This is a genomic window from Bacillus sp. J33 (genome assembly GCF_000518885.1).
In the GTDB taxonomy this organism is placed as follows: domain Bacteria; phylum Bacillota; class Bacilli; order Bacillales; family Cytobacillaceae; genus Cytobacillus.
In genome coordinates this window covers 1-51,503 of the sequence record NZ_JAEL01000034.1, presented here as the reverse complement: position 1 = coordinate 51,503, position 51,503 = coordinate 1, and the positions used below count along the sequence as shown (strand labels likewise).

General features: G+C 38.4%; 47 protein-coding genes, 3 pseudogenes and 1 other annotated feature. Of the genes and pseudogenes, 38 read left to right on the top strand and 12 right to left on the bottom strand.

The annotated features are described in order from the left end of the window. Nucleotides 1-138: 138 nt before the first annotated feature. Nucleotides 139-1,374, bottom strand: a complete 1,236-nt coding sequence (locus L634_RS0112285; protein WP_026582707.1) for an IS110 family transposase — start codon at nt 1,372-1,374, stop codon at nt 139-141. 875 nt (nt 1,375-2,249) lie between these two features. Continuing rightward, complete coding sequence (locus tag L634_RS0112280) at nt 2,250-3,485, bottom strand: IS110 family transposase (RefSeq protein ID WP_026582706.1); 1,236 nt, start codon at nt 3,483-3,485, stop codon at nt 2,250-2,252. A 332-nt stretch (nt 3,486-3,817) separates the two neighbouring features. Between L634_RS0112280 and L634_RS0112275 the strand changes: the two genes are divergently transcribed. Next, a complete protein-coding gene (locus tag L634_RS0112275) occupies nt 3,818-4,483 on the top strand; it encodes an HAD family hydrolase (protein ID WP_026582705.1) in 666 nt (221 codons plus the stop codon). A 378-nt stretch (nt 4,484-4,861) separates the two neighbouring features. Here L634_RS0112275 and L634_RS0112270 read toward each other — a convergent pair whose 3' ends face one another. After that, complete coding sequence (locus L634_RS0112270; RefSeq protein WP_026582704.1) at nt 4,862-5,824, bottom strand: helix-turn-helix transcriptional regulator; 963 nt, start codon at nt 5,822-5,824, stop codon at nt 4,862-4,864. A 357-nt stretch (nt 5,825-6,181) separates the two neighbouring features. On the opposite strand from L634_RS0112270, the pseudogene L634_RS31065 reads away from it, so the two are divergent. Together L634_RS31065 and L634_RS0112255 are read left to right on the top strand one after the other, a co-directional pair. After that, nucleotides 6,182-6,662 (top strand): annotated as a pseudogene (locus tag L634_RS31065) (GyrI-like domain-containing protein). Nucleotides 6,663-6,683: 21 nt separating this feature from the next. Continuing rightward, on the top strand, nt 6,684-7,148 hold the full coding sequence (locus L634_RS0112255) for a hypothetical protein (protein ID WP_026582703.1): 465 nt from the start codon (nt 6,684-6,686) through the stop codon (nt 7,146-7,148). A 482-nt stretch (nt 7,149-7,630) separates the two neighbouring features. Here the strand turns inward: L634_RS0112255 and L634_RS0112250 are convergent, their stop codons facing one another. Together L634_RS0112250 and L634_RS0112245 are read right to left on the bottom strand one after the other, a co-directional pair. After that, nucleotides 7,631-8,158, bottom strand: a complete 528-nt coding sequence (locus L634_RS0112250) for a YsnF/AvaK domain-containing protein (RefSeq protein ID WP_026582702.1) — start codon at nt 8,156-8,158, stop codon at nt 7,631-7,633. Nucleotides 8,159-8,240: 82 nt separating this feature from the next. After that, nucleotides 8,241-8,720, bottom strand: coding sequence for a YsnF/AvaK domain-containing protein (locus tag L634_RS0112245; protein ID WP_026582701.1), 480 nt, complete (start codon nt 8,718-8,720; stop codon nt 8,241-8,243). Between the two features lie 760 nt (nt 8,721-9,480). Here L634_RS0112245 and L634_RS0112240 point away from each other — a divergent pair. The 17 genes from L634_RS0112240 to L634_RS0112160 all read left to right on the top strand — a co-directional run bounded on the left by L634_RS0112240 (nt 9,481) and on the right by L634_RS0112160 (nt 27,569). Continuing rightward, a complete protein-coding gene (locus tag L634_RS0112240; RefSeq protein ID WP_026582700.1) occupies nt 9,481-9,819 on the top strand; it encodes a PadR family transcriptional regulator in 339 nt (112 codons plus the stop codon). 1 nt (nt 9,820) lies between these two features. After that, nucleotides 9,821-10,159 (top strand): DUF1048 domain-containing protein, encoded by a 339-nt coding sequence (locus L634_RS0112235; RefSeq protein WP_026582699.1) that lies wholly within the window; start codon nt 9,821-9,823, stop codon nt 10,157-10,159. 575 nt (nt 10,160-10,734) lie between these two features. After that, nucleotides 10,735-11,496 (top strand): ABC transporter ATP-binding protein, encoded by a 762-nt coding sequence (locus tag L634_RS0112230; RefSeq protein WP_026582698.1) that lies wholly within the window; start codon nt 10,735-10,737, stop codon nt 11,494-11,496. Continuing rightward, nucleotides 11,497-12,246, top strand: coding sequence for an ABC transporter permease (locus L634_RS0112225; protein ID WP_026582697.1), 750 nt, complete (start codon nt 11,497-11,499; stop codon nt 12,244-12,246). It begins immediately after the preceding gene. Nucleotides 12,247-12,258: 12 nt separating this feature from the next. After that, nucleotides 12,259-12,462: a DUF1048 domain-containing protein gene (locus L634_RS31060; RefSeq protein WP_084028890.1), complete on the top strand. Its 204-nt coding sequence runs from the start codon at nt 12,259-12,261 to the stop codon at nt 12,460-12,462. 43 nt (nt 12,463-12,505) lie between these two features. Continuing rightward, the gene (locus L634_RS0112215) at nt 12,506-12,859 is read left to right on the top strand and encodes a DUF1048 domain-containing protein (protein WP_026582696.1); all 354 of its coding nucleotides are present in this window, start codon (nt 12,506-12,508) and stop codon (nt 12,857-12,859) included. After that, a complete protein-coding gene (locus L634_RS0112210) occupies nt 12,856-13,188 on the top strand; it encodes a DUF1048 domain-containing protein (RefSeq protein WP_026582695.1) in 333 nt (110 codons plus the stop codon). The genes L634_RS0112215 and L634_RS0112210 overlap by 4 nt, the downstream gene beginning before the upstream one ends. Nucleotides 13,189-13,722: 534 nt before the next feature. Further along, entirely contained in the window at nt 13,723-14,001 is a 279-nt protein-coding gene (locus L634_RS0112205) for an ArsR/SmtB family transcription factor (protein ID WP_026582694.1), read from the top strand. A gap of 97 nt (nt 14,002-14,098) precedes the next feature. Then, on the top strand, nt 14,099-14,485 hold the full coding sequence (locus L634_RS0112200; RefSeq protein ID WP_026582693.1) for a VOC family protein: 387 nt from the start codon (nt 14,099-14,101) through the stop codon (nt 14,483-14,485). Nucleotides 14,486-15,376: 891 nt separating this feature from the next. Continuing rightward, on the top strand, nt 15,377-17,992 hold the full coding sequence (gene ppsA, locus L634_RS0112195) for a phosphoenolpyruvate synthase (RefSeq protein ID WP_026582692.1): 2,616 nt from the start codon (nt 15,377-15,379) through the stop codon (nt 17,990-17,992). A gap of 417 nt (nt 17,993-18,409) precedes the next feature. Next, nucleotides 18,410-19,099 carry a response regulator transcription factor gene (locus tag L634_RS0112190; RefSeq protein WP_026582691.1) on the top strand — a complete coding sequence of 230 codons (690 nt, stop codon included), beginning with the start codon at nt 18,410-18,412 and terminating at the stop codon, nt 19,097-19,099. 14 nt (nt 19,100-19,113) lie between these two features. Beyond that, the gene (locus L634_RS0112185) at nt 19,114-20,115 is read left to right on the top strand and encodes a sensor histidine kinase (RefSeq protein ID WP_026582690.1); all 1,002 of its coding nucleotides are present in this window, start codon (nt 19,114-19,116) and stop codon (nt 20,113-20,115) included. A gap of 86 nt (nt 20,116-20,201) precedes the next feature. Further along, entirely contained in the window at nt 20,202-20,966 is a 765-nt protein-coding gene (locus L634_RS0112180) for an ABC transporter ATP-binding protein (protein ID WP_026582689.1), read from the top strand. After that, nucleotides 20,941-22,803, top strand: coding sequence for an ABC transporter permease (locus L634_RS0112175; RefSeq protein ID WP_026582688.1), 1,863 nt, complete (start codon nt 20,941-20,943; stop codon nt 22,801-22,803). The genes L634_RS0112180 and L634_RS0112175 overlap by 26 nt, the downstream gene beginning before the upstream one ends. Nucleotides 22,804-23,618: 815 nt before the next feature. Further along, complete coding sequence (locus L634_RS31055; protein WP_051428318.1) at nt 23,619-25,652, top strand: glycoside hydrolase; 2,034 nt, start codon at nt 23,619-23,621, stop codon at nt 25,650-25,652. 436 nt (nt 25,653-26,088) lie between these two features. Beyond that, on the top strand, nt 26,089-26,559 hold the full coding sequence (gene yiaA, locus L634_RS0112165) for an inner membrane protein YiaA (RefSeq protein ID WP_026582687.1): 471 nt from the start codon (nt 26,089-26,091) through the stop codon (nt 26,557-26,559). 257 nt (nt 26,560-26,816) lie between these two features. Then, nucleotides 26,817-27,569, top strand: a complete 753-nt coding sequence (locus tag L634_RS0112160) for an aminoglycoside phosphotransferase family protein (protein WP_026582686.1) — start codon at nt 26,817-26,819, stop codon at nt 27,567-27,569. A gap of 190 nt (nt 27,570-27,759) precedes the next feature. On the opposite strand, the gene L634_RS33835 is transcribed toward L634_RS0112160, so the two are convergent. Beyond that, the gene (locus L634_RS33835) at nt 27,760-27,918 is read right to left on the bottom strand and encodes a hypothetical protein (protein WP_198029758.1); all 159 of its coding nucleotides are present in this window, start codon (nt 27,916-27,918) and stop codon (nt 27,760-27,762) included. A 665-nt stretch (nt 27,919-28,583) separates the two neighbouring features. Between L634_RS33835 and L634_RS0112140 the strand changes: the two genes are divergently transcribed. Then, entirely contained in the window at nt 28,584-28,973 is a 390-nt protein-coding gene (locus L634_RS0112140) for a hypothetical protein (protein ID WP_026582684.1), read from the top strand. Nucleotides 28,974-29,365: 392 nt separating this feature from the next. On the opposite strand, the gene L634_RS0112135 is transcribed toward L634_RS0112140, so the two are convergent. Continuing rightward, a complete protein-coding gene (locus L634_RS0112135; protein WP_026582683.1) occupies nt 29,366-30,490 on the bottom strand; it encodes an MGDG synthase family glycosyltransferase in 1,125 nt (374 codons plus the stop codon). A 521-nt stretch (nt 30,491-31,011) separates the two neighbouring features. Next, nucleotides 31,012-34,404: a phosphodiester glycosidase family protein gene (locus L634_RS0112125; RefSeq protein ID WP_026582681.1), complete on the bottom strand. Its 3,393-nt coding sequence runs from the start codon at nt 34,402-34,404 to the stop codon at nt 31,012-31,014. Between the two features lie 488 nt (nt 34,405-34,892). Here L634_RS0112125 and L634_RS0112120 point away from each other — a divergent pair, with 488 nt between their 5' ends. Together L634_RS0112120 and L634_RS0112115 are read left to right on the top strand one after the other, a co-directional pair. Further along, on the top strand, nt 34,893-35,081 hold the full coding sequence (locus L634_RS0112120) for a DUF4177 domain-containing protein (RefSeq protein WP_026582680.1): 189 nt from the start codon (nt 34,893-34,895) through the stop codon (nt 35,079-35,081). A gap of 249 nt (nt 35,082-35,330) precedes the next feature. Beyond that, nucleotides 35,331-35,552, top strand: a complete 222-nt coding sequence (locus tag L634_RS0112115) for a hypothetical protein (protein ID WP_026582679.1) — start codon at nt 35,331-35,333, stop codon at nt 35,550-35,552. A gap of 438 nt (nt 35,553-35,990) precedes the next feature. On the opposite strand, the gene L634_RS0112110 is transcribed toward L634_RS0112115, so the two are convergent. Beyond that, nucleotides 35,991-36,749, bottom strand: a complete 759-nt coding sequence (locus L634_RS0112110) for a protein kinase domain-containing protein (protein WP_332249046.1) — start codon at nt 36,747-36,749, stop codon at nt 35,991-35,993. A gap of 584 nt (nt 36,750-37,333) precedes the next feature. Between L634_RS0112110 and L634_RS31050 the strand changes: the two genes are divergently transcribed. The 9 genes and pseudogenes from L634_RS31050 (at nt 37,334) to L634_RS0112065 (ending at nt 43,426) form a co-directional block, all read left to right on the top strand. After that, nucleotides 37,334-38,440, top strand: a complete 1,107-nt coding sequence (locus tag L634_RS31050; protein WP_051428317.1) for a phosphatidylglycerol lysyltransferase domain-containing protein — start codon at nt 37,334-37,336, stop codon at nt 38,438-38,440. 499 nt (nt 38,441-38,939) lie between these two features. Continuing rightward, entirely contained in the window at nt 38,940-39,200 is a 261-nt protein-coding gene (locus L634_RS0112095) for a metal-sensitive transcriptional regulator (protein WP_026582677.1), read from the top strand. A gap of 157 nt (nt 39,201-39,357) precedes the next feature. Further along, nucleotides 39,358-39,837, top strand: a complete 480-nt coding sequence (locus L634_RS0112090) for a DsrE/DsrF/DrsH-like family protein (RefSeq protein WP_026582676.1) — start codon at nt 39,358-39,360, stop codon at nt 39,835-39,837. A gap of 136 nt (nt 39,838-39,973) precedes the next feature. Beyond that, nucleotides 39,974-40,135 (top strand): annotated as a pseudogene (locus tag L634_RS32660) (rhodanese-like domain-containing protein); the annotation flags it as partial. Between the two features lie 53 nt (nt 40,136-40,188). Continuing rightward, entirely contained in the window at nt 40,189-40,764 is a 576-nt protein-coding gene (locus L634_RS0112085; RefSeq protein ID WP_026582675.1) for a sulfurtransferase TusA family protein, read from the top strand. 20 nt (nt 40,765-40,784) lie between these two features. Beyond that, nucleotides 40,785-41,179: pseudogene (locus L634_RS31045) on the top strand (DsrE/DsrF/DrsH-like family protein). Between the two features lie 47 nt (nt 41,180-41,226). Next, entirely contained in the window at nt 41,227-42,354 is a 1,128-nt protein-coding gene (locus tag L634_RS0112075) for an MBL fold metallo-hydrolase (RefSeq protein ID WP_026582674.1), read from the top strand. Between the two features lie 17 nt (nt 42,355-42,371). Then, nucleotides 42,372-42,599, top strand: a complete 228-nt coding sequence (locus L634_RS0112070; protein WP_026582673.1) for a sulfurtransferase TusA family protein — start codon at nt 42,372-42,374, stop codon at nt 42,597-42,599. Between the two features lie 50 nt (nt 42,600-42,649). Beyond that, nucleotides 42,650-43,426 (top strand): sulfite exporter TauE/SafE family protein, encoded by a 777-nt coding sequence (locus L634_RS0112065; RefSeq protein WP_026582672.1) that lies wholly within the window; start codon nt 42,650-42,652, stop codon nt 43,424-43,426. Between the two features lie 227 nt (nt 43,427-43,653). On the opposite strand, the gene L634_RS0112060 is transcribed toward L634_RS0112065, so the two are convergent. Then, entirely contained in the window at nt 43,654-44,451 is a 798-nt protein-coding gene (locus L634_RS0112060; protein WP_026582671.1) for a Cof-type HAD-IIB family hydrolase, read from the bottom strand. Nucleotides 44,452-44,781: 330 nt separating this feature from the next. Further along, the gene (locus L634_RS0112055) at nt 44,782-45,198 is read right to left on the bottom strand and encodes a DUF1284 domain-containing protein (protein ID WP_026582670.1); all 417 of its coding nucleotides are present in this window, start codon (nt 45,196-45,198) and stop codon (nt 44,782-44,784) included. A gap of 347 nt (nt 45,199-45,545) precedes the next feature. Between L634_RS0112055 and L634_RS0112050 the strand changes: the two genes are divergently transcribed. From L634_RS0112050 to L634_RS0112030, 4 genes are all read left to right on the top strand, one after another. Beyond that, complete coding sequence (locus L634_RS0112050) at nt 45,546-46,253, top strand: DNA alkylation repair protein (protein ID WP_026582669.1); 708 nt, start codon at nt 45,546-45,548, stop codon at nt 46,251-46,253. A 273-nt stretch (nt 46,254-46,526) separates the two neighbouring features. Then, nucleotides 46,527-47,009, top strand: coding sequence for a DUF2975 domain-containing protein (locus L634_RS0112040; RefSeq protein ID WP_026582667.1), 483 nt, complete (start codon nt 46,527-46,529; stop codon nt 47,007-47,009). Between the two features lie 10 nt (nt 47,010-47,019). Next, nucleotides 47,020-47,241 carry a helix-turn-helix domain-containing protein gene (locus L634_RS0112035; protein WP_026582666.1) on the top strand — a complete coding sequence of 74 codons (222 nt, stop codon included), beginning with the start codon at nt 47,020-47,022 and terminating at the stop codon, nt 47,239-47,241. 110 nt (nt 47,242-47,351) lie between these two features. Then, complete coding sequence (locus L634_RS0112030; RefSeq protein WP_026582665.1) at nt 47,352-48,143, top strand: DUF817 domain-containing protein; 792 nt, start codon at nt 47,352-47,354, stop codon at nt 48,141-48,143. A 121-nt stretch (nt 48,144-48,264) separates the two neighbouring features. Here the strand turns inward: L634_RS0112030 and L634_RS0112025 are convergent, their stop codons facing one another. Continuing rightward, a complete protein-coding gene (locus L634_RS0112025) occupies nt 48,265-48,705 on the bottom strand; it encodes a cell wall hydrolase (protein WP_026582664.1) in 441 nt (146 codons plus the stop codon). A gap of 307 nt (nt 48,706-49,012) precedes the next feature. Between L634_RS0112025 and L634_RS0112020 the strand changes: the two genes are divergently transcribed. Then, entirely contained in the window at nt 49,013-49,516 is a 504-nt protein-coding gene (locus tag L634_RS0112020; protein WP_026582663.1) for a MarR family transcriptional regulator, read from the top strand. 18 nt (nt 49,517-49,534) lie between these two features. Beyond that, nucleotides 49,535-49,749: a binding site (T-box leader), on the top strand. A gap of 41 nt (nt 49,750-49,790) precedes the next feature. Continuing rightward, a complete protein-coding gene (tyrS, locus tag L634_RS0112015) occupies nt 49,791-51,035 on the top strand; it encodes a tyrosine--tRNA ligase (protein WP_026582662.1) in 1,245 nt (414 codons plus the stop codon). The last annotated feature ends 468 nt before the right edge of the window (nt 51,036-51,503 follow it).

Sequence of the window (51,503 nt, the reverse complement as noted above, 5' to 3'; positions counted from 1 at the left end):
CTAAACCAGCTAATAGTTTGTCAACATTTTTCACTAAAAAACTTAAATTACTCATGTTATACTAAAAATGCGCATGCTAAATAACCTTCCGTTAAACGGTTACTGGAAGGTTTTTCTGTATTTAGTTAGACATAGTTTCTAAGCAATATCTTGGAAAGTGGTTTTGTTTTTTAATATAGCAAATATCCAATGTAAGAGCTTGTTAACACAAGCAATAACTGCTACTTTATACAATTTACCTTCACTGCGTTTCTTATCGTAAAATTCTCTTAATCTCTTATTTCTTGGGATTATCTCATCACTTGTTTTCTTTTTACGAGCGTCACGTATTCCTGCACGAACAGCCAAATATAAGGCATGCCGTAGTCTGCTTGAACCACGTTTTGTAATTCGTACTAGTGTGGCTTTAAATTTACCAGATTCAAATACTTCTGGATCAACTCCGGCGAATGCGACTAGCTTTTTAGGATGATTAAACCGGTCTATCTCGCCAATCTCGGAAATAATCGTTGCCGCGATTTTTTCACCAATGCCAGGGATAGATTGGATAATCTTATATTCTTCAATTTCCTTAGCGAGAGTATCTATCTCTGTCTCTAACTTTGATAGATGCTCTTTATATTGAAGAAGCATATCAATATACATACTCATGCTTAATAAATGACTTTTGTACAAAGTTGCTTGAAATGGATTACGGGCTGCGGCATTCTTAAGTTTTTGTGCCTTTTCTTTTACCCATTTTTTTGATCCATGTTTATATAACTCTTTTATCCCATTAGCTAACTCATCTTCACTAGCAGCTAAGATATCTTTTGATGTAGGATATTTTTGCAGAGTAAGTAAAGATACTACAGAGTATAACTCACCAAAAACCCCCTTATATTCTGGAAATACTTGATCTAATACTGCTTGAAATTGTAATTTGGTTTGTACATATATCTCGGTTATATTTGCATGTTGCCTTGTGAGATTACGCAGATTTAAGAGTCGAATTCCACGCCTTTTATAGGGCTCTAACTCCTCTTTATAGTAAAGCTCGCAGAGGCGATAAGCATCAACTGCATCTGTTTTCACTTTTCGTAAACTCGAACTTTTGGCTCTATGTGAAATCAATGGATTGACGATTATTAATAAATAATTTCGCTCCTCCAAATACTGAACAACTGGAGCATGATAATGTCCTGTAGCTTCTAATACAACCGGAGGCTGTTGCCCGGTTATATCTTTTATTTCTTTAAGAAACTCAAGTAATAATCCTAAACCTTCTAGATCATGTCGGATACTAAAGCTTTTACGATAAGGTTTTCCTTTATCTAAAAATCCTTGAACTTCACTTTCTCCTTTTGATACATCCAGACCAACGACTGGATTCATTCTAAATCTCCTCCAAATAATTAGATTGCCGGTTACCCCTAATTCCTCTTGTAGTATCATAGCTTCGCTTGTTATGCGAGATCATAGTCCCAACCAGCCTCAAACATGTTTCTACAAGTAGAGGGCGAACGGTTTAGCTGACGGGGTCAATGCCCCACGGGTGCTTACGTTCTACCCCGGCTACATGGTTATAATAAAACCATATAAAATATGGTCAACCAGAAATATCTGGCTAACCATATAATACGAACGGGAGCTTTAGTTGAAGTTTACAAGTGGTGAGTTGAGTGATATTGACTACGAAACAGATAATGGAACAAAAAAGATTAATAATCCTACCATAGAAATAATCTTGCAGCATTTACGGAATCAATCCACGTTTTAAATCTTTTTTTATTTTAACCAAAGAAAATGGTGACTTTATCCAATATGCAAGGGCTAAATTAAGGCTTACTATAGAATATAAACAATCAGAAATACATTCTGTATTAGGTATAGAAAAGGAAAACAAAAATCCTATTTCAATTAATTACAGTAGGGGAGCAATCTCGGTATAAAGGAATGAAATATTAAGTATTAAAGATGCATTAAAAACGTTCGAGACTTTTTATAAAACTGGTAATATTCTTAGAGAGTACATACTCCGCAAAGTGAACGGAAATTAAATTATCTTATTGAACTATCGAGTGCTTTTGTTCAAGAACAGCTGCCAAACCAGGCGGCTTTTTCTTATTCAACAAAACCAGCTAATAGTTTGTCAATATTTTTCAATAAAAATTTAAAATATCCCATGCTATACTAAAAATGCGCATACCAAATAACCTTCCGTTAGACTAATTTTGGAAGGTTTTGTGTTATTTAGTTAGATATAGGTTTTAAGCTATATCTTGGAAAGTCGTTTTATTCTTTAAAAGGGCAAATATCCAATGTAAGAGCTTATTTACACAAGCAATGACAGCTACTTTAAAGGGTTTTCCTTCTTCACGTTTCTTATCATAGAACTCTCGTAATTTCTTATTACGAGGAATGATCTCATCGCTTGTTTTGCTCTTGCGACAGTCACGAATCGCACAACGAACAGCCATATATAAGGCGTGACGAAGCCTACTGGATCCTCTTTTGGTGATTCGGTTTTTGGTGGCTGTAAACTTACCAGATTCGAATACACTAGGATCAACTCCAGCGAAAGCTACGAGCTTTTTAGGATCAGTAAATCGATCTATCTCCCCAATTTCTGAAATGATCGTTGCAGCGATCTTTTCACCGATACCTGGGATAGATTTGATGATGTTATATTCTTCAACTTCTTTTGCGAGGGCATCTATCTCTGACTCTAACTTGGATAGGTGCTCTTTGTATTGAAGAATGATGTTTATATACATACCTAGACTCAAAATATGACTCTGATACAAAGTCTTTTCAAACGGATTTCGGTCTGCGGCAGCTTTGAGTTGAATAGCTTTTTCATTAGCCCATCTGTATGAACGGCTTTTACATAATTGAGCGATTTTGTCAGCTATGGTTTCAATACTTGCCTCTAATATATCTTCAGATGAGGAAAACTCTGAAAGAGTTAACAGTGATACTACTGAATATAAGTCGCCAAAAACCCCTCTATATTCAGGAAAGACCTGATCCAGAATAGCTTGAAATTGTAGCTTTGTTTGAATTAATACCCCAGTTATATTCTCGTGCTGTCTGGTAAGATTTCGAAGGTTTAAAAGTTGAACTCCACGCTTTTTATATGGCTCAAGATCCTCTTTATAAAATAGCTCGCAGAGATGGTAAGCATCGACCGCATCTGTCTTTACTTTCCGAAGACTTGAACTTTTAACTTTATAAGAAATCAGTGGATTAATGATGATCAATAAATATCCACGTTCCTCCAAGTATTGAACAACAGAGGAATGATAATGTCCTGTTGCTTCTAGAACGATAGGTGGTTTCTTACCTGTTTCTCTCTTTACGACTTCCAGAAACTCTACAAGTAAATTAAGACCTTCAATAGTATGAGAAACTTTAAAACTCTTACGATATGGTTTGCCTTTATCTAAAAATGCCTGAACTTGACTTTCCCCTTTTGAAACATCCAGACCTATGACTGGATTCATTTCTAATTCCTCCTCCTAAACTAGTCATTTGCCAGTATCCCTAATTCCTCCATGCAGTGTCACAGCTTCGCTTGTTATACGAGATCTAAGTCCCAACCAGCCTCAATCATGTTTCTACAAGTAGGGGGCGAACCGTTTAGCTGACGGGGTCGAAGCCCCACGGGCAGTTACGTTCTACCCTGGCTACTGATATAATAAGACCATAAAAAAATAGGTCAACCAGAAATATCTGGTGACCTTATAATACGAAAGGGCAGGATATTTGCAGAAGGAGTCTGGAATAGCGGAAAAGAAAAATATAAGAACCTTAACCGGGGAGTGTGGGCTCAGAAATGATTAAAGCTGTTATATTCGATTTAGACGGAACTTTGTTAAATAGAGATGAATCAGTAAAAATGTTTCTACAGAAGCAATACGACAGACTAAATAAATTTATGGGTCATATACCAAAAGAGGAATACGTAAGAAGGTTTATTGAATTAGATAATCGTGGATATGTTTGGAAAGATAAAGTGTATCAACAGCTAGTCAATGAATTTGAGATTACCGATATAACTTGGGAGGAATTACTTCAAGATTACATATGCCAATTTAAGCATAATTGCATCTCTTTCCCAAATCTCATTAGCATGCTAGAAGAATTGCGGACAAGCAACCTTGTTTTAGGGTTGATTACGAATGGAAAAGGGCAATTTCAGATGGATAATATAAAGGCGATGGGAATTGTAGAGTATTTTAAAGTTATTTTAGTATCTGAATGGGAAGGCATAAAAAAACCTGACCCTCAAATATTTAAGCGAGCCTTGGACCAGCTTAATGTGTCACCTAATGAAAGTATATTTGTTGGCGACCATCCAGACAATGATGTAAAAGCTGCCCGAAATGCAGGAATGAAAGGAATTTGGAAAAAGGATTTTCAATGGAACCATGTTGAAGCAGACTTCATTGTAGATGATTTGGGGGAATTGCCTTTAATCATTGAAAATTTAAGACAGTAAATTATTGAGTTTTGTTAACCTTTGGGTGCAAGTGTTAAATGAATTAATTATGTTTAACAATCGGGCCAGATTATTTGAATAAGAGAAGTAAATATTAAAAAAGCAAAGAAGCTTCTGTCATAATGGGTATGCTCATTTTACTGTTATAACCAGTTCTTGTATTTCACAATATATATCTTAGAGGAGTAGTGAGAGCTTCTTTGGTACTACCCAAAATTATCAGTTTATAGAAGAATTGCGGACAGAATAGGAACGGTTTAATGTATAGAAGAGCATTTAAAGCAGGGTGCAAGTAAAAAATTTCGCTGGGTGCTCGGAAATAGGGGATACCTGGTAACTACCCAAGCTTAAAATTAGTTGATTTTAACTGGCCACTGCTTATGGGAAGTATAAGCATAATCTCTCTTTTAAACCTTCTAAGACTTCTTCCGGCATTTCCCTGACCTTGATATCCTCACCTAGGAAAAGCAGCCAATTGGTTATTTCGGTCAATTCTTCAGGATTATTAACATTGATAAATGTCTTTAAAACAGCTGTAGTTTGGTAAGGGTTTGTATAGGAAATTGAAACTTCTAAAGGATGGTATTTTTTGTATTGGGCAATCGCCTTTGGACCAAGTTCAAGGACAAGATTGATTACTTCCTCCTGCTTTCTTATTTTTTCTAAAATATTTTTCCTGCTTACTCTATTTTTCGAAGGGTATGGTTTGACATCAGTGAGACTGTCCGCTGGAAAAATTTGTTTCCTTTCTTCCTGCAGGTCAAAGCCCTCAATCAGCCAAATGCTTTTTTCACGATAAAGGTGCAAGAGATAAATTGGATACGACCTGATTCCCTTCTCTTCTTTCATGGTAATTAATAAATAGCTATCCAAAAGCAGGGTTTGGATGAATTTTTCTAACATCGGATGAGGGAGGTCTGACAGTTCAAGCAGATCAGGATTATTGGGGTTGGTCCCTTCAAATAGCAAGATTTGATTTAAAAGAACAATGTCTTCCTGCTGGGCTTCTGAGATAAGGCCGAGTAATTTTTCTGCTAAAGACTGACGGCTCTTTAGATAGGGGAGCTGCAGATTTCTTGTAGCCATAAAGGCAATAAAAAGAGCTTTGATCTCATTATCGGTAAAGCGAACAGTGGGCAGGACAGAGTTGTTCATGACAAAATAACCCCCATCCCTTCCAACTTCAGCGACAAGCGGCATCCCCATGGCTTCAATTTCTCGAATATCTCGAATGGCTGTGGAACGAGAGATGTTAAATTCCCGCATGATTTCAGAAATTGTAAAGTGGGCGCGGTTGTTGATATACCGCATCATAACATTTATCCGTTCAACTTTTTTCATTGGGGCCTCCTAAACAGTATCAATTTTTGACATGATTTAAGGCTATTATAAACTCATCAAGTGAAAAGACAAATCATTTGATCAAATTTTAAGGCTGTTTTCGTAAAGTTTGTTGTTTTCCGGGTGGTAAACTAAGTTTAACTAACTGAGTTGATTGTAGCGGAGGGCACTTGACTCCTGCGGGAAGAGAGGGAAGTGGGAGACCCCACAGGCGAAGCCGAGGAGGCTCTCATTCCTCCCCGCGGAAAGCGAGTGCCCGCAGCGGAAATCAACGGACAAAATTTAGACAAAATTTATAAGTAAAAACAACAATCTAAGAGAAAAGAGCCAATTTTAAAGAAAAGGATGGTTTTGAATATGGCAGATTATACTCTAGAAGAAAAAGAAAGCTTTACCGTTTTAGGCATTGGGACTGAACTTAAGAGCGATTACACAGACTATGCCGGCATAAATAAGGAAAAGGCAGACTTTCGGCAGGCAGTCAAACAGGATGGAAGGCTTGACAGTTTAAAAGCCATCGCCACAAATGATTACATTTTTACCGTGAACGAAGCGGTGAACAACAAGATGATGCATTATGCTGGCGTCATGACAGAGGAGTCGCTGCCAGAAGCATCAAGAGTTATCCAATTTCCTAAAGGGGATTACCTCGTTGTTAAAGGGGGAGGCTAATTCAGCTGAAGAGCTGAGAAATATGCTGACTGGCATTGCCTTTGGTCAAGTCTTGCCAGAAGCAGAGAATTTCGCCTATGTTGGCGGGCCCAATGCAGCGGTTGAGATGGGGCAGCGAAACGGCTTAGTATTTGGTGAAATGTGGATTCCTGTTGTTAGGAAATAGGAAATAAAAGGCGGGTTGAAAATGTCCTATATTGTTGATTTCAAAAATGTGTCTACGGCTGGTTTAGAGTCTTCACCGGCAGCGGATGCCCTTGCTGGTTTGCGTGCTAATGAAGCCCGTTACTTCATGACTAAATATAAGCATGAATTTACGGTTGTACCAGCTAGCGAAAGCCAGGAGACCCTTGATTATGTGAACCGAATTTTGAAAGAAGAACGTGATATTGAATTTGCGGCCAAACCTTTAGAGACGTCGCGTTTTCAAGTCGAAAATATCAAATGGGCTTTCGTCTTTTTTGAGGATGGTCTAGAGGTCAATGTCATGTATACGGTTGATGACCCTAAGAAACGGGCCGTTGGTTTTAAGCTTTCTGAGGGGATGGAAGTACCAAAGGAGTTAGAAGGGAAATTTAAGTTTGCTAAGCGGAAATCCAAACTGGCTGGAACCATTCGGGGATCGTTTTTTGTGATTAAAGGGGAATATTAATGCAGGCTAATCCAGCCATTTTTTGTACTTGATCATTCTTTTCCTTCATTGAAATTAGTGAAAGCTATTTTCTTTATTAAGGTAAAAAATAGCTTTCACTAGCTTAAAAACCCAATGAATCCAGCCATTTTTCTTGGTAACTCTACTTTGCTAATAGGGGTTCAGGGGAGAGAAGGGAAGCGTCTTAATTAGTTTTCCAAGGGTTTTTAGCCTGCCCAGTAAATTGTTTTGGATATAGGTATTTTTGAGCAAAATTTATTTCAGCACTGCAGTCTCAACAATCCAGCTTTGTTCCATGAAAAGTTCTTTAATTCAATTAAAAGTCAAATTCAGACGTATTCGGTAAGGGTGAAGAGATTTTTAGGTTATCACTTTAAAGGGTGTAAGAGTTGAAGATCCAGTGTGGATCGGCAGCTCTTTTTTCTTGTTTCCGCTAACGGGCAAGTTTTAATGATATTTAATACCTAATATGGCGAAAATGTTTATTCCTGCTTTTCAGATGGCGGCTTTTCTATTACATCTGCTTCACCTGAAACGTCAACGTGTGCTGTTTCTTTTTTCAGCGTTTCCTTTATTTGTTTCACTTCTTCTATTTGACGTTTTGTAACTGAAACCTCATTCACTTGAACAGGGTGTTTGATTATTTCTACTTCTTCCACTTTCAAAGGAATTCGAAGCTCTTCCTCATTTCCTGCTTCTATTACCATTTCTTCACGCTTAATCGGAATCGTGAACGTTTTCTGTTCTTCCACGACTTCTTTATGAACCTTAACCTCACCTGTTTTTACTCGTTCTTTTTTTATGTCCAGCCGCTCTTCTCGCAATTGAAGTGTTTGCTCTTTTTTATCACTTATTTTTTCAGCGTGTCCTTCGAAGTTCCTTCTTGTCTTTATTGTATAACTAATGGCCCCCGCGATTGCTCCTAAAACGAATCCTGCTGCGACAGAAAAGCCTGTTGCCCAACCGGCAATGCTGCCTATTACAGCACCAATAATAATATACTTCCCCATATGACCTCCTGAAGTTATTTATTATGTATAGTGAATGGAAAGAAACACCTACTTAACTAAAAAGTTAAGTAGGTGTGGATATTTAATCCTCTTTGATAATATCTGCATTACCATGTGATTCAATATCTGCAACTTCTTTGCGAAGTACGTCGTGTACTTGTTCGGTTTCCTGAACTGAACGTTTATGAGCGGAGACTTCACCAGTGATGACCGTATGCTTTCCGACATCAATTTCTTCAGATGTAACTGGAATACTAACAGTTTCTTCCTCTGTAATTGGTTCATCTGTTGGTTCGTGATCAACGGCTCTTTGTTCAATGACGACTTGATCATGTGAAACAGGGACATTCACTGATTGTTCTTCCTCAACAATGTCTTTATGAAGTGTGACATCACCCGTCTCTACCCGATGTTTGTCGATGTCCAATTCTTCCTCGCGAAGATCCAGATGTGCCTCTTCTGCTGCAAACTCTGTATCGGCAGTGCCGTCCGTTTTACGGAATCCTTTTCGAGTTTCCATATTAGGTTTATCTTCGCCAAATAAATAATCAAAAAAGCCCATTCTGAAAACCTCCTAGGGAATGTGTTTGGATCGAACAATAGTAATGTTGCCTGATATAAGTGAAAATATGCGCTTGTAAATTTTAATGCAGCACCAGTTTTATCCCTTAGATCTGCTCGGTTTCTTCCTTTCTATCCCTGTCTTTAGCAGAACTTTCAATGGATATATTTATGGTTTAAATAAAAACTCTCTTAAACGGCAAGTCTGATGCCTTTATGAAAATTAATCAAATACCTTTATCAACTAAATGACCATGTTCTGGAGTACCATATTGTGTAATCTTAAGGTCAACCAGGAAAAACCTAGTTAACCTCTTTAATACGAAAGGGGCTGGTTAGTGGAATAAAAAAATAAATTGCTATGGGGCGTATTAGACTGTTATTGCGCAACAAACGTCTTTACAAACTTATTGTTAAGTCTATACCTATAACAACAATAAAAAATGAGGTGAATATGGTAATTATCATTTTGACTATTCAGTGTATCCTAAACATTTGAAGAAGCAGTTAAAGTGATCAATTGTTAGTGAAACTTCTATCAAAAAGCCCTGTGGTTCATTGTTTGTAAATCAGAATGAATGATGAACTATCCAATGTGATAAAAGCGCCTATGAACCCCGTAATAATGTGCTTTTTGAAGAAAAGATTTATGCTTGACAAGTGACGCTATTCTGCGTTACTATATACTAGTAATCAGTATTACTTAATACCGGTGATACAAAGTACTGAAAAATATAATGAAATACAAATGGGTGATAAATTTGGAAAACATCACAGAAATGCTCAAAGGGATACTCGAGGGTTGTGTGCTTGAGATCATCAGCCGTGGCGAAACTTACGGCTATGAAATCACACAGCAGCTGCGAGAACTTGGTTTCACTGATGTGGTTGAAGGCACAGTTTATACGATTACCATGCGGCTTGAGAAAAACAATCTGGTGGACATCGAGAAAAAGCGATCCACTGTGGGACCGCCGAGAAAATTTTACACACTCAATGCAGCAGGTCAAAAGCAACTTGAAATTTTTTGGGGAAAATGGGATTTTATCTCAAGCAAAATGAACGAACTCAAAACGAAAGAAATCAAAAGGAGAAGGTAAAATGAATTTTATTGAAAAAATTGTCGGAAGTCTGGATGACAAGCGGGAATGGAAGGCGATGGAGGCTCGTGCGAAAGCACTTCCAAGTGAGTACCATAACGCTTACAAAGCTATCCAAAAATATATGTGGACTGCTGGTGGCCTCACCGACTGGAAGGACATGAGCCGTATTTTTGGCGGCATTCTCGACCTTTTTGAGGAAGGTGCAGCGTCAGGCAAGAAAGTCACTGACCTTACGGGTGAGGACGTGGCCTCTTTCTGCGAAGAACTAGTGAAGGACGCGAAGACTTGGAAGGACAAATATCGCGAGAAGCTGAACGATACGATTGGTCGTGGCTAATGGCTGAACTTTAGTGGATTTTCGCCTAGCATCTACACAGAGCAGCCCGCAGTTATTTTTCGAGTTTGCTCCGTTCTGATCATATTCTTGTTTTTTTAGCATTTCTCTGTCCTTCTTTAACTAAACTGCTCGATTGTATAAATTAATCGAGTTGTTCAAAGCCGGTGCAGCACAGGCAGACAACTTTTGGAAAATCACTGGGACGACAGTGCGTCTTTTGCCGAACTAGCGGCAAACACCAACACCTATTGGCTAAATATTATGAAGATTCGAATTAGGGTATCATAAAGCCATTGAAAGAAGTAAATTCAATAGATCATTCTGACTGAATAGCTGGCTATAAATGAGAATTGCCATCTTCACTATTCAGTTCAATTTTAATCCGGTAGTAAGTAATACAGAATATCAGTCAGACTAGGTAGGCAGGTATAAACAATTTAGAAACACAAGACAATCGACCGGATCATGACTACGCTTTGTTTGAAGGCAAACAACCCGCTCACTTATCAGACAAAGCACCAAATTTCCGGATCTAGCAAGCGATCTTGCTGCGACTATTATAAGGAGGAAAAAGCATGAGCAATACAGCGATTTCTGTAAAATTGTTAAAAAAATCCTTTAGAGACAAGGAAGTTTTAAAGGGGGTGGATTTTGAGGTGCAGCGTGGCGAAATTTTCGCACTGCTGGGCTCAAACGGAGCAGGCAAGACCACGGTGGTCAACATCCTCTCAACGCTTATGAAGCCAGATGGCGGGGAATTAAGCATTTGCGGCTTTGACGTTCAGCGTCAACCGGAACATGTTCGCCAAAGCATCAGCCTGACAGGACAGTTTGCAGCTTTAGATGGCATGCAAACCGGGCGGGAAAACCTGATGATGATTGCCAAGTTGCGGGGAGTTTCCAATCCCGCTCAAGTCACCGACAATCTGCTTGCAAGATTCAACCTGACCGATGCGGCCAACCGCCGTGCTGACAAGTATTCTGGCGGGATGAAGCGCAGGCTTGACATCGCAATGAGCCTGATCGGAACTCCAGCAGTTATTTTTCTAGACGAACCCACCACAGGGCTTGACCCTGAAGCACGAATTGAAGTTTGGGATACCGTCAAGGAGCTTTCTGAGGGTGGCACGACCATATTGCTTACGACCCAGTACCTGGAGGAAGCCGAACAACTTGCAGACCGTATTGCCATCCTGCATGGCGGAAAAATCATCACGACCGGCACCCTTGCCGAACTCAAGGAGATGTTCCCGCCAACGAAAGTGGAATACATCGAGAAGCAGCCGACATTGGAGGAAATTTTCCTCGCGATCATCGGCAAAAAGGAGGAGAAGTAAATGAACAGTAAAACAGGGGTGTTACTAGGGCGTTTAATGCGGAATATCATGCGCAGTCCGGATACGATCATAACGGTGGCGATTACGCCGATTATGATGATGTTGCTGTTTGTCTATGTATTTGGTGGCGCTATAGAAACAGGCACGGACAATTACGTCAATTATTTATTACCGGGAATTCTGCTGATCACTATCGCATCCGGCGTTGCATATACTTCCTTGAGGCTGTTTACGGATGTAAAGAGCGGGCTGATGGCGCGTTTCATTACCATGCCCATCAAGCGCTCGTCGGTATTGTGGGCTCACGTGCTGACCTCGCTTGTTTCCAATGCGCTTACTGTCGTGGTGGTTATCCTCGTCGCGCTCTTGATGGGGTTCCGATCTAACGCTGATATCCTGGATTGGCTCGCGGTAGTTGGGATACTCGGGCTGTTTACGCTGGCGCTGACATGGCTGGCGGTCATTCCCGGATTGACAGCAGGGTCTATGGAAGGGGCGACAGCATACTCGTATCCGCTGATTTTCCTGCCGTTTATCAGTTCGGCCTTTGTCCCCACCGAAACCATGCCTAAAATTGTTCGTGCGTTCGCTGAGAACCAGCCCGTGACTTCAATCGTGAATTCGATTCGTGCCCTCTTGTATGAAGGGACTGTCGGCAATGATATCTGGACTGCGCTCGCCTGGTGTGTGGGGATCATGATCATCGCTTACTTGATCGCCAGTAAAGCATTTAAACGCCAGTTAGGGTAAGAATACCAGAGAATGTGGAAATGTTTAAGGCAGCAAGAAACGATATTTGTCTTTAATCACATCATCGACCTTCTTGAAGAAGCCGCAGCCGATGGCAAGCGCGATAAAGAATTTACCAGCAGCGACGTAGCAGCCTTGTGTGATGTTCTCTTCATTGATGCAAAATCGCAGGTTGATAAGCAGCGTCATAAACTCAACGATGCGTTTAAATATTAGAACTTTGCTGAACAGCTTAATATCTTAAAAGGAGGAGACTAAAATGAACTTTTTAGAAAAAATAACCGGCAGCGATATGACTAAAAAAATGAAAGGTTTTGAAGCGCGAGTAAAAGTCTTGCCAGCTGAATATCAAACTGCTTGGAAAGAAATTATAAGTAATCTCTGGATTCATGGAGATTTCACCGGTCGTAATCTGATGCCGATTCTTGAGAGTGCTCTTGAACTGCTTGAAGTTACCTCAGCAGACGGCCAGAGCGTCGAAGAAGTACTGGGAGATGATATCAAAGGCTTCTGCGCAGCGCTTGTTGGTGACGAAGGCGCAAAAACTTATAGAGATAAATGGCGTGACCAACTCAACAAGAACGTAGCAAGAAAATTAGGAGGACTGAAATGAGCATCAAAAAAATCATCGAAGGCAAAAAAGAATGGAGAGCCCATGTTTCGCGTGTCAAAGCACTTCCACAAGATTACCAAATTGTCTATAAAGAGATCCAAAAATATCTCTTCAAAGTCGGTCCTGTTGAGCTAAAAGAAGGTATCGGACTGCTCTCGGAAATTCTCAGCTTCTTTGAAGAAGGCGCAGCTACTGGGAAAGGTGTGCTTGAAGTCACAGGAACAGACGTTGCTGCTTTCTGCGATGAGCTGATTGAAGATTCAAAAACTTACGCTGATCTCTATCAAGAATCGGTCAATCCAAAAATCGATAAGGCGATAAAAAAATAGAAGGACGTAGTACTTGACGGCAAAATTCTATCGAACTTTTGCCTAAGTACTGCGCTATCCTCCCAAACTCGACTTGTGCTTTTGCCGGGCAGCGCGCTGAATGATATCCTCTCACCGCGTGTGGGGCGTTTGTTCGATAGATATGGACCGAAATGGCTCGTTATTCCTGGCCTCGTGATCGTTGCAGCCATGTTATGGTTCTTTACTACGCTATCCCCTGCTTCTTCAGTGCCCTTTATCGTGGCTTCGCATATCGGGCTCATGGTTGGGGTAGCTATAGTATGGATTAACGTTGTGGAGAAATTCATTTAAAAAAACGGGTGCGCTGCTTAAAGACCGGCTGTTATGACAGCCGGTCTTTAAGCAACTTAAGGCAGTATAGTTGCATATGAAAAGTGTTAAGAATTTATTTTCCTTTAATGATTCAAACTACTTTTATGTGATTTTAAGGGTTGTATGATATGTTTCTATATCATGCAACTAATCAGTTGCCTATGCTTGACAAGCAACCGCAGAGTTGCATATAATCAACATATGGATTGGGATAAAGACGCTATATTCAAAGCACTTGGCGACTCGACTCGGCGGCTTATATTAGATGAACTTTCCGAACGCAGCGAGCTGACGTTGTATGAACTTACGGCACGTCTCGTTATGAAACACAACCTTTCTATTTCGCGACAGGCAATCGCAAAACATCTTAATACATTGGAAGATGCAGGGCTCGTACTATCAAAACGAAAGGGGAAATATCGAGTACTTATGTTTAATAAAGAGCCACTTAAAAATTTGCTGAAAGGATGGGCAGATTAATTTTATAACGAATGACGAATGTAAGAGTTATTCTATTTGTAGCCAGATTGTTAGAAGAGAACCATATACCGCATATATCAAAGGAGGCCAAAACATGATGAAAATCATTATTACTAGTATATTCGTTCAAGATCAGGACAAAGCATTAGAGTTTTATACAAAAACGCTGGGCTTTGTAAAAAAGCATGATGTTCCCAGCGGAGCATATAGGTGGATAACGCTTGTTTCTCCTGATGAACAAGACGGTACCGAGCTTTTACTCGAACCTAATGAACACCCTGCTGCCAAAGAGTATCAGCAGAAGCTATTTGCTGATGGCATTCCAGTAACAATGTTTGGGGTTGCAAATATTCGCGAAGAGTACAAACGATTAGTGGAAAAAGGCGTAAAGTTTACTATGGAGCCAACAGAAATGGGCAAAGTCACAATAGCTGTCTTCGACGATACATGCGGAAACCTTATTCAGATGATAGAGCAGAAGTAACGAAATGACGAAAGAACCTAGTTTCTATGTGACACTATTGGTAAGTTTAAGACCGGTGAAGTGTTATTTCAAAAATTGAACAACTTTATGTTAACCCTGTCCTAATGTTAGGTCGGGGTTTTACATATTTAAGGTATAGATTTGTAAAATAGTTCACTTAAACGATCAGGTGCTTAAGTTCAACAAGACATATTATATAAGATCTTCAACAATCGGGCGGGTGCTTTCCCTGAATAAAGGAGGTGCGGGCCGTATATTGCAATTCCGGGATAAGAATCTCGCTCATTCTTTTTCTATACGGCCATATTCTGGATGGGCGGCGTTTTGGCATTAGGGATCCTTTCGGAAAACTCGTCAATCGTTTAACTCATCTATAAATGAATCCGTTTATAGGCACCTTTCAAGATCTTACGCAAAAATGGCACTTTAATGAGGGAACGAAAAAAGGCCCAATTTCTTAATATTAATACTAAGAAATTGGGCTTTTTAATATTGGAGATTCTTAACGTTGTAAATTCGTATTTTCCTTAAGCTGCACTAAAAGATTGGATATTTGCATATCATTTTTTGTGAGTCATTTGTCTTGTAAAATGGGGTTTTTCTTCCTCAACAATATTGGTTGTGTAAATACATTGAAAAAAATGAGACCCTGTGGTAAATTTATATAGATACACTAATACCGGATTTTTCATATATTAATCCCTATTATAATTATATATCATAAAATCCGTTGTAGTCAACCCCAATTTTTATTTTTTAAAGGAGGACTTGATATGAACATGGAAATTCGCCAGAAGCAAATACGATTGGGCAGTGAAATGGGCTGATCAGATGAACCATTTTTGTCATATGATTCGTCTTGGTATGGAGCGATAAATGGGAGGGAACGAAATGAAACCATATGTACTGGAGTTTCGGGAGATTGATAAAACGCAGCTTTTGCTTGTCGGTGGAAAAGGGTTGAATTTAGGGGAACTATCGAAGATTCATGGAATACAAGTGCCAGAAGGATTTTGTGTTACGACAGAAGCCTATCAAAAAGCCCTCGGACAAAACGAAGCCTTTCACGCATTGCTGGATCAACTGACACTGTTAAAAGTAGAGGATCGAGATCAAATTGGCGAGATCAGCAGGAAGATTCGGCAAATCATTATGGAAGCAGAGATTCCTTCCGATGTTGTGAAAGCTGCTGCTCACTATCTCTCCTGGTTTGGCGATGAACATGCTTATGCAGTGCGTTCCAGTGCAACTGCAGAAGATTTACCGCATGCCTCTTTTGCCGGTCAGCAAGACACCTATTTAAATATCATCGGAAAAGAGGCAATCTTGCAGCATATCAGAAAATGCTGGGCTTCCTTATTTACGGATCGTGCGGTAGTCTACCGAATGCACAACAGATTTGACCACAGCCAGGTTTATATATCAGTCATCGTTCAGAGAATGGTTTTCCCGCAGGCTTCAGGGATTTTATTTACCGCTGATCCGATTACTTCCAACCGAAAGCTGCTATCAATCGATGCCAGTTTTGGACTTGGAGAAGCACTGGTTTCAGGTTTGGTCTCTGCCGATTGTTATAAAGTACAGGAAGATAAAATCGTCGATAAGATGATAGCAACAAAGAAATTGGCTATCTATGGACTAAAAGAAGGCAGAACAGAGACACAGCAGATCGAGCCTGATCAGCAAAAGACTCAAACACTTACTGACCAGCAAATTTTACAGCTGGCACGCATAGGAAGACAAATCGAAGCCTATTTTGGCTGCCCGCAAGATATCGAATGGTGTTTGGCTGATGATACGTTTTATATTGTCCAGAGTCGGCCAATCACTACTTTATACCCCATCCCTGAAACGAATGATCAAGAAAATCACGTCTATGTATCTGTCGGTCATCAGCAAATGATGACTGACCCCATGAAACCATTGGGATTATCTTTTTGGCTGTTAACGACTCCTGCCCCCATGCGGAAAGCTGGTGGAAGGCTGTTTGTTGATGTAACACAAAATCTGGCTTCACCTGCCAGCAGAGAAATTTTATTAAATGGCATGGGAAAACACGATCCGCTCATAAAAGATGCATTAATGACCATAATAGAGCGAAGGGGTTTCATAAAACCATTATCAAATGATAAGAAAAAACAAAGTCCCAGTATAAGTAATAAAGGTATGTCGACAGCGGATTTTCAAGCACAAATCGAAAACAATCCGACAATTGTTTCTGATTTGATTAAGAGTACTGAAACATCGATAGAAGTGTTAAGACAAAACATCCAAATGAAATCGGGATCAGATTTGTTTGATTTTATTCTAGAAGATATCCAGCAATTAAAGAAGATTTTATTTGACCCGCAAAGTTCGGCTGTGATTATGGCTGCTATGGATGCTTCGTCATGGATCAATGAAAAAATGAACAAGTGGTTAGGTGAAAAAAACGCAGCAGATACGCTTTCTCAATCTGTACCAAACAATATTACTTCGGAGATGGGGCTGGCACTATTAGATGTCGCCGATGTGATTCGCCCTTATCCGGAAGTAATTGCTTATTTACAACATGTAAAAGATGAAAACTTTTTGGATGACCTGGTTACGTTTAATGGTGGAAGGGAAGTCAAAGACGCTATCTGTGCTTTTCTTAACAAATACGGAATGCGATGCAGCGGAGAAATTGATATTACAAAAACCCGCTGGAGCGAAAAACCAACTACACTTGTCCCCATGATTTTGGGTAACATCAAAAACTTTGAGCCTAATGCCAGCAATCGGAAATTTGAGCAAGGACGCCGTGTTGCCTTGGAAAAAGAACAAGAGTTATTAGATAGATTGAAGCGATTGCCGGATGGTGAACAAAAGGCCAAAGAGACAAAACGAATGATCGATCTAATCCGGAATTTCAGCGGGTTTAGGGAATATCCAAAATACGGCATGATTAATCGCTACTTCGTTTATAAGCAGGCTTTACTGAAAGAAGCCGAACAACTCGTACAAGCGGGCGTCATTCATGAAAAAGAAGATATATACTATCTCACCTTTGAAGAACTCCAGGAAGTCGTACGAACAAATAAACTGGATTACCAGACTATCAGCAAACGAAAAGACGAGTACAAATTATATGAAAAACTAACGCCCCCGCGTGTTATCACGTCTGATGGCGAAACACTCTCAGGTAAGTACAAACGAGAAAATCTCCCAGCCGAAGCTATTGTTGGCCTGCCTGTTTCTTCCGGAGTTATAGAGGGAAGAGCACGTGTCATCTTAAACATGAAAGATGCTGAACTGGAAGATAGAGATATATTAGTTACCTCCTTTACTGATCCCAGCTGGACACCATTGTTTGTATCCATAAAAGGGCTCGTCACCGAAGTTGGCGGACTGATGACCCATGGAGCGGTTATTGCACGTGAATATGGCTTGCCAGCAGTTGTTGGGGTGGAAAATGCTACGAAGCTTATCAAGGATGGACAAAGGATCAGAGTGAATGGAACAGAAGGGTATATAGAAATACTATAATCCTTTACATTCATATCATAAAAGAAGTGAATTCGAATTAGGAGAATCATTGACATCATGGTGCTTTGCGTTCCATGGCAAGAACCCTTTCACTAGGACATATGAGGGGGCAGCATCTGAAGATCGATATTAATATCTATTAAGTTAACCTTTAAATCGATCCTTCTGTAAAGGGCGCTATTCTTTAATTAGGATAAGCGTCCTTTTTCATTTTTATGGGCAGTTTCTCAAAGAAGAGGTTGTAATAAAATTGATAGGCCGATTTGATTGCTCGCAACCAAATCTTAATAAGAGGGGGGATGAAATAAATGTTAAGGAATTACTCTATCTCATCTCCCATTCTTGTAAGGTTGGATATGTGTTTTGAATTCACATTCTTTATATGGCATAATTTTCTAGAGAAAAAGGAGTGAGAGGATGCAAAACGTATTAATAATTGAGGATGATCCCAAAATTGCGGAGCACCTTCAATCATATATAGTGAAATATGGCTATAATGCCATCATCGTGGCAAATTTCGATGATGTTATGGATGAGTTCCATAATCAGAAACCAGACCTTGTACTATTAGATATTAATCTTCCTAGCTTTGATGGCTATTACTGGTGCAGGCAAATACGGAAGGAGTCGATCTGTCCGGTAATATTTATTTCCGCACGGGTAGGGGAGATGGATCAGGTAATGGCTCTTGAAAATGGCGGTGATGATTTTATCACAAAGCCCTTTCATCCTGAAATTGTGATGGCAAAAATACGCAGTCAGCTTCGTCGTGCCTACGGGGAATATGCATCACATGCCCAAGAACGAATTTTAGAGACAGAGGGGTTAAAGCTATTCCCGGAAAGACTGGAATTGACATTTCGTGATAAAACCGTCCCATTATCCAAAAAAGAAGCGGATATAATCGAAAGTTTACTAGAACGATACCCTCGTGTTGCCGGTCGTGAAGACTTGCTGGAAAAGCTATGGGATGAACAAACCTATGTTGATGAAAATACGTTAAATGTGAATATTGCAAGAGTAAGGAAAAAATTTGAAGCTGTTGGCCTTCCAGGATCAGTAGAAACAGTGAGGGGTGCCGGCTATCGTTTGATTGTTAATTGGTGAAGGGTTGGAGACAAATGAAATTATTCTTTAGAGAGCATGCATTGTTAATGGCTGTACAAGTCATCCAATTTTTTGTGATTCTCGCCATCTACTGGCTTGATGGCTATCGTCATCTTTTACCAGCCTTCTATGCGATCTTTCTCGGTCTTTTCTTACTCACGGGTTATCTTACTTACCACTTTTTAAGCCGCCGGAAGTTTTATATGAGGCTGACGAACGAACTTACTTCCCTGGACGATTCCTTTCAAACGACAGAAGCCACTCCAATCTCACAGGCGCTTGATCAGCTGCTGAAGGATCAGTACAAACAATATCAAACAAGAATAAAAGCGCTGGAATCCAAGCAAGAGGAGCACTTAAAGTTTATGGATCAATGGGTCCATCAGATGAAAACACCTCTTTCAGTCATTGAGCTTATCGCGCAAAACTTGGATGAACCTGACTCATCCAGTATTCGTGAAGAGACAGATCGAATGAAAACAGGCTTAAATACCATCCTCTACATGGCAAGACTTCGGACCATCGAACAGGATTTTCATATTAAGCCTGTAAATTTATCCAAAATGATTAATGAAGTAAATGGTGAAAACAAACGGTTTTATATTCGGAACAAGGTGTATCCGAATCTGCTGCAGCAAAAAAGGGATATCATCGTTGAAACGGATGAAAAATGGCTGTTCTTTATTCTTTCACAGCTGATCAATAATGCGGTCAAATATTCTAAAGGGAAAAGCAATCGGGTTGATATTTCAATCTACGAAAGGGAAGGAGAGGCTGTTCTAGAGGTAAAGGACTTTGGCGTTGGGATTCCAGAAACGGACAGGCGACGTGTTTTTGATCCCTTTTATACCGGTGAAAATGGACGGAAATTCAGAGAATCAACAGGTATGGGACTGTATTTGACGAAGGAGGCAGCCGATCACCTTGGCCATCGCCTTGAACTTGAATCCAAGGTGGGGGAAGGATCAGCCTTTCGATTGATTTTTGGAACAACGCAAAATCTTACAGCGATGTAAGGTAAGTGAAAGAAAAATCGATTTTTTGAAGATTGCACAGAAGTTATACTGATCACAAGTCAAATGAAAGGAAAGGAGAACTTGTGATGCTTAAAGTGAAACAAGTAAGCAAGATTTATGAAGGAAAGATCGCGTACCGTGCGTTAACGGACATAGATTTAACCATTGAAGCAGGTGAATTCGTCGGAATCATGGGTCCTTCAGGAAGCGGGAAAACAACGCTGCTGAACATGATTGCTACAATTGATGAACCGACAACAGGAGAAATCCTGATCAATGGAAGCAACCCACATACATTAAAAAAAGAGGCGTTAGCAAAATTCCGCCGGCGTGAATTAGGCTTTGTCTTTCAGGACTTCAATTTACTTCATACCTTAACGGTTGAAGAAAATATTGTCCTGCCGTTAACATTAGACGGGAAAAAAGTGAGGGAAATGAAGGACAAGGCATATGAAATTGCCGAAAAATTAGGGATTACAGGCATTATGAAAAAACGGACATATGAAATATCAGGAGGGCAAGCGCAAAGAGCAGCTGTTGCAAGAGCGATGATCCATAGACCTAAGCTTCTATTAGCGGATGAACCAACTGGCAACCTTGATTCCAAGTCTTCAAAGGATGTTATGGAAATGCTCGAGTCCATTAATAAAAATGAGAAGACAACCATGATGCTTGTAACACATGATGCGCAAGCAGCAAGCTATTGTAATCGTGTTATCTTTATTCGTGACGGAAAGTTCTATTCGGAGATTCACCGTGGTGATAATCGCCAGGCCTTTTTCCAAAAGATCATAGATACGCTTTCTTTGCTGGGAGGGGATGCACATGACCTTTCGACAGTTCGCGTTTAACAACGTCATACGCAATAAAAGATTATATGCAGCCTACTTTCTCAGCAGTTTATTTACGGTGATGGTCTTTTTTACCTTCTCCATTTTTGCGAATCATCCTGTATTGAGCGGCGATAATATGAACTCAAGTGTAACGAAAGGAATGAATGCTGCAGCAGGGATTATTTATGTGTTTTCATTCTTTTTTGTCTTATATTCGATGAGCTCATTTTTACAATCCAGGAAAAAAGAGTTTGGTTTATTAGTCATGCAAGGCATGTCAATGAAACAAATCCGTCTCATGGTCTTTTTGGAAAATATGCTCATTGGATTTTTAGCAACACTAGGCGGTATATTCCTTGGCGTTGTTTTTGCAAAGGCTATTTTACTATTAGCTGAAAATGTATTGATTATTGAACGTGCGCTGACTTTTTATTTTCCAGCGAAAGCAATCATAGTCACCTTTGTTTCCTTTATTATTTTATTTTTCTTTATTTCTTTATTTGTTACGTATGTTCTGCGCAGTAAAAAGCTGATTGAATTAATTAAAGGGAATAAAATGTCAAAGGGTGAGCCAAGAGCGAATCTTTTTTTAACGCTGTTAGCTGTACTTTTACTAGGGGCGGGGTATGCTGTTGCCCTACTAGTAGAAGGCATGCTGGTTGTAGCAGCAATGGTGCCTGTTATTATCGTTGTTTGTATTGGCACGTATTTGTTATTTACGCAATTAAGCGTTTTTATTATTAGAAAGTTAAAGCAGAATGAACGTGTTTTTTGGTTTAAAACCAATATGCTGCTGTTTTCGGATTTAGCCTTTCGCATGAAGGATAATGCGCGGACCTTTTTCATGGTAGCTATGGTTTCAACGGTCGCGTTTTGTGCGATCGGTTCTTTATTTGGATTTCAATCCTTCCTGACATCAAGCATAAAAAATGTGAATGCCACTACGTTTTCCTATCAGACATATGAGGAAAATGAACAACAGAATGTAGCGTTTATCAATCAAACGTTAAAGGATGAAAAGATTGAAACAGCTTCAGAGCATACAGTATTACGCTACTTTGAAATTGGCGGGGATACCATTCTGATTGCCAATCAATCCGATTTTAACCGCTTTGCCGCGCTCATTGGCGAAGATGCCATTGACTTAAAAGACGGGCAAGTAATGGTGGTGGAATTTGAAGGGACAAACTTCGGGCAAACTAAGGAACTGCTAAATGAAGCAATTACACTTACTTCTGGTGCATCCTTAAAACCAAAAGAAGTCATTCATTCAAAAGCCTTGCCTGCAACAGATTCGTATTATATTGTGTCAGATGAAGACTATAAAAAGCTTCCTGAACCAAAGGATCAGCAAAGCTATTATGCGTGGCAAGCAATAGATGGAAAAGAAGGGGTAATGGCTGCTTCTGAAAAGCTATACAAGAAACTGCCAAGATATGAAATTATGTCAGTAGACTATGAAATACACGAAATCATGAAAGGCTACGGGCCCATTTTATTTGTCGGACTATTTATCGGGATTGTCTTTTTCGTATCTGCTGGCAGTTTCCTATACTTCCGGCTTTACATGGACTTGGATGAAGATAAACAAAAATTTAAGTCGATCTCAAAAATGGGGTTAACCGATAAAGAACTGAAAAAAGTATTAAACAGACAAACCATGATTCTGTTTTTCGCGCCAATACTTGTCGCTCTCATCCACGGAGCTGTAGCGCTGACAGCGTTATCGAACCTGTTCTATTTTAATCTATTTAAGGAATCAGTTATTGTTCTGGGTGTTTTCTTAGCCATCCAGGTTGTTTACTTCTTCATTGTACGCTTTTTCTATACAAAGCAGATTAAGGCGTCGATATAAATGAATAGGAATACAAAAAGGAAGGGTCAGACAAAATCTGGCCCTTATTTTTAATGCAGCAATTGACAGGCTGGAGGATGATCGCATTCATATAAACGTCCTCTGGCTGTTCAATCGAAAAACATAATCGAACGAGCAATTGGCTCATGTGAAAGCGAAATTCCTCGATATTCCTTCATGACTTGATAAGGATATTCATCCGAAATGCTATCAGCCAGATCTGACCCGGTACACCTGGCGAAATATTTATTACACAGATCGAATTGAATCTCCAGCCTCCATATAGAGTCCCTCAGATATAGTGCCAACAGCAAACTTCGCAGCACAATACACAACAGCCATTTGTGTAGCAGTAAACCGCCAATCCTGAAATATTGCTATTTTAAGAAAACACCAGTAAAAGAATGGGTATTTGTATACTTTAAGATTCTTAATGTACTTTTCAAGATCAGCATCTAATATTAGTAATTCACTAATTGTGGTTTATTTGTTAACTTGAATGTTATGATGAGGCACTTGAAATAATTACAGAAGAACGGAATGGAAATTCATCATGTTGGAGTGAGGCTTCAAGCTCACTCCTTTTAATATTTAATTTATTCCACGATAAAATTTACAATATAGCGAAACTTGCTGAAGATGCACCTACTATTCGTTTCTTTAGAACGAACAGGAATCCAAGATATCCCATTTTGCAAACCGAAATAACTATAATAGTCAGAATTTTTTAAAAGTGATTGACAACGCTTACATAAACTAATTACAATAAAATGGCATTAGTTTATCCAATGAACAAACAAAGGAGTGGAAAATGTATGCGTTTTAGGTATTTAAAGCTGATCATTTCAATGTGTTTGTGCTTTTCCTTGGCATTCGGCGGTTTTGCTTTGAATGGTTTGTCTGCTGCAAAAAGCAAAGAAGATGTACCAGTTAGTATCGTAAATTGGGAAGAAGAACTTCAAAACGTAGATGGCTTTGGAGGAGCATTTGCTTTTCACAAAGCCGGATCGATTATGAGGCTGAAGGAACCTGTAAGAACACAAATACTTGATATGATATTTAACCAGGACAATGGCATCGGTCTAAGTATTGTGCGTACCATGGTGGGTGATGGCGGAACATGGGGAAACGCTCATTATGATGGTCCGACGGATACGATTATGCCAGCACCAGGCAAATTTGTATGGGATGATCCTGAATGGGAAACGAAAAAGGATGAATTTGACAAGTATCAGATATGGCTTATGAAGGAAGCCCAAAAACGCGGTGTAAAAACCTTCTTCAGCAGCGTTTGGAGTGCACCTGCCTGGATGAAGGAAAATAACAGTGTAATACAAACTAACAATGGTCTTCCGAATAAATTAAGGAGGGATATGTACGATGATTTTGCCAATTATTTAGCGGATTACGTACTTGGATACAAGGAACACTTTGGTATCGACATTGGCTATATTTCTCCTGCGAATGAGCCGGACCACTCCGGAGGCTATTCCAGCAGTCTTTGGACAGCTGAGGAGCTAAATATCTTTGTTCGCGACTATCTCGGACCTGTTTTTGAAGAAAGAAATGTACCAGCGAAGATTGTTTTAGGTGAAGGAATAGGCTTCAGTGAAAAGTTTGTGCTTGACGCATTAAACGATCCGAATACGGTTGATTACGTTGATGTTGTTGCGGCTCATGGATACACAGGCTTGCAAAATGGTGACACCACTCCTGACCCTGAAGAATTCCAAGTATCAAAAAGCATAGGAAAAACGATTTGGCAAACAGAATATATGAATCAAGGGAACGACAAACAGAGGTTCCAAGATAATATCATCACGGATGCAATGAAGTATGCGAACCTAATCGGGAACATGTATACCGTTACTGGTATCAGTGCTTATTTCTGGTGGTGGCCGGCTGCAAATAACGGCGCAGACGGTTCTGATCTAATCCGCCTAGTCAATGACGGTTCTAATCAAGGGGTTGCTGCTACTGAAAACGGGTTATTCAGGGTGTTTAAACGTTATTATTCCTTTGGGAACTATAGCCGATTCATCCAACCGGGTTATGTGATGATTGGAGCAGAAAAACATCCAGTCGATGATGTGATGGTGACCGCATTCAAAGACCCTGAAACAGGAAACTTCACCATTGTAGCAGTTAACAACAGCTCCGAAACTCGTAAGATTTCGTTTAAATTAAATGATTTCCCTGACGGTACAAACGCTGTCGTTCCATATCGTACGTCGGCTAGTGAAAACCTTAAAAAGCTGGATGAAATCAAAGTGGAAGACGGCGCCTTTACAATGGAATTAAGAGGATCAAGTGTTACAAGCTTCATTCCAAAAAGCTTCGAACTTCCAGCATTACCGGATATGAAGGATGTGTTTTCAACTTATTTGGCAGAGGAAAATGACGGTCAGTCACCTGGTCTTCAAGCGAGCGAAGACGCTGGAGGTAACAAGGTGCTTACCAATATTCGCAATGGTACATTTGTAAAATACTCCAATGTAAATTTTGCGGATGGTACAGCAAATGGACAGGCCCACAAACGAGGTGTGCTTAGTATGAATGCCCATGTTGCATCCATTAATGGCGGGACGATTGAAGTCAGGTTAGATAATCCACATTCAGGTAAAGTTGTAGGTGAGATGGAAATTCCAAAAGTGAATGATCCAAATCGATGGTTTAAAGTGTCAACCATGATTGATACCAATTCCATCGATGGTGCCTACGGCTTCCATGATTTATATTTAGTTTTCAAGGGTGACAACAGCAGCAATATAAAGATGTTTAATGTTGATTATTTTGAATTCAATGATGGCAATCTTGAACCACCAATCAATGTGACGGGTAATAAATAGTTAAATAAATTACTTATGACCAGTAATCTATTGAATTCAACTCAATGAAATTCCCGCATGGAGTTCTCCAATTATTTTGGAGGCTCCTCTTTTTGTTCTAATCACTTATCCCGAAATAATCTTTTCAAAAAATATTGGAAATTTATTTTTTTATCTATAAATTAATCAATGGATCCAAATACATATGACAGATTGTACTTAAACAAATAGGAGTGTTTATGTTCAAGATCAGCTGCCAAACTAGGCGCCTTTTTTGTTTAACTATAGGGCAGACTAGTTTGTCTAGTCATGAGTACAGAAATCGTAATTTGAAATTAAGAATAAATTTATCTATTATTTGCAAGAAATTTCTATATAATGGATATATGTGGGGGCACTGCAGTGTATCTGCGGTGCTCCATTTTATTAGATCAAAAAGATGGAGGGGACAAATTGAATGTCTAATGATCATGAGGTTTTATTAGATAAAGGAAAACAAAATGATTCAAAAATGAAAATAGAAAGGAAAGAAGGAGAACCGACTCCAGCGTACAAAGGGGCTTCTTGGACAGCGCTGTTAGTGGGTGTTGCTGCTTATCTCATTGGTTTGTATAACGCATCGATGCAATTGAACGAAAAAGGATATTACTTTGCTGTTTTAGTATTTGGACTTTATTCAGCAGTTTCTTTACAAAAAGCCGTAAGAGATAAAGATGAGGGAATACCAGTAACTAATATTTATTATGGTATTAGCTGGTTTGCACTTATTGTATCTATAGCACTAATGGCTATCGGATTATATAATGCAGGAAGCATTGTCTTAAGCGAAAAGGGTTTTTATGGTATGTCTTTTGTTCTTAGTTTATTTGCTGCAGTCACGGTTCAAAAGAACATTAGAGATGCACAGAGGGCAAAAGAAAGAGGGTGAGTTCTTTTCCATTAAATTAACTGGGGTGCTTAGTCAATTTTAGGAAGTATTTTTTACAACGTATTCCGTAAGCAAAAGACTGCATTCTATATCCAGTCTTCTTCAACAATAGAGCGCTTGAGACTAACAAGGGGTTGCTGAGGCAATCCTTTTTTATTATTCGACTCAATGGTGGGTTAGTACCAGAAAGAGTACTCAACAAATACACCGAATTTAGACAAAAGTATGGGATTAAATTTCTTTAGGGAGAGAAAAAAGTGGAATTAAGGAATCCAATCGCCAGTGGGAATACAGCCGACCTATATCTTTGGGATAATAAAATGGTTAAAGTGTATAAAAAATATGTACCACTGACTTTATCTTTATATGAGGCAAAGAAACAAGAATACGTATACTCATGTGGGCTACACGTCCCAAAAATATTTGAAGTAACAGAAATAAACAATAGACAGGCAATCATAATGGAATATGTAAGAGGGAAAACAATAGGTGAGCTCTTAATAAATAATGAGGAACTAGCTGAGCATTATATAACTGTTTTAGTGAAAGTACAACAAAAAATACATGCGGTGGCGGTAGATTCAGATGTACTTGAACCAATGTCAGCAAAATTGTATCGCCAAATTGAATCAGTGCATAACCTTAATAAGAAGCAAAAGGACATATTATTTAGAAAGTTAGATTCATTGATATATGAATCCAAGTTATGTCATGGAGACTTTCATCCGTTTAATCTAATTATGTGCAATGACGAAGTAAAAGTTATTGATTGGGTTGATTCTAGTTCTGGAGATATATGCGCAGACGTTTATCGAACATATCTGTTGTTTTCACAGACTTCAGTAAAATTAGCTGAAATGTATTTGTCCATATATTCTAAGAATACTGGTTTATCAAGTGTTGAAATTCTTCAATGGGCTCCTATCATTGCAGGAGCGAGATTGGCTGAAAGTATTTCATCTGAAAATAGGATGCTTTTGATGAAAATAGTTTCTCGTTATTGTGATTAGTATATATTAAATCCTAGTATAAAACGATCTATTGTTTAGAGTAAGAATTTAAGAATGTCAAATATGGTACTTAAACTATCGGGTGCAAGAGTTAAAGATCCAGTTTTCTTCTTAGACAGAATCATTATATCGAAATGAGAGATGTAAAGTGTTTAATTGTAAGGCAGAAAAAACCACTTTGAGTGGTTTTTTAATCTTGCATTGCTCCTGCCTCTCGGGAAGTCATTGCACCTTGTCCCTCGCTTACATCTTTTTGAATTTCCTGTTTTACTTTTTCTGCACTAGTTCCTGAAAAGGTTGGTTTCATAATTGAATTCAAATTCTCTTTAGCTGGTCGGTTCTGTTGCATACTAATCCTCCTCGATTTATTTTTTTAACAATCTTATTATTTGCAAAGAAACACCAGGTTTATCCCGAGGATCAAAATAAAATTGTCAAATTTGATTTCAAAGTTGAAGCGAAAAACCAGGCGACAGGATAGTAGCTCAAGCAAGAGAAGCTAAACGAAACTTTCGTACAGGATTTTATCGATTCGACGTTTACCATGAGCAAAATTTGATTGCGACCATGGAGGCAGTGTCATATCGAAAGGATCATTATTTTATTGAACTGGACTAACATTTTAAATTGACAAAAGAGGAGGGGCTGTAGTTGAGACAGCTTTTTCCTATTGTGTTAACTGATAGTTGAACAATGATAATTCTAAAAAAACTAGAATATAAGTGTAAAAAGGAAAATATATCTGCTTTGGTGGAGTTGGTTAATGAAAGGGATTCCAAGGATAAAGATAATAGCAAAATAAATACAGATGATGCTTGGAAAAGAGCCTTTTATGGGAGAACCATTGGTGGTTTTGCTGTTATAGGAATAATAATGCTTTTATTGTTTATACGTCTTTTTTAACCAGCGGGTATCAAGAGTTGTGGAACCAGTTGGCTCAGCAGCGTTTTTTCTGGTTCGGGCAGGTTATTTTAAGCAGAAGAAAAAACTTTAAAGAGAATTAGGAGGAAATGTATGGAGACGGAATTTGTCTATATATCAGCAATTGTTGTTGCCATAATGTTTGTGTCCATATCAGTCTTTCAGGTATTCCTTTCACTTGGTTATCCATTAGGTGAGTATGCAATGGGTGGTTATTATAAGGTTTTACCAAAAAAATTACGTATTATGAGTGTAATAAATGCCATTATTCTCTTATTTATGGGCTTTGTTTTTCTGCTGCATGCTGATGTCTTAAATGGTTATAATTTTTTGCCTACAAACAAACTAGTATGGTTTATTACCATATTCCTCGGCTTAAATACAATAGCAAACCTAATATCTCGAAGTAAGAAAGAAAGGTTTATTATGACACCAATATCAAGCATTGCTTTTATCTTATGTTTATTTATTACTTTATCATAAGAACATGACCTGAAACATTTGCGAATCAAAGATGTAAAATTTAGCACAACCGAAATCAGTGGTATCAGAAAAGGTGAAAAAAGATACTGTATCAATAACCTCTTCTTCTTTAGAAGATTTAAAGAAGTACTTACAAGTCAGAAAAGAAAAATATAAAGCAAGCCGTTTAAGGGAGTTTTGGCCAAAGGCAATAATTAACCAATTGAAATGCACAGAAAACAGGAATAGGACCAAGAAGGGAGATACAAGAAAATGCTGCTGAGAAAGCCCATAGATGCCTCGTCTGCCATTTTTAAATTTACGTATTACATTAATCTCCCTTCCATCAGCAATTCAGGTAACATAAAGGGTACAGAGAGTCAATATTAGAGTCTAAAATAGGCAATCTAATATTAACTGCTTGGTTTACAAAGGATTTGAATAATGCTTCCGGCACTTGCCAGCGGGTCAATATTCTTTTGAAATTCTTTAATTTTATCTTTTGAAATTTCAATTTCCTTTGGGGAATAAAGTAATTTTTCAATTAGATTATTGATTTTCTTTAAATCACTAAATTCTATAGCTAAACCTTTTTTAACTAAATAATCACAATTATTCTCTTCATGCCCGGGAATAGGCTGATAAATACAAATAGGAAGCCCTTTAGATATAGCCTCATAACAGGTGAGCCCGCCAGGCTTTGTAATAAGTATATCGGCTGATGCCATCCATTCATCTACATGTTCAACATATCCTAAAATATGAACGTTAGGATGCTGATCTATTTCATCTTTTAATAAGGACCTTCTTAGTTTTTCATTCTTCCCTGTACATATAATTACCTGAAGTTTTTCTTTCCATTTTAAAAGTTCTGAGGCAATCTGCTTAATACCGCCTAAACCCAATCCTCCTCCCATAACCATTACTGTAGGAATATTATTGAGCGCTAATTTTTTCCTGGCGTCCTCTTTATTTTTCTTAACCCAAAAATTCGAATCGATGGGCATGCCTGTTACGATCAGGCGATTATTGGGAATTCCCATTTCCATTAATTGATTAGAAACATCCTTGCAAGAAACCAAATAAAAGTCTACCTCTTTATGAACCCATGCTCCATGCACATGATAATCAGTAACTAACGTACAAAGTTCGAAGGAATGCCCCCGATTCTTAAGCCGAGATACAGAAGAACTAGTAAAGGGATGTGTACAGATGATTAGGTGTGGTTTTTCCTGTTCAATAATACATTCAATTTTGCGATGAAACAGCTGATAAATAACCAATTTTCTTAAATTGGATATGGGCATGTTTTGTTTATATTGATACATTTTTCTCCATAAAGAGGGACATAAGATCACCATTTTGAGGTATGAATTAACCAGTAGCTTAGATGTAATCGGATGAAGGGACCTTCCGACCTCTAGTATCTTTGTATGAATTGATGGATCAAGATGAGAAATTCCTTGTACTAATGCTTCTGCTGCCCTAGTGTGGCCATTACCAATAGCTTCAGACAGGATTAAGACCTTTTTACTCACTTTATCACCCTTACCAAGAATTATGTGGCATTTAATATTTTCAATATAACGAAATAAAAACGATCTCATAACGCTATACTGTTACCCAGTCAATTTCTACCCATCATTCCGGCTAAACCTAATAAAACAACCATTTTTATAAAATCGAAGGGCACCATTTTTACTCTATTTTTTCCAAATACATTCAATATAACCGATAGATTGAAATGGGAGCTTGAGGATCTTTCTTTCAAAGAATTTGGAGAAATTCTTAACATATTATTTCCGGAGAAAACTGGCTCATCCTGAAAACCAGTCCAGCAATTCTGCAGAAGGGCTCTAATACTCTTATTGCAGCCATTACACAAATCCCAATTTCTTCTCCATCGAAAACTATTACGGTGCCGCCATTCAATTGAAGATTACTTAAAACACTTGTATAGCTTAGCTAAAAGGTCAATCATCACATAAAAAATTCAATCATTAACAGGGCAGGGGAGAAGAGACGCCGCCCTTTCCGGCCACGCCTCTCACAAATATATTTATTGAATGATTATCCGTTTTTTCTCAGTTAACCCGTTCGCTTCAATCTGCAGCATAATTTCTCCAGCCGTTAAAGCTTTTAACTCCCCAGTTTCCGGATTAAAGAGGGCTGCATATTTTCCAGATGCTTCTGCCCGGTTCAGTTCTTCCTCTTTGCCGATAAAGACATTGTCGCTGCCATTCCATTTGACTGTGGCAGGATAGTGAAGCGGGAAGTTCAAATTGCCTCTTTGTTGTCCGATGGCCTGTACTTTTTCCGTTTCACCAGTTTTGATGGATTCTGATGCTTGAAGAGTGATGGATAATAATAATGGACGAACTTCTGCCTGGATCCAATCTGAACCAGAAATTTGACTCTGTGAACGTTCCGGACCTTTTGCTTGATCTGGTACTGCTGTTGGATCAACACCAAATAATGTCCATTCATAAAATCCGCCTGAATCAGCTGCTCCATAAGGTGCTTTTCCAGCTGGTCCAACGACCATATATGGTACGCCTTCTACACGTTCAACGCTTACGGTATGAGCATGACCCCCAATAAATAACGCGCCTTTGCCACCGGATGTTTGGCGGAATTCGGTTAACCATTGCTCGAGAAGTCCTGATTCTTTTCTATCGCTAAGCTGACTGTTTTTCGTCGGAAGCGGGTCCCGAGTTGGATGGTGTGCCATAACTACCACATTTTTTACATTTGGATCCTTTGCCGCTTCATTGATTGTTCTTTTCAAGTCAATCAGCTGCTGAAAGTCACTTGTGCGAAAACTGCCAGTGGATGAATCCAACAAAATAAATCTCGTACCTTTGTGGTCAAACGTATAGCGGTTATTCTCATAAACACTTAAGAAGTTATGCAAGGTGCCAGGCCCCATGATTTCATGGTTGCCAGGAATATAATAGATAGGAAGCTTATCCCCAACTTCTTCCTCTAATATTTGCTCAGCAAGTTCAAAATCTTCCCCCCATGCAGTATCAACTAAATCTCCATTAATCACTAAGAAATCAGGATTTGCGTCGACAATTTGACGCAGTGATTCTCGGGCCATTTGGACTTGAGGACTGTTAGGTGATTTTGCGGCAAACTGACTATCGGCGAGAACGGCAAATGTCCAGCGATTTTTTCCAATTTCGCCATTTTGAATAATAAGCGGGTCTGGTGCCTGTTCCTGTTCAGGAACCTCTATTGATGTTGGAACTTTAACAGTAAGGTCATCAAAAATCAATTGACCTGTGTACTGGCTGTTTTGATTCGTTTCTACTGGATAAATACGATACAGCTGAACTGGATAACGAACGCCTTCCGGTACGGTCGCTTCAACATATTTCCAGCCTGTCCAATTGACTTTGTCTGCAAGGGTTAACGTATAGTTTGTGTTGGCTGCATCCGTAATCACGGTGCGAAGCCAGGCGCCGTTTCCATCACCTTTTACCCATACCCCAATCTTTTGTACCTCACCTGGAAGCTCAAGCTTTGGTACGGCTTGTAAATATGCTGCACGAGTAGCGGTTGTCGTTGAAAAATCATAGCTTAGCTGTAAGCCTTGGCCAACTCTGCCCTCTACTTGCTTCATTGAAGCACCAACAGCACTGGGATATTTCGTATAAGACCAGCCATCCGCCTTTTCAAAATCAGACACTTTCTTTGCAGCAAGACCAATCGTAACTGGAAGATATGTTGTTTGATCTTGAACCGTAATGGTGATCAATGAGGACTCTCCATCTTTTTTAGGAACAACTGTAAAGCTTCCGTTTACATTTTCCATAATGGAAATGACGGAAGAATCAAAGTCTAATTCCACATCATGTGCTTCAATAGGAGCAAGATATCCGTTTTTGTCATACCCGACCACTGAAAAGCTTGTCTGTTGTCCAGCTTCAAGACTCAGTCTTGAGGATGATGCTTCAATACGATTCAATTCACCAAGCACAGTCAGTTCCATCGTACCTTTTGCAGACTTCACTTGAGCCTCAGCAACAGCTGACCCTGGTTTTTTCGCCAGAAAAACACCATTGTCTTCAAATGTACCTACATCTGAAGGAAGTGCCTTCCAGGTAATGTCACCAACCGAAACCGGCGAATAATTTTCATCATGTCCACGGCCGATAAATGTTCTTGTTAAACCTGGAAAAACCCGATTGCTATTTTCCGAGTTAAATACCGTTTCAACGTTAAAGCCTTTTAATTTACCGCTTCCAGCTTTTGCAAAAATACCTATCCCATTTGGCACAGCACGTTCAGACCCATCAGATGGCTGATTTATGACCTCTGCATCATCTTTGCCCGGCTTACGGGCAACCATTGTTGTTGATCCGCCGCCATCAAGATTGAGGGCATAATATGCACCATATTCCTTCATTAACTCAGCAAGTTCTTTAAACGTCATCCCACGGCTATCTGTTTGACGTCCATCAACCACAGCCAAGATCATCTTTTTTCGATCTTCCGAGAATCCGACCGCTGTTCGTGGAGCTGCCGTTGTATCATCTAAATGTTCAATCACTTGTCCATTTTCTATGAGCTTAATATTTCCGCCGACTGAAAACGCAAGCGCTCCATCATTGTCCCATTTTGGAGTATATTCTACACTTACCTCATCCCCAATGGATAAAGCTTTTAATACTTCAGCCCCTTTTTCACGTCCTACAAGAACAAATGCATTCTCGGAAATCGCACCGCTTCCTGCTTGTTCGGAAACTGCCGATACCTTTCCATTCTGAACAATAACTTCATACACAGGACTGCCGCTAGGTGATCTTTCTGCAGCTCCCCAAACAGACGTATATAAACCAATCCCATCCCTTGGTATGGCATATTGATTAAGTGCAGCAAGAGTAAATTCTCCTTTGGGAAGCGTTACCTTTCCATCCAGTAAAATCGCGGAAATGTGACCAAGTCCGTTTTCATCCACACTTGCTGTTAAGGTATGTCCACCTTGAGGTCCTTTAATAATCGATCCTTCTTTGATTGCCGTTCCAAGCGGAGCCTTCGTATTGTTAATGTCAAAAAAATCACCATTTACTCCAGCAACAGCACCTGCTTCCTTTGCCATTTCAGACAATGGCTTCGCTGAAGAGATCGAACCGGGATACAGAAGATCCGTCGAAATGTTTTCATTTTGCAACTCAATCGCCATGACCTCTCCATTCAACCATCCGCGTGCATCAAACCGTTCAAAATTTGTAAGCTCAATTCCTGGACCAATTGTAGTTGTCTTTTCGTTCGATACTAGCGTTTCACCAGCCGGACCAACGAAAATGACCGGTTCCGTTCTGTCTGAAGAGGTTGACCTGGCTTGGGCAACATCAGAAGGCTCGTTTTTCGCCTGTGCCGCTGGTGCTGAAGGAACCGTAATAAGTGAAGCGAGGAATACATTCATCCACCATTTGTACTTCATTTTTATTCTCCTTTCCTTAATCTAATGGTAAAAATCAATAGAGTAATAGATTCATCCTTTCATAAAAATGGGAATATATCTATAAAATAACTAATGGATGTTAATTTACTTTTGAAGTTTTATTAGTTTTTGTAGGTCGAAAGGATGAAATTAATTTACAAATAGTCAATTTTTTTGTTTTAAGGGGCGGAAAATAGATAGTCCTGACTTACCTTTTTTAAGCATTATGGAACATATGAACCCAACCGTTTTTCATTGAGTTTTCCATCTTCCTATGAAAAACCGGCAACATAATCTTAAAAGAAGGCTTTTATTAAAGCTAAGGGGTGTTTATTATCTGCCGAATCAGGCGGCCTATTTGTTCAACTAAAGGATGCAGGGTAGTGCAGGAAGATGTAACTTTTTTATATTTAATAGAAAAACGAAACCTATTATTTTCCAAATCGTATAAAAGGGTATAATCAAATTTTAAAATCGGAGGTATTGTCATGTATGATTATAAGTTTATTAAAGTTCAAGTCGGTGTGTTAAGTGGCAAACCGAAAGAAAATTATGAGGATATTATTAGAGTATACGCGCAAGAAGGATGGCGTTTACACACTTTTCAACCATTGCCATTCGGGGCTGGCGGGCAAGCACTGGAAATACAGCTTATCTTTGAAAAAGAACTTAAATGATAAGGAGGATCAGGTTATACCCTTTCTTATTCTAATAACAGGTGCTTAAAGTTCACAATAAAGGCTTTGCATAATCTTCCACCATCTGGCGCTGTTCTTTAAAAAGGTGTTTTTTATATTGGGCCAAAATTTTAATGTATTTAGAGAAAATAATAGTTAGCCAATAAGATATAGAGTCCCTTTATTTAATTGAAGGATAATCCATACTTTTAAAAATTATAAAATATGACTAAATAAGGGGGGCTTCAATTGGATGAAAAAAAGAAAGAAAAAATAAAAACTTGGCTGCTGATTATAATGGTGCTATCACTGGTTGGCTCCTTCGTATTATTTTTCATTGGGCATTATATGATTGGCTTTGCAGTTGGTGGGGTTTTTATGGTTGTGGCTACCTTTTTAGGTCAGTGGACTTCCCATAAAAATGCTGATTATGTACACAGGAACATATATAGTAACAAAAATAAGTGGTAATATTACGAGGGTTAAGAGGCAGAGGAATGTCCGGTTTGTAAAAGATAAAAAATTAATTAAGTATTAAATTCTAATTCAATCAACGGGCGTAATGCTGGATTAAATCCCAATTTCTCAATTATGTCACTGAGAGATCGGGATTTTTTAATACTATAATACCCTTAACGTTGTAAATCCGCGTTTTGCTAGCGGTATCCCTTTAATCTATGCTAGACTATACAAAATAACATGCACTGTAAAAGATCAAAGGAGGTAAAAATGTTTAAAAAAATATTAAAACAAATCAAGCAACTTTCCCAAGGCAGCAGCGCGAGAAGACATGGTCATTATCGCCGAGGCAGCAGTAGCAGCAACCGCCGGTATAAACGATCTCCAATGAATGGAAGTAACTACTACAAACGGAAGGGTCGGAGCAGCAGCTAATCTCCCTCTCCGCGGTTAATGTACCTTTTCTTTCTCTTTAAGTACTGCATGAAGGTCGGCTGAAATTTCACTAATACTTGAATAGGGTTCTTTAATTTGTAAAAGCCTTTTCAGCAAATAAACGGTTCCCTTTTCTAAAGAAAGTTCTTCTGTCCAAGGAAGAGCTTTTTTATTTTTGGAAGAGTACGATGTATAAAGCAAATATAAAAGTATTTCACCTAAATCATAGTAGTCCTGCTGTTTCATTTCCTGGAGGATACTTTCTTGTTTATTTTGTGAAGAACAAGAGGATGTTTGAAATGGATCAGCGGCAGCTCTCTGCTCAGACAAACCAAAATCAATCAAAAAGGGCTCGTTATTTTTTAGTATAATGTTTGGAATACGTAAATCTCGATGATAAATGTTTTTTTTATGAAGATAATCGACTAATTCGAGCAGATTATCAAGAATTAGCAGAGATTCTTTCTCGTTAAAAGTTTTCTTATCGTGAAAAATTTGGTCTTCTAAATTGTCGCCTTCAATGAAACTCATTACATAAAAAAAATATTTATTATTTGAAAAAGATTCATATATTCTTGGCATATTTTTGTGGTTCAATGTACGCAAAACAGAGATTTCACTTTCAAACAGCTCAACCTCTTTTTTGCTGCGACGTTTACTTGGACGAAGCTGTTTAACCACTCTTTTTTCATTTGACTTCAAATCATTACATAGATAAACAATACCATAGCTTCCAGACCCTATTACACTCAAAATCTCATAACGATCGTTCAAAACCGTCCCTTCTTTAATAGGTATATCTACAAAAAACTGGTAAATTTTTCGAGTTAAATGCAAAATTGAAACTTTCCTCACCTCATCTTTTAATTAGGTATTGCACATAGCTTAAGACCCCTAATGATCAAATGTTTGAGTGTCTTTAGAACTTTATGTACTAGTAGAGCTCACAAAATCAAATTTGTATTGAATAGTAAGTATAAAAAGTACTCTTCTTAGGAAGTTTACTCTATAAAAATACCTTTAAAGATCGTAGAAGCCGAAACCTTGTAACTTTTTCAATTTCCCTAACTATCATTTTCGAGAATGCATGATGATAGTCTGTCTTAATTTTAGCTGATTACCCTTAGATCTTCCAGCCATATTCGGTTCTACCAAAATAGTATGATTTACGCTGGATTTGCATTGAAATTTCTTCGATTCTTACCATTAAATCCTCTAATTTGCTTTGACCATAACAATCCTCCTAAAAATAGAAGAGTGGATGAATTTTTTAAACTTTTGGAAAAGAAAATATCTATTTATTCAAGTATTTGTATGTTATCTTTAAAAAGGTGAATTTTATCAGGAGGTTTACCTTAATGATTGAATTGACACTTTTCTTTTTATTTACTATTGGTTTTGCAAATTATTTTTTTAATAGGGTTAACAAGAGATTTTCTTCAGCTAACGAAGAGCTTGAACTGGAGCAGATTATTCCTTTTTTACAGGAAAAAGGCGGAAACCATCTGTCACACCTCATCTTGCTGCAGGATAAAGATGTGTACTGGGCGCAGGATGGAAGAGTACTAATTTCATATAAGAAAATTGGAAATAAATTGGTTGTTCTCGGTGACCCGATTGGCGAAGAACCGGCTTTTCAAGCGGCCATTAGAGAATTTAATGAATTAAGTAAAAGCAAAGGGCTTACACCTGTTTTTTATCAAATTAGCCCTCGATACATGCACTTTTACCATGACACTGGTTATCGGTTCCTCAAATTAGGGGAAGAGGCGATTGTCAACCTCGATAAATTTACCCTTGAGGGAAAACAGGGGGCAAAGCTGCGGACGAGGCTTAATAAATTCACCCGTAATGCTTACACCTTTAAAGTTATTAATCCTCCTTACTCCAATGATTTACTGTCGGAGCTTAGAGTGATTTCGGATTCATGGCTGGGGGACCAAAAGGAAAAGGGATTTTCAGTCGTTTCTTTCAGTGAGGAGTATGTTTCTTGTTTTCCAATTGCTTGTGTTTCGGACCCAGAGGGAAATATCGTAGCGTTTGCGACACTGGCGGATGATTATAAAAAGACCATGGCCATTGATTTAATGAGGAAATCTTCCGAGAGCCCGCATGGAACGATGGATGTTTTATTTATTCACATTTTTAAATGGGCAAAAGAAAGGGGCTATAAGCACTGCAGCTTAGGAATGGCGCCTCTTGCACATGTCGGGGATAGTCCATTTTCTTTTAAAAAAGAAAAGCTGGCACGATTAGCCTATCTTCACGGAAATTCATTTTATAATTTTAAAGGGCTGAAAGAATTCAAAAGTAAATTTGCCTGCACGTGGGAACCGAAGTATTTAGCATACAAAAAATCCTTCCTGCCAATTGTCGTTATTCAATTGCTATTATTAATCAACAGCCAGCCACATCCAAAGTATGTAATAGATAAGATTAAGTATTTGTTTAAAAATGCTGGATAAATAAAAGGGACACGGGGACAGGTTCAGTGTCCCAGCCTGAAAAGGCAATCATTTGAAGAAAGCTCTGTTGAGGGAAATCTCAGCAGAGCTTTTCTGATTGATAAAAATCTTTGTAATCTCGGATACAGCCCAATTCACCATACATAAAAATTAATGGAGAGGTGTGTAATATTTATGTCTTAGAACAAAAGATTAGCAACTATAATCTTATTTGACCACCTTGTTCATTGCGGTTTATTTTTACTTAAATAAAATATTATCGTTGACAATATACCTGTTGGGGTATAATATGAAACTTGTTAATGACATTTTTTTATAATGAAGGAGGTTAAAATGATATTTTAATTTTAGCTGCAATATGAATTGCATTTATTTTATATAAAAGCTATTTCCCGGATTTATGTCTACCCTTTTATTCAATACATGATTATTCATCACAAGTTATATTTAAATGAAACCTTGCTAAATATAAAAATGAATTGTTAAAGGAGGAAAAACAGTGGATTACAATGATCAAATGAAAAATAGAATAAAACGTATTGAAGGACAGTTAAGAGGAATTTTAAAAATGATGGAAGAGAATAAAGACTGCAAAGAAGTTATTACTCAATTATCTGCATCAAGAACTGCCCTTGACCGAACAATTGGATTAATTGTTAGCTCAAATTTAGTCGAGTGTGTTCGGAATGCTGATAAAAATGGTGAAAATACAGAAGAGCTGGTAAAAGAAGCTGTAAGCCTACTGGTAAAAAGTCGATGAAAAAGGGGTGATACCCTCTTTTATTTTCTTTCACATATACCCTTTGGGGTAATTGTGTTTTGGGTTAGCCGGAAAACGATGAAAAAGGGTTATTTTTTTTAATTTCAAAATACCCATACCGGTATATGTTGTAAAATCGCTTTTAGGAGGTACTAACATGACAGAAAAGAAAAAAACAACAATTGTCTTATTTAGCGGCGATTACGATAAAGCAATGGCTGCTTATATTATCGCAAATGGTGCAGCTGCTTATGACCATGAAGTAACAATTTTCCATACGTTTTGGGGATTAAATGCCTTACGTAAAGATGAAAATATTCCGGTCAAAAAAGGGTTCATGGAAAGAATGTTTGGCAAAATGATGCCAAGAGGTGCTAATAAAATGGGACTTTCAAAAATGAACTTTGCTGGATTTGGTCCCAAAATGATTAAAGATATTATAAAAAAACATAACGCTATACCTTTACCAGAATTAATTGAAATGGCCCAAGAACAAGAAGTTAAACTTGTAGCATGTACCATGACGCAGGATTTGTTAGGTCTTAAACAAGAAGAGCTATTAGATAATATTGAATATGCAGGAGTTGCTGCTTATCTAGCGGATGCTGAGGAAGGTAATATTAATCTGTTTATATAGTACGAGATAGGGGGTTCCACTGCGTAAAAATGGAGGTTATCAAATGGAATAGGTATATGATCTTGTTATTGTGCTATTTTTATTCTTTATGTTTAGGAGGTTCTTACCATCAAAATGTCTTAACCATTTTTCCACAATAGAATTTCGTATGCATGAATTAGATAAATAAAAAGAGTATATCATGGCATGTCGTTCTGGAGGAAGAACTGGTCGTGCTACGCAATTCCTTGAAAGTTATGGATTTAACGTAATCACTATGGTTGGTGGAATGCTTGCTTGGGAAGGTAGAGTTGAATAAAATTTTTTAATAAAAATAATACCCATATAGGTATAAAAATAGGAGGATTTAAGATGGAAAACTTAAAAGCTAATATGATTTTAGATGCAAAAGGATTAGCATGTCCGATGCCTATTATTAAAACAAAAAAGGCAATAAATAACCTAGAGGCAGGGCAAGTATTAGAAGTTCAAGCAACAGATATAGGGTTCAAAGCTGACTTGAAAGCATGGTCTGAAAGCACAGGACATCATTATTTGGGGACAATCGAAGAAGGCGAAGTGATGAAGCATTATATTCGCAGATTTTCTAATGATGAATCCATTGAAAAAAAGCATCCAGATGTTATCAATAATGAAGGTCTGGAGAAAAAGCTTGAAGCAAATGAGAACATAGTGGTTATCGATGTAAGAGAAAGTGCAGAATACGCTTTTAGCCATATTCCAACTGCAATCTCCCTTCCATTAGGCGAATTGGAAAACAAATTAAATGAATTAAACAAAGACGATGAATTTTACTTAGTTTGTCGAACAGGAAATCGCAGCGATCTAGCTGCACAGAAATTAACCGAAAATGGCTTTACTAACGTAATTAATGTTGTACCTGGCATGAGTCAATGGAAGGGTAAAACAACAGATATCAGCAACTGAAAAATCAGGAGGAATAAACAATGAATAAAAAAGTAGCGATTATTGAAAGTAATGGCGGATTATTTGATGCATACAAGGTATTTAATATTTAACGGCAGCAGCAGCAACCGATCAAGAAGTAGCCATTTTCTTTACATTCGAAGGTTTGAATTTAATTCATTAGGAAGCATACAAACAACTTCCAATGCCTGAAGGTAAAGAACATTTTGCAGACGGATTTGCAAAAGCAAATGTACCTTCCATTCCGGAATTGGCTGCATTGGCACAAGAAATGGGTGTTAAATTTATAGGTTGTCAAATGACAATGGATGTAATGGGATTGAAAAAAGAAGACTTTGTTAAAGGAATTGAAGTAGGTGGGGCAGTAACATTTTTAGAATTTGCAAAGGATGCAGATGTAACGTTAACTTTTTAAATCATATATATTTTTTAAACCTAAAAATACCATAGGGGGTATTATTGATGACTGTAAATGCATTGACTTCAAAAGAATTGACGAAAAAGGTTTTCAATAAAGAAGAGTTGTTTATTCTTGATGTTCGTAATGAAAGTGATTTTAATGATTGGAAGATCGAAGGAGAAAACTTTGAGTATTTAAATGTTCCTTATTTTGAATTGCTTGATGGCGTTGAAGAAATTATGGAGAATATTCCTGCTAATAAGGAAGTATTGGTTGTTTGCGCAAAGGAAGGTTCATCGATAATGGTAGCAGAAATGCTTTCTGATGCCGGATTAAACGCGTCATACCTTAAGGGTGGAATGAAGGTATGGAGTGAACATTTAGAACCGGTTAAAGTGGGCGAGATAAATGATGGTGGCGAAGTTTATCAATTCGTTCGAATCGGTAAAGGCTGTCTATCATACATGGTGCTTTCAGGTGGTGAAGCAGCAGTGATTGATGCAGCACGTATGACAGATATCTATCTTGATTTTGCCGAAAGCATGGGTGCAAAAATTACACACGTATTTGATACGCACCTTCATGCTGACCATATTTCCGGAGGACGCTCAATTGTCGCGAAAACTGGCGCAGCGTATTGGCTGCCACCAAAGGATGCAACAGAAGTTACTTTTGATTACCAACCATTAGAAGATGGTAATGATGTAACAATCGGCAACACAACCATTAATATTGCAGCATTATATTCACCAGGTCATACTATTGGTTCTACATCTTTTGTAGTTGATAAAAAGTTCTTGCTTTCAGGCGATATTTTGTTCATTGATTCAATCGGAAGACCCGACCTGGCAGGTAAGGCAGAAGATTGGGCTGGTGATTTAAGAGAAACTCTATATAAACGCTACAGAGAGTTGTCAGAAGAACTGATTGTCCTACCAGCACATTTTATGATCATAGAAGAGTTAAATGAGGATGGTAGTGTGTCAGAAAAATTAGGTACATTGTTCGCAAGAAATCACGGACTCAATATTGAAGATGAATCTGAATTTAGAAAATTAGTAACAGAAAACTTACCACCACAGCCAAACGCGTATCAAGATATTCGTGAAACGAATATGGGGAAAATCAATCCCGGCTTAGATAAACAGCGCGAGATGGAAATTGGACCAAATCGCTGTGCGGTTCGCTAAAAATAGGGGGGAATAAAATGAAAGTAACAAAAGTATTAGACGCAAAGGGGCTAGCTTGCCCAATGCCAATTGTAAAAACTAAAAAAGCAATGAATGAACTGGAAACTGGTCAAGTTTTAGAAATACATGCAACTGATAAAGGGGCCAAAAATGACCTTACTGCATGGGCGAAATCAGGTGGTCAGGAGTTAATTAAACAAGAAGTTGATGAAAATGTTTTCAAGTTTTGGATCAGAAAAGTTTAAGAAAAAGGGAACCGGATTTGGGTTCCCTTTTTTTAGGGGGAGTCAGTACAATGGATATTGGATTTATAATTACAATCTTTTTAATAGGCTTTATTGGTTCATATATATCAGGAATGTTAGGAATAGGTGGTTCCATTATTAAATATCCGATGCTTTTATATATCCCACCGCTATTCGGCTTAGCTGCTTTTAGTGCCCACGAGGTTTCAGGAATTAGCGCTGTTCAAGTATTTTTTGCAACTATTGGTGGTGTTTGGGCATACCGTAAAGGGGGCTATTTAAATAAAACGCTAATTGGATATATGGGAGCAAGTATCTTAATTGGGAGTTTTGTTGGCAGTTATGGATCAAGGTTAATGACGGAGGGCGGAATTAACCTAGTTTATGGTATTTTAGCATTAATTGCAGCTGTTATGATGTTTGTTCCGAAAAAAGGAATTGACGATATTCCTCTTAACCAAGTGAAGTTTAATAAATGGTTGGCTACATCGCTCGCACTTATTGTTGGTATTGGCTCTGGAGTCGTTGGTGCTGCTGGTGCATTCTTATTAGTGCCTATCATGCTCGTGGTGTTAAAAATTCCTACGCGAATGACTATTGCCTCATCATTAGCCATTACATTTATTTCTTCAATCGGTGCAACCGTCGGAAAGATTACAACCGGACAAGTAGAATTCCTGCCTTCATTCATTATGGTTGTTGCAAGCTTAGTCGCCTCGCCACTAGGTGCAATGGCTGGAAAGAAAATAAATACTAAGATTCTGCAAGTTGTTCTGGCATTATTAATTTTAGCAACAGCTATTAAAATTTGGATGGATATTTTATAGGTTTTATGAAGCACATACAAAGAAATACGGACTCTAAGTTTTAAATAATCTTTGAATAAGAGAGATTTGGAAATTGGAGCTAATTAGCAATGTCGAAGCGGTTGATATTGTTAAAAACCCAAGAAAATGTTCTATTAAAGATACCCTATAAAAAATATTGCTAATAAAAAAGACAGGTACACATCACACCTGTCTTTTTTATTGCAAAAATCATTATAAAAAAAACCTTAAATTGCATATGGCTCATATGATTTAAGAAGATATCGCTCTATAAATTCGGCTAATCCATCATGTTCGTGGTGTCCTGTAACAATATCAGCTGCTGCTTGAACCTTTTCGCTAGCGTTTCCCATTGCCACACCAATACCGGCATGACGAAGCATCTCTATATCATTAGGTCCGTCTCCAATAGCTGCGACTTCATTTGGACTAATTTGAAATTCGGTAAGTAAGCTTTTTATAGCAGACCATTTGGAAACATTAGGAGCAACTATCTCAAACCCGTCATTCCAATCGATTACTTCTCCTTCCTTTTTAAACAAAGCGGATAATTCAGTACTTGATGCACCTGTACGAACACTATATTTAAGAACATCTTGATAAGTTGCCTGTCTTAAATCTCCAATATACCGTGGCGGAATTTGCCCAACTTCTGTCCAATAATCAATTTCTTCATTTGTTTCCTTACAATAAAGCCCATTTGCTGTATGGATAATAACATTACAAGGACTTTCAGCGGTCAGATGGTGAAATCGTTCTTCGTTTAATCGGACGGTTGTCATTTGCATAACTCTTCCTGTCTCTGCATCGTGAATAGCGGCACCATTCAAACAGATCATCGGAGTCCGTAATCCAATTTCTTTATGGTAGGGAGCGGTTACTTCATAGTGCCGGCCAGTGGCTAGAAAAACCTTGACTCCCTGATTAATGAGCCTATTAATGGCTTCCATATTTCGGCGGGAAATGTAGTTTGAGGCTTTTAGCAGTGTACCATCCATATCAATAAATATTGCACGCACATTCATTTATACTGCCTCCTCTTTCGTTGCTAAACCAATCATATCATCTGAATATTAAAGCCCAGTAAACTCAGTGTATAGATTAAGTGAAGTTTATTGGGAAGCAGGAGACGTTTCTTCTGAAAGATAAGAATGTTATTCCATTAACGGGGGGCTTGAGTTAAATAAGTACGGGCTAGCTGCAACAGCCTTTGACCTTCAGCAATCTGGCACTTTTCCTGAAGGACAAAGGTCTCTATTTCAAGAAGTTCTTAGTGTATTTTGATCTATTCATTTAAAATGCCAAACCGTTTTTAAATATTACACAGAACGGAACAATTAAATAAAGGGGAGGACTTATTTAACCTCCCTTAAGCCTTTCCCTTCAAGAATCTCTTGAATACCTTCTTCACAAACCCCATATGAACGCCAGGAACAAGTTTCACACACAGTTTGAATATCGGAGGGGACAACATACTTTTGGATGTGCGACTCAATGTCCTCCCACTTCAGTATTTGCCCTATTTTAAGCCCTAATTTCTCTAAAATAGCGGCATCTCTTTCATAAATATTGTCGTGTTGGCAGTGGTATTCCCCTGAGTTTGGGTACTTTTCACACAACTGATCAGGTCCTTTTACAAGCTGAATCCACGTCTTGGGGTTGTTTCTCAATGTTTGATGCAAACGTGTCATATTTTCCACGTATTCTTTGGAATAGCCCATTCCCCGATACCCAAGAAGGCAAAAAAGATGATGACCTCGTAGTTTATACATAAATTTCCCCCACTTCGACAGGTTCGCTCACGTTCGAATGTTAACTAAAAAAAGAATAGGTTAACGCACTTGTTCATCATAACATATCACAATTAATCATCTGAGAAATTTTTATTTAAATAACGGCTCCGTTAATTGGAGATTTAACTGCCTTTCCAGGGGAGATTTTCTTGTTAAGCTGACATACAGGTTAGTGGATGGAGAATTTTATAAAGGGGTTTTATGAAAAGGGCAGATTCCATGGGTAAGATTAATGGTAAAATTGAGTGTGTGGAAAATTTGATAAAAAATCTAAACTAGTTGGTTACAATTAAATAGTATTAAAATTAGGGAGGAAGTGCAAAACTATGGATTTCGATACAGTTATGCAGGAGCTTGAAGCCCTCGGTAAGGAACGAACTAAAAAAATGTACATATCCAATGGTGCTCACGAGCCGCTTTTTGGCGTGGCTACAGGTGCTATGAAACCAATTGCAAAGAAAATAAAAATAAATCAGCCTTTAGCTGAAGAGCTATATGCCACAGGTAACTATGATGCAATGTATTTTGCAGGCATTATTGCAGATCCAAAAGCCATGACCGAGTCAGATTTTGACCGCTGGATGGATGGAGCGTATTTTTATATGCTGTCGGATTATGTGGTGGCAGTAACTTTATCAGAGTCAGATATTGCACAAGACGTTGCTGATAAATGGATTACAAGCGGTGAAGAGCTGAGAATGTCTGGAGGCTGGAGTTGCTACTGCTGGCTTTTAGGGAATCGCGCAGACAGTGAATTTTCCGAAAGCAAGATTTCCAATTTGCTTGATATTGTGAAAGATACGATACATCATTCACCAGAACGAACGAAATCCGCAATGAATAATTTTCTATACACCGTGGGGATTTCATTTTTGCCGCTACATGAAAAGGCAGTTGAGACCGCAAAGGAAGTCGGTACAGTAGAAGTCAAACGGGACAAGAAAAAAAGCAGTTTCCTAAACGCTTACGAAAGTATTCAAAAAGAAATTGATAGAGGGAGACTTGGTTTTAAACGTAAATATGTAAGATGTTAAAACCTTCACATCGGGGTGTTGATCCAAGAAGGATTGACGCTCTTTTTGTTAAAGCTGCTGAACTAACGCGGCAGGGCAGCTGCACAAGTTATAAATTGAATAGTTCAAAGAAAAAAGCATTTCTTCGCCTTGAGAAATGCTTTTTTCTTTGCCTAAATCCAAAGGAATATTTCCATGTCGATAAAAACATAACTATAATCAGTAATTATTTATTGTAAAACGATAAATATTATGTTAAATTCAATTTGATAATAAATTAGTGAGGTGCTTTTTATGAAAAAAGTAACAACGTTGTTTTTAAAAATAGCTGTTTTTCTTTTGGGAGTCCCCGTTCTTGCTTTGTGCATCTTTTTAGTTCCTGAGATAGGGAATATTACAGAAAAATTGCTTCCAGAGTTTGCTTTTATAAAATATCTCGTTTCCATCGTTTTTTATGCATCGGCAGTACCTTTTTATTTTGCTTTGTATCAGGCATTCAAACTTTTACGCTATATTGACAAAAATAAAGCTTTCTCCGAGCTTTCTGTAAAGGCTTTAAAGAAAATCAAATACTGTGCAATCATAATCAGTAGTCTGCATGTGCTAGTCTTGCCGCTCTTTTATCTCTTTGCAGAGAAAGACGACGCCCCAGGTGTCATCTTCATAGGATTGGTTGTTCCTTTTGCTTCAATGGTGATCGCAGTTTTTGCGGCTGTTCTCCAAAGGCTTTTACAAGAAGCAATTGATATAAAATCAGAAAATGATTTAACGGTCTGAGGTGAATAACATGGCGATTATAATCAATATTGATGTGATGCTGGCTAAAAGGAAAATGAGCGTAACAGAGCTTTCGGAGAGGGTTGGAATAACGATGGCTAACCTCTCTATATTGAAAAATGGAAAGGCAAAAGCGATTAGGCTTTCAACTTTAGAGGCAATTTGCAAAGCATTGGAATGTCAGCCCGGAGATATTTTAGAATACCGAAGTGATGATGACATCCAAAATTAATAAGGCAGGGAAATTTACGATTGAAAGGAAAATAAAGCTTTCTTTTTCCGTTATTTCATAATAGGGGAGTTACTTATGAATCTAACTATTCAAAAATGGAGGCACAAATCTTGAGAGCACTAAAACAACTCGTTCGTTTTGGCTGGGAACAGGCCCAATCCTGTTTGTTTCCTGTCGTTATTTTTGCCTCGTTGGCTATTACACAAATCTTGACACTTCCCTTCCTGCCACGTTATGACTGGCTGCTCATTATCTGTCTTCTAATGCAGTGGCAGATGGTGCGATCTGGGCTTGAAACACGGGATGAACTAAAGGTTATCACATTGTTCCACCTTATTGGGCTTGCCCTTGAACTTTTTAAGGTACATATGGGCTCATGGTCTTATCCGGAGGAAGGGTATTCCAAAATTTTTGGAGTGCCTTTGTATAGCGGGTTCATGTACGCAAGTGTAGCGAGTTATCTTTGCCAGGCGTGGAGGAGGCTTAAGGTTGATCTGGTTAAGTGGCCGCCGCTTTTGTTAGTTGTACCGCTTGCCGCTGCAATCTATTTGAATTTTTTTACCCACCACTATTGGATTGATGTTCGCTGGTGGTTATCTGGACTTGTAATGATCGTCTTTTGGCAAACATGGGTCACATACGAGGTTAATGGAACTCGTTACCGTATGCCACTCGCACTTTCTTTTGTACTCATCGGATTTTTTATATGGATAGCCGAAAATATCGCAACGTTCTTTGGAGCTTGGGAATATCCAAACCAAACCGATGCATGGAGTCTCGTTCATCTAGGAAAGGTGAGTTCATGGCTTTTATTAGTGATTGTCAGCTTTCTTATAGTCGCGACATTAAAGCAGGTCAAGGGGGAAAATTCCACTAGGATAGATGCTAATCAATCTTTATAACTAGAAAGACCCCTCTTTTAAGAAGGCTGTTCTCGCATGGTTGTTATTCCACGAATGGGCAAGCTGATCGAAGAAAAGAAGGGATAACACACAAAAATCCCCACAATTGTGGGGGTTTTTATTACCATCTATAGGCACTTTCACATGTATTAGCCTTCGGTTCATAATAACAATGTTGTTTAAATTGTCCTGCAAATGGCTGGTCGTACCATGTTGGCGGACATGGAGCATACGGATTAAAGTACCAAAGAGCATACTTCGAAGGATGTTCTCTCCAGTAGTCTAAGGTTTGTTTGGCTAATCTTTTTTCTACACTTCTTGCTCTGTTATAAAAAACATTCCCTTTCTGTACTGCTTCAAAAGAATAATTTCCTCCCTGTATTTGAAAAATCACTTGAGGTATTGTCCTTAAACCTTCAAAATCAAGACAATTAGCTTTTCGTCGATTGACAATTACATTCCCAACCATAAGCATCCCCAGTTTCCCTTCACCTTCGGCTTCTGCTCTCATCATCCTTGCCATTAAAGCTACGTCACTGTCGGTATATTGTACTCTTGGCATTTTTATCACCTCTAAAAGAATTGTATTAAGAAATCCTGTAAAAATGTTAATGGCTTCAGTTCCAGGTGAGAAAATATTATATAGCGCTGTAATTAGGGGGCAACCACATAGTGTTTAGCAGCCCGCTTTTTATTAGTGCATAAACAATGACAATGGCTTTACATCATTAAGAGCATAGAATTTTGCCGCCTCTTTTAGATGGAAGTATATAATAATGGAGAACACTATTGTCTTCTTTCATTTTATTTGCTAGAATTGTTTCATAGCTAACGATTCCGAAAATGAAGGAGGGGTTGTTATTCATTTAATGAATGAAGAAGGGGAATGGCTCCCTGAAGAAATAGATACAATTAAACGGCTGACAAAAATTCCGATTAATTCACTAAATTTAGATGCGATCGCAGTTGTCACCAATATATATCGGGCTGCACAAGGAGTAAGAAATAAAATGGAACAAGAAGTCTTAGCGGATTATGGCTTATCTTGGACAGCATTTTCCATGCTTTATGATTTGTGGATTTGGGACTCAATTGAGACAAAGAAATTAGCCGAGTCAGCTGGTGTCTCAAAAGCGACTATAAGCAATATAACTAAAACGCTTGAACGAAAGGAATTATGTGTCAGGAAAACGGATAACAGAGACCGAAGAATTACCTCCCTTTCTTTGACAGATAAGGGAAAGGCAGTAATGGAGGAACTCTATCCGCGGTTTCATAAAGGTGAATCTGAAATTGTTTCCGGTTTAACGATCAATGAACAAAAAAACATAACGAAAGTTCTAAGAAGGGTTATAAGGGAAAATAATTTCTAAAAAACACAATTTTAAAAAGAAAAAGTGATGATGGGAAACCCAGTAGTCGTTATCTCCCTGTTAACAGAGAGTCGGTGGTTGGTGCAAACCGGCACATAGATAACACGAATTACATTCCCTGAGCTTTCTTTGCTAAATAACGCAGCAAAGAACGGACGATCCGTTATTCGCAGAGTGGAAGGATTGTTATCCTTCAATTAGGGTGGTACCGCGTGCAAAACCACGTCCCTTTTTTAGGGATGTGGTTTTTATATTTTTTATAGGAGGAAACACAATGAGAAATTTACTGGCGCAATTAAATGATGAACAACGTACAGAAGTAAAGAGGCAAATGGCCATTTACAGCCAAGGGGTTCAAGAAATTATTCCAGCTGAAGAGCTTGAATATAAAATTGCCAAGTCCATATTAGAAAATAAACCACTAAAAATAAAACTAGGCTTAGATCCTTCTGCCCCAGATGTACACCTTGGACATACGGTGGTACTCAACAAAATGAGGCAATTCCAAGAGAATGGCCATCTTATTCAACTTATAATTGGCGACTTTACAGGAAAAATTGGAGATCCAACTGGAAAATCTGCAGCTAGGAAACAATTAACAGAGGAAGAAGTTAAGCATAATGCCAAAACATACTTCGAACAATTTGCAAAGGTTATTGATATGGAAAAAGTCGAGTTACATTACAACTCTAAGTGGCTGTCCAAATTAAACCTTGAAGATGTTATTCAGCTAGCAGGAAAAATAACCGTAGCAAGACTATTGGAAAGGGATGACTTTGAAGAAAGAATTGCTTTTGGCAAGCCTATTTCGCTGCATGAATTCTTTTACCCCCTAATGCAGGGATATGATTCGGTCGTTTTAGAGTGTGATATTGAGCTTGGTGGAACAGACCAGCATTTCAACATATTGATGGGAAGGCATTTTCAGGAAAAGTATGGCAAAGAAAAGCAGGTTGCCTTGCTGATGCCATTATTAGAGGGACTTGACGGTGTTGAAAAGATGTCAAAATCAAAGAAAAATTACATTGGAATTGATGAAATTCCACAAGAAATGTACGGTAAAGCAATGTCTATTCCCGATGAATTAATGAATAAATACTTTGAGTTAGTAACAGATTTTACACCAGATCAAATTCAAACCATCAAAGAGCAATTGAAAACAGGGGAACTGCACCCCAGGGACGCAAAAATGCTGCTTGCCAGGACGATAGTGAGAATGTACCACGGACAGGAAGCGGCAGAGAGGGCAGAACATCATTTTATCTCAGTCTTCCAAAATGGATCTATGCCTGATGAAATTCCTGTTATCGAGTGGGAAGGTGAAAGGGAAATTTCAATCATTGAGCTGCTAGTGGGATTGGAATTGTTAAAATCCAAAAGTGAAGCCAGAAGAATGATTGCGAATAGAGGTGTTAGAGTAGATGGAAACCAGGTAGACGATCCGCAATTGCAGCTAACCATCACTGACGGCTTAATTGTTCAGGTAGGAAAACGTAAATTTGTAAAAGTAAAATTATAAGAATAAAAGTAAAATCTGCCTAAGGACTGTTATTGAGGCATTTAACAGTCTTTAGGCAAACGTTTATATGTATGAAATGAAAGGAAGAGACAAGGCCAAGTTAGTATTAGATTTTAATTGGATTGATCTACGTCTGCAGTGAATTTTGTTTATGGCATCATAAAAATGTAGGTTATGGCATTTAATTTGTGCTGGCCCCTAGGGGCCTGCACAAATTAAAAATGGCCACTTGTCAACATTCCAAAATACACATACACTTCCTGTTGGGTACAAAACGTGCAGGAGGTATTTAAGGAGATGTTGGCAGTGGCCGAGATTAATTATATCAGACATGAGGTTAACAATAAAGACTGCGGATATTCAAGTGTAGCTAAAAGGACAGGGAGAGATCCGCGAACCATTAAGAAGTATGCAGAAATGGAGGATTTCAACCAAAAGCCAAAGAAAAGACAGAATAGGGCCGCTCCG

What these genes read in the sequence shown, in the direction of transcription:
- L634_RS0112285 (WP_026582707.1), bottom strand. Translation starts at nt 1,374, where the DNA reads ATGAATCCAGTCGTTGGTCTGGATGTATCAAAAGGAGAAAGTGAAGTT.
- L634_RS0112280 (WP_026582706.1), bottom strand. Translation starts at nt 3,485, where the DNA reads ATGAATCCAGTCATAGGTCTGGATGTTTCAAAAGGGGAAAGTCAAGTT.
- L634_RS0112275 (WP_026582705.1), top strand. Translation starts at nt 3,818, where the DNA reads ATGATTAAAGCTGTTATATTCGATTTAGACGGAACTTTGTTAAATAGA.
- L634_RS0112270 (WP_026582704.1), bottom strand. Translation starts at nt 5,824, where the DNA reads ATGAAAAAAGTTGAACGGATAAATGTTATGATGCGGTATATCAACAAC.
- L634_RS0112255 (WP_026582703.1), top strand. Translation starts at nt 6,684, where the DNA reads ATGTCCTATATTGTTGATTTCAAAAATGTGTCTACGGCTGGTTTAGAG.
- L634_RS0112250 (WP_026582702.1), bottom strand. Translation starts at nt 8,158, where the DNA reads ATGGGGAAGTATATTATTATTGGTGCTGTAATAGGCAGCATTGCCGGT.
- L634_RS0112245 (WP_026582701.1), bottom strand. Translation starts at nt 8,720, where the DNA reads ATGGGCTTTTTTGATTATTTATTTGGCGAAGATAAACCTAATATGGAA.
- L634_RS0112235 (WP_026582699.1), top strand. Translation starts at nt 9,821, where the DNA reads ATGAATTTTATTGAAAAAATTGTCGGAAGTCTGGATGACAAGCGGGAA.
- L634_RS0112230 (WP_026582698.1), top strand. Translation starts at nt 10,735, where the DNA reads ATGAGCAATACAGCGATTTCTGTAAAATTGTTAAAAAAATCCTTTAGA.
- L634_RS0112225 (WP_026582697.1), top strand. Translation starts at nt 11,497, where the DNA reads ATGAACAGTAAAACAGGGGTGTTACTAGGGCGTTTAATGCGGAATATC.
- L634_RS31060 (WP_084028890.1), top strand. Translation starts at nt 12,259, where the DNA reads ATGTGGAAATGTTTAAGGCAGCAAGAAACGATATTTGTCTTTAATCAC.
- L634_RS0112215 (WP_026582696.1), top strand. Translation starts at nt 12,506, where the DNA reads ATGAACTTTTTAGAAAAAATAACCGGCAGCGATATGACTAAAAAAATG.
- L634_RS0112210 (WP_026582695.1), top strand. Translation starts at nt 12,856, where the DNA reads ATGAGCATCAAAAAAATCATCGAAGGCAAAAAAGAATGGAGAGCCCAT.
- L634_RS0112205 (WP_026582694.1), top strand. Translation starts at nt 13,723, where the DNA reads ATGGATTGGGATAAAGACGCTATATTCAAAGCACTTGGCGACTCGACT.
- L634_RS0112200 (WP_026582693.1), top strand. Translation starts at nt 14,099, where the DNA reads ATGAAAATCATTATTACTAGTATATTCGTTCAAGATCAGGACAAAGCA.
- ppsA (WP_026582692.1), top strand. Translation starts at nt 15,377, where the DNA reads ATGAAACCATATGTACTGGAGTTTCGGGAGATTGATAAAACGCAGCTT.
- L634_RS0112190 (WP_026582691.1), top strand. Translation starts at nt 18,410, where the DNA reads ATGCAAAACGTATTAATAATTGAGGATGATCCCAAAATTGCGGAGCAC.
- L634_RS0112185 (WP_026582690.1), top strand. Translation starts at nt 19,114, where the DNA reads ATGAAATTATTCTTTAGAGAGCATGCATTGTTAATGGCTGTACAAGTC.
- L634_RS0112180 (WP_026582689.1), top strand. Translation starts at nt 20,202, where the DNA reads ATGCTTAAAGTGAAACAAGTAAGCAAGATTTATGAAGGAAAGATCGCG.
- L634_RS0112175 (WP_026582688.1), top strand. Translation starts at nt 20,941, where the DNA reads ATGACCTTTCGACAGTTCGCGTTTAACAACGTCATACGCAATAAAAGA.
- L634_RS31055 (WP_051428318.1), top strand. Translation starts at nt 23,619, where the DNA reads ATGCGTTTTAGGTATTTAAAGCTGATCATTTCAATGTGTTTGTGCTTT.
- yiaA (WP_026582687.1), top strand. Translation starts at nt 26,089, where the DNA reads ATGTCTAATGATCATGAGGTTTTATTAGATAAAGGAAAACAAAATGAT.
- L634_RS33835 (WP_198029758.1), bottom strand. Translation starts at nt 27,918, where the DNA reads ATGCAACAGAACCGACCAGCTAAAGAGAATTTGAATTCAATTATGAAA.
- L634_RS0112140 (WP_026582684.1), top strand. Translation starts at nt 28,584, where the DNA reads ATGGAGACGGAATTTGTCTATATATCAGCAATTGTTGTTGCCATAATG.
- L634_RS0112125 (WP_026582681.1), bottom strand. Translation starts at nt 34,404, where the DNA reads ATGAAGTACAAATGGTGGATGAATGTATTCCTCGCTTCACTTATTACG.
- L634_RS0112120 (WP_026582680.1), top strand. Translation starts at nt 34,893, where the DNA reads ATGTATGATTATAAGTTTATTAAAGTTCAAGTCGGTGTGTTAAGTGGC.
- L634_RS31050 (WP_051428317.1), top strand. Translation starts at nt 37,334, where the DNA reads ATGATTGAATTGACACTTTTCTTTTTATTTACTATTGGTTTTGCAAAT.
- L634_RS0112090 (WP_026582676.1), top strand. Translation starts at nt 39,358, where the DNA reads ATGACAGAAAAGAAAAAAACAACAATTGTCTTATTTAGCGGCGATTAC.
- L634_RS0112085 (WP_026582675.1), top strand. Translation starts at nt 40,189, where the DNA reads ATGGAAAACTTAAAAGCTAATATGATTTTAGATGCAAAAGGATTAGCA.
- L634_RS0112075 (WP_026582674.1), top strand. Translation starts at nt 41,227, where the DNA reads ATGACTGTAAATGCATTGACTTCAAAAGAATTGACGAAAAAGGTTTTC.
- L634_RS0112070 (WP_026582673.1), top strand. Translation starts at nt 42,372, where the DNA reads ATGAAAGTAACAAAAGTATTAGACGCAAAGGGGCTAGCTTGCCCAATG.
- L634_RS0112065 (WP_026582672.1), top strand. Translation starts at nt 42,650, where the DNA reads ATGGATATTGGATTTATAATTACAATCTTTTTAATAGGCTTTATTGGT.
- L634_RS0112060 (WP_026582671.1), bottom strand. Translation starts at nt 44,451, where the DNA reads ATGAATGTGCGTGCAATATTTATTGATATGGATGGTACACTGCTAAAA.
- L634_RS0112055 (WP_026582670.1), bottom strand. Translation starts at nt 45,198, where the DNA reads ATGTATAAACTACGAGGTCATCATCTTTTTTGCCTTCTTGGGTATCGG.
- L634_RS0112050 (WP_026582669.1), top strand. Translation starts at nt 45,546, where the DNA reads ATGGATTTCGATACAGTTATGCAGGAGCTTGAAGCCCTCGGTAAGGAA.
- L634_RS0112040 (WP_026582667.1), top strand. Translation starts at nt 46,527, where the DNA reads ATGAAAAAAGTAACAACGTTGTTTTTAAAAATAGCTGTTTTTCTTTTG.
- L634_RS0112035 (WP_026582666.1), top strand. Translation starts at nt 47,020, where the DNA reads ATGGCGATTATAATCAATATTGATGTGATGCTGGCTAAAAGGAAAATG.
- L634_RS0112025 (WP_026582664.1), bottom strand. Translation starts at nt 48,705, where the DNA reads ATGCCAAGAGTACAATATACCGACAGTGACGTAGCTTTAATGGCAAGG.
- L634_RS0112020 (WP_026582663.1), top strand. Translation starts at nt 49,013, where the DNA reads ATGAATGAAGAAGGGGAATGGCTCCCTGAAGAAATAGATACAATTAAA.
- tyrS (WP_026582662.1), top strand. Translation starts at nt 49,791, where the DNA reads ATGAGAAATTTACTGGCGCAATTAAATGATGAACAACGTACAGAAGTA.